Annotated in this window: 49 protein-coding genes (1 of these 49 running past the window's edge); 21 read left to right on the top strand and 28 right to left on the bottom strand. The window is 71.8% G+C overall.

The features are described 5' to 3' along the window. The first annotated feature begins 83 nt into the window (after positions 1 to 83). Entirely contained in the window at positions 84 to 1112 is a 1029-nt protein-coding gene (locus tag ACZ6JE_RS07750; protein ID WP_464318619.1) for a hypothetical protein, read from the top strand. Here the strand turns inward: ACZ6JE_RS07750 and ACZ6JE_RS07755 are convergent. Genes ACZ6JE_RS07755 through ACZ6JE_RS07765 form a run of 3 tightly spaced genes read right to left on the bottom strand, consistent with a single transcriptional unit; the run spans position 1096 to position 4537 of the window. After that, positions 1096 to 1941, bottom strand: coding sequence for a transglutaminase family protein (locus tag ACZ6JE_RS07755; protein ID WP_192060788.1), 846 nt, complete (start codon positions 1939 to 1941; stop codon positions 1096 to 1098). The genes ACZ6JE_RS07750 and ACZ6JE_RS07755 overlap by 17 nt on opposite strands. Continuing rightward, positions 1938 to 2867, bottom strand: a complete 930-nt coding sequence (locus tag ACZ6JE_RS07760; protein WP_192060789.1) for an alpha-E domain-containing protein — start codon at positions 2865 to 2867, stop codon at positions 1938 to 1940. The genes ACZ6JE_RS07755 and ACZ6JE_RS07760 overlap by 4 nt, the downstream gene beginning before the upstream one ends. Then, positions 2861 to 4537 carry a circularly permuted type 2 ATP-grasp protein gene (locus tag ACZ6JE_RS07765; protein ID WP_464318662.1) on the bottom strand — a complete coding sequence of 559 codons (1677 nt, stop codon included), beginning with the start codon at positions 4535 to 4537 and terminating at the stop codon, positions 2861 to 2863. The genes ACZ6JE_RS07760 and ACZ6JE_RS07765 overlap by 7 nt, the downstream gene beginning before the upstream one ends. Before the next feature lie 374 nt (positions 4538 to 4911). Between ACZ6JE_RS07765 and ACZ6JE_RS07770 the strand changes: the two genes are divergently transcribed. Beyond that, positions 4912 to 5124, top strand: a complete 213-nt coding sequence (locus ACZ6JE_RS07770) for a hypothetical protein (RefSeq protein ID WP_192060790.1) — start codon at positions 4912 to 4914, stop codon at positions 5122 to 5124. A gap of 191 nt (positions 5125 to 5315) precedes the next feature. Beyond that, positions 5316 to 6311 carry an NADP-dependent oxidoreductase gene (locus tag ACZ6JE_RS07775; protein WP_192060791.1) on the top strand — a complete coding sequence of 332 codons (996 nt, stop codon included), beginning with the start codon at positions 5316 to 5318 and terminating at the stop codon, positions 6309 to 6311. Between the two features lie 188 nt (positions 6312 to 6499). Here ACZ6JE_RS07775 and ACZ6JE_RS07780 read toward each other — a convergent pair whose 3' ends face one another. Further along, positions 6500 to 7102: a TetR/AcrR family transcriptional regulator gene (locus ACZ6JE_RS07780; protein ID WP_464318620.1), complete on the bottom strand. Its 603-nt coding sequence runs from the start codon at positions 7100 to 7102 to the stop codon at positions 6500 to 6502. 107 nt (positions 7103 to 7209) lie between these two features. Between ACZ6JE_RS07780 and ACZ6JE_RS07785 the strand changes: the two genes are divergently transcribed. Further along, entirely contained in the window at positions 7210 to 7920 is a 711-nt protein-coding gene (locus ACZ6JE_RS07785; protein ID WP_320479553.1) for an SDR family oxidoreductase, read from the top strand. A gap of 196 nt (positions 7921 to 8116) precedes the next feature. Here ACZ6JE_RS07785 and ACZ6JE_RS07790 read toward each other — a convergent pair whose 3' ends face one another. From ACZ6JE_RS07790 to ACZ6JE_RS07805, 4 genes are all read right to left on the bottom strand, one after another. Next, positions 8117 to 9073, bottom strand: coding sequence for an SDR family NAD(P)-dependent oxidoreductase (locus ACZ6JE_RS07790; RefSeq protein ID WP_464318621.1), 957 nt, complete (start codon positions 9071 to 9073; stop codon positions 8117 to 8119). A 63-nt stretch (positions 9074 to 9136) separates the two neighbouring features. Next, positions 9137 to 9745, bottom strand: coding sequence for a CDP-alcohol phosphatidyltransferase family protein (locus ACZ6JE_RS07795; protein WP_192060795.1), 609 nt, complete (start codon positions 9743 to 9745; stop codon positions 9137 to 9139). Positions 9746 to 9861: 116 nt separating this feature from the next. Continuing rightward, entirely contained in the window at positions 9862 to 10899 is a 1038-nt protein-coding gene (locus ACZ6JE_RS07800; RefSeq protein WP_464318622.1) for a septum formation family protein, read from the bottom strand. Positions 10900 to 11086: 187 nt separating this feature from the next. After that, complete coding sequence (locus ACZ6JE_RS07805; RefSeq protein WP_192060797.1) at positions 11087 to 12172, bottom strand: alkene reductase; 1086 nt, start codon at positions 12170 to 12172, stop codon at positions 11087 to 11089. Between the two features lie 314 nt (positions 12173 to 12486). Between ACZ6JE_RS07805 and ACZ6JE_RS07810 the strand changes: the two genes are divergently transcribed. Then, on the top strand, positions 12487 to 13044 hold the full coding sequence (locus ACZ6JE_RS07810) for a hypothetical protein (RefSeq protein WP_464318623.1): 558 nt from the start codon (positions 12487 to 12489) through the stop codon (positions 13042 to 13044). An 81-nt stretch (positions 13045 to 13125) separates the two neighbouring features. On the opposite strand, the gene recQ is transcribed toward ACZ6JE_RS07810, so the two are convergent. The 3 genes from recQ to ACZ6JE_RS07825 all read right to left on the bottom strand — a co-directional run bounded on the left by recQ (position 13126) and on the right by ACZ6JE_RS07825 (position 18913). Further along, positions 13126 to 15258 (bottom strand): DNA helicase RecQ, encoded by a 2133-nt coding sequence (recQ, locus tag ACZ6JE_RS07815; protein WP_464318624.1) that lies wholly within the window; start codon positions 15256 to 15258, stop codon positions 13126 to 13128. Between the two features lie 9 nt (positions 15259 to 15267). After that, the gene (locus tag ACZ6JE_RS07820; RefSeq protein ID WP_464318625.1) at positions 15268 to 16233 is read right to left on the bottom strand and encodes a lysostaphin resistance A-like protein; all 966 of its coding nucleotides are present in this window, start codon (positions 16231 to 16233) and stop codon (positions 15268 to 15270) included. A gap of 130 nt (positions 16234 to 16363) precedes the next feature. Continuing rightward, complete coding sequence (locus tag ACZ6JE_RS07825; RefSeq protein WP_464318626.1) at positions 16364 to 18913, bottom strand: 5'-nucleotidase C-terminal domain-containing protein; 2550 nt, start codon at positions 18911 to 18913, stop codon at positions 16364 to 16366. A gap of 194 nt (positions 18914 to 19107) precedes the next feature. Here ACZ6JE_RS07825 and ACZ6JE_RS07830 point away from each other — a divergent pair, with 194 nt between their 5' ends. The 3 genes from ACZ6JE_RS07830 (at position 19108) to ACZ6JE_RS07840 (ending at position 21530) form a co-directional block, all read left to right on the top strand. Further along, on the top strand, positions 19108 to 20058 hold the full coding sequence (locus ACZ6JE_RS07830; protein ID WP_464318627.1) for a shikimate dehydrogenase: 951 nt from the start codon (positions 19108 to 19110) through the stop codon (positions 20056 to 20058). A gap of 1 nt (position 20059) precedes the next feature. Then, positions 20060 to 20833, top strand: coding sequence for a type I 3-dehydroquinate dehydratase (gene aroD, locus ACZ6JE_RS07835; protein WP_464318628.1), 774 nt, complete (start codon positions 20060 to 20062; stop codon positions 20831 to 20833). 436 nt (positions 20834 to 21269) lie between these two features. Beyond that, positions 21270 to 21530: a DUF6458 family protein gene (locus ACZ6JE_RS07840; protein ID WP_192060804.1), complete on the top strand. Its 261-nt coding sequence runs from the start codon at positions 21270 to 21272 to the stop codon at positions 21528 to 21530. Between the two features lie 133 nt (positions 21531 to 21663). On the opposite strand, the gene ACZ6JE_RS07845 is transcribed toward ACZ6JE_RS07840, so the two are convergent. Beyond that, positions 21664 to 22632, bottom strand: a complete 969-nt coding sequence (locus tag ACZ6JE_RS07845) for an aldo/keto reductase (protein WP_464318629.1) — start codon at positions 22630 to 22632, stop codon at positions 21664 to 21666. Continuing rightward, positions 22629 to 23567, bottom strand: coding sequence for a helix-turn-helix transcriptional regulator (locus ACZ6JE_RS07850; protein ID WP_464318630.1), 939 nt, complete (start codon positions 23565 to 23567; stop codon positions 22629 to 22631). The genes ACZ6JE_RS07845 and ACZ6JE_RS07850 overlap by 4 nt, the downstream gene beginning before the upstream one ends. 220 nt (positions 23568 to 23787) lie before the next feature. On the opposite strand from ACZ6JE_RS07850, the gene ACZ6JE_RS07855 reads away from it, so the two are divergent. From ACZ6JE_RS07855 to ACZ6JE_RS07870, 4 genes are all read left to right on the top strand, one after another. After that, positions 23788 to 24363 (top strand): RNA polymerase sigma factor, encoded by a 576-nt coding sequence (locus tag ACZ6JE_RS07855; protein ID WP_192060807.1) that lies wholly within the window; start codon positions 23788 to 23790, stop codon positions 24361 to 24363. A 13-nt stretch (positions 24364 to 24376) separates the two neighbouring features. Next, positions 24377 to 24793, top strand: coding sequence for a hypothetical protein (locus ACZ6JE_RS07860; protein WP_192060808.1), 417 nt, complete (start codon positions 24377 to 24379; stop codon positions 24791 to 24793). A gap of 122 nt (positions 24794 to 24915) precedes the next feature. Further along, positions 24916 to 25251 carry a PadR family transcriptional regulator gene (locus ACZ6JE_RS07865; protein WP_320478350.1) on the top strand — a complete coding sequence of 112 codons (336 nt, stop codon included), beginning with the start codon at positions 24916 to 24918 and terminating at the stop codon, positions 25249 to 25251. Further along, entirely contained in the window at positions 25244 to 25792 is a 549-nt protein-coding gene (locus ACZ6JE_RS07870) for an HAAS signaling domain-containing protein (RefSeq protein ID WP_464318631.1), read from the top strand. Before ACZ6JE_RS07865 ends, ACZ6JE_RS07870 begins: the two co-directional genes overlap by 8 nt. 139 nt (positions 25793 to 25931) lie before the next feature. Here ACZ6JE_RS07870 and ACZ6JE_RS07875 read toward each other — a convergent pair whose 3' ends face one another. The 5 genes from ACZ6JE_RS07875 to nhaA form a co-directional block, all read right to left on the bottom strand. Further along, on the bottom strand, positions 25932 to 26750 hold the full coding sequence (locus tag ACZ6JE_RS07875) for a lysostaphin resistance A-like protein (RefSeq protein ID WP_464318632.1): 819 nt from the start codon (positions 26748 to 26750) through the stop codon (positions 25932 to 25934). Positions 26751 to 26812: 62 nt separating this feature from the next. Beyond that, complete coding sequence (locus tag ACZ6JE_RS07880; protein WP_464318633.1) at positions 26813 to 27508, bottom strand: DUF4232 domain-containing protein; 696 nt, start codon at positions 27506 to 27508, stop codon at positions 26813 to 26815. A 98-nt stretch (positions 27509 to 27606) separates the two neighbouring features. Further along, positions 27607 to 28854, bottom strand: coding sequence for a DUF2254 domain-containing protein (locus ACZ6JE_RS07885; RefSeq protein WP_464318634.1), 1248 nt, complete (start codon positions 28852 to 28854; stop codon positions 27607 to 27609). 146 nt (positions 28855 to 29000) lie between these two features. Next, positions 29001 to 30866: a BCCT family transporter gene (locus ACZ6JE_RS07890; RefSeq protein ID WP_243215289.1), complete on the bottom strand. Its 1866-nt coding sequence runs from the start codon at positions 30864 to 30866 to the stop codon at positions 29001 to 29003. A 64-nt stretch (positions 30867 to 30930) separates the two neighbouring features. Beyond that, entirely contained in the window at positions 30931 to 32229 is a 1299-nt protein-coding gene (gene nhaA / locus ACZ6JE_RS07895) for a Na+/H+ antiporter NhaA (protein WP_464318635.1), read from the bottom strand. A gap of 206 nt (positions 32230 to 32435) precedes the next feature. Here nhaA and ACZ6JE_RS07900 point away from each other — a divergent pair, with 206 nt between their 5' ends. Then, on the top strand, positions 32436 to 32705 hold the full coding sequence (locus tag ACZ6JE_RS07900; protein ID WP_192060815.1) for a hypothetical protein: 270 nt from the start codon (positions 32436 to 32438) through the stop codon (positions 32703 to 32705). A gap of 81 nt (positions 32706 to 32786) precedes the next feature. Here the strand turns inward: ACZ6JE_RS07900 and ACZ6JE_RS07905 are convergent, their stop codons facing one another. From ACZ6JE_RS07905 to ACZ6JE_RS07920, 4 genes are all read right to left on the bottom strand, one after another. Beyond that, positions 32787 to 32999: a hypothetical protein gene (locus ACZ6JE_RS07905; protein WP_192060816.1), complete on the bottom strand. Its 213-nt coding sequence runs from the start codon at positions 32997 to 32999 to the stop codon at positions 32787 to 32789. Continuing rightward, entirely contained in the window at positions 32996 to 33319 is a 324-nt protein-coding gene (locus ACZ6JE_RS07910) for a DUF7882 family protein (protein ID WP_192060817.1), read from the bottom strand. Before ACZ6JE_RS07910 ends, ACZ6JE_RS07905 begins: the two co-directional genes overlap by 4 nt. Before the next feature lie 223 nt (positions 33320 to 33542). Continuing rightward, on the bottom strand, positions 33543 to 36647 hold the full coding sequence (locus ACZ6JE_RS07915; RefSeq protein ID WP_464318636.1) for an AAA family ATPase: 3105 nt from the start codon (positions 36645 to 36647) through the stop codon (positions 33543 to 33545). Then, the gene (locus ACZ6JE_RS07920; protein ID WP_192060819.1) at positions 36644 to 37831 is read right to left on the bottom strand and encodes a metallophosphoesterase family protein; all 1188 of its coding nucleotides are present in this window, start codon (positions 37829 to 37831) and stop codon (positions 36644 to 36646) included. The genes ACZ6JE_RS07915 and ACZ6JE_RS07920 overlap by 4 nt, the downstream gene beginning before the upstream one ends. 84 nt (positions 37832 to 37915) lie before the next feature. Between ACZ6JE_RS07920 and ACZ6JE_RS07925 the strand changes: the two genes are divergently transcribed. Then, on the top strand, positions 37916 to 39079 hold the full coding sequence (locus tag ACZ6JE_RS07925) for a M20/M25/M40 family metallo-hydrolase (RefSeq protein ID WP_464318637.1): 1164 nt from the start codon (positions 37916 to 37918) through the stop codon (positions 39077 to 39079). 153 nt (positions 39080 to 39232) lie between these two features. Next, positions 39233 to 39958 carry a hypothetical protein gene (locus tag ACZ6JE_RS07930; protein ID WP_192060820.1) on the top strand — a complete coding sequence of 242 codons (726 nt, stop codon included), beginning with the start codon at positions 39233 to 39235 and terminating at the stop codon, positions 39956 to 39958. Between the two features lie 20 nt (positions 39959 to 39978). On the opposite strand, the gene ACZ6JE_RS07935 is transcribed toward ACZ6JE_RS07930, so the two are convergent. The 3 genes from ACZ6JE_RS07935 to ACZ6JE_RS07945 all read right to left on the bottom strand — a co-directional run bounded on the left by ACZ6JE_RS07935 (position 39979) and on the right by ACZ6JE_RS07945 (position 43447). After that, the gene (locus ACZ6JE_RS07935) at positions 39979 to 40986 is read right to left on the bottom strand and encodes an acetamidase/formamidase family protein (RefSeq protein ID WP_320479570.1); all 1008 of its coding nucleotides are present in this window, start codon (positions 40984 to 40986) and stop codon (positions 39979 to 39981) included. Beyond that, positions 40983 to 42446 (bottom strand): APC family permease, encoded by a 1464-nt coding sequence (locus ACZ6JE_RS07940; protein ID WP_464318638.1) that lies wholly within the window; start codon positions 42444 to 42446, stop codon positions 40983 to 40985. The genes ACZ6JE_RS07935 and ACZ6JE_RS07940 overlap by 4 nt, the downstream gene beginning before the upstream one ends. Positions 42447 to 42541: 95 nt before the next feature. Further along, a complete protein-coding gene (locus tag ACZ6JE_RS07945; RefSeq protein ID WP_464318639.1) occupies positions 42542 to 43447 on the bottom strand; it encodes a proline iminopeptidase-family hydrolase in 906 nt (301 codons plus the stop codon). A gap of 94 nt (positions 43448 to 43541) precedes the next feature. Between ACZ6JE_RS07945 and ACZ6JE_RS07950 the strand changes: the two genes are divergently transcribed. Next, positions 43542 to 44345 carry a FadR/GntR family transcriptional regulator gene (locus ACZ6JE_RS07950; protein WP_192060824.1) on the top strand — a complete coding sequence of 268 codons (804 nt, stop codon included), beginning with the start codon at positions 43542 to 43544 and terminating at the stop codon, positions 44343 to 44345. A gap of 331 nt (positions 44346 to 44676) precedes the next feature. On the opposite strand, the gene ACZ6JE_RS07955 is transcribed toward ACZ6JE_RS07950, so the two are convergent. Continuing rightward, positions 44677 to 45111: a hypothetical protein gene (locus ACZ6JE_RS07955; protein ID WP_464318640.1), complete on the bottom strand. Its 435-nt coding sequence runs from the start codon at positions 45109 to 45111 to the stop codon at positions 44677 to 44679. Between the two features lie 127 nt (positions 45112 to 45238). Between ACZ6JE_RS07955 and ACZ6JE_RS07960 the strand changes: the two genes are divergently transcribed. The 5 genes from ACZ6JE_RS07960 to ACZ6JE_RS07980 all read left to right on the top strand — a co-directional run bounded on the left by ACZ6JE_RS07960 (position 45239) and on the right by ACZ6JE_RS07980 (position 55059). Further along, positions 45239 to 47431 carry an alpha-galactosidase gene (locus ACZ6JE_RS07960; RefSeq protein WP_464318641.1) on the top strand — a complete coding sequence of 731 codons (2193 nt, stop codon included), beginning with the start codon at positions 45239 to 45241 and terminating at the stop codon, positions 47429 to 47431. Between the two features lie 186 nt (positions 47432 to 47617). After that, a complete protein-coding gene (locus tag ACZ6JE_RS07965; RefSeq protein WP_464318642.1) occupies positions 47618 to 49168 on the top strand; it encodes a pyridoxal phosphate-dependent decarboxylase family protein in 1551 nt (516 codons plus the stop codon). Continuing rightward, positions 49165 to 50508: a lysine N(6)-hydroxylase/L-ornithine N(5)-oxygenase family protein gene (locus tag ACZ6JE_RS07970; protein WP_464318643.1), complete on the top strand. Its 1344-nt coding sequence runs from the start codon at positions 49165 to 49167 to the stop codon at positions 50506 to 50508. The genes ACZ6JE_RS07965 and ACZ6JE_RS07970 overlap by 4 nt, the downstream gene beginning before the upstream one ends. Beyond that, the gene (locus ACZ6JE_RS07975) at positions 50505 to 52889 is read left to right on the top strand and encodes a GNAT family N-acetyltransferase (protein ID WP_464318644.1); all 2385 of its coding nucleotides are present in this window, start codon (positions 50505 to 50507) and stop codon (positions 52887 to 52889) included. The genes ACZ6JE_RS07970 and ACZ6JE_RS07975 overlap by 4 nt, the downstream gene beginning before the upstream one ends. Positions 52890 to 52977: 88 nt before the next feature. Next, positions 52978 to 55059, top strand: coding sequence for an acyltransferase family protein (locus tag ACZ6JE_RS07980; protein ID WP_464318645.1), 2082 nt, complete (start codon positions 52978 to 52980; stop codon positions 55057 to 55059). Positions 55060 to 55183: 124 nt separating this feature from the next. On the opposite strand, the gene ACZ6JE_RS07985 is transcribed toward ACZ6JE_RS07980, so the two are convergent. Together ACZ6JE_RS07985 and ACZ6JE_RS07990 are read right to left on the bottom strand one after the other, a co-directional pair. Continuing rightward, on the bottom strand, positions 55184 to 56167 hold the full coding sequence (locus tag ACZ6JE_RS07985; RefSeq protein WP_192060830.1) for a magnesium and cobalt transport protein CorA: 984 nt from the start codon (positions 56165 to 56167) through the stop codon (positions 55184 to 55186). 35 nt (positions 56168 to 56202) lie between these two features. After that, positions 56203 to 57174 carry the 3' portion of a signal peptidase I gene (locus tag ACZ6JE_RS07990; RefSeq protein WP_464318646.1) on the bottom strand. 618 nt of this gene lie beyond the right edge of the window, so 972 of the gene's 1590 nt are visible here — the last part of the coding sequence; its start codon lies beyond the right edge, outside the window; it ends in the stop codon at positions 56203 to 56205.

A 57174-nucleotide genomic window follows, 5' to 3' on the forward strand; every position in this document is an offset into this window, starting at 1 on the left:
GGTCAGCGCTGACCCGCCACGGATGACGGGAACCCGCCGAACCGCCGAGAGACCGCCCGGGGGCCCGCCCTAGACTCGCGGGCATGAGGCGCCACCTTCGCTGGATCATCCCCCTCGCCGCCGGCGTGCTGGCCGTCGTGGTGCTGCCCCTGATCGCCGGCGCCATCACCACGAGCACCAGCGCGGGCACGGGCACCTCCTCCTCGACCATCGGCGCGAACCTCGGGTCGAGCATCGCCTCGCTGGCCGTCGTGCTCGCCATCCCGGTGTGCGTGGTCGTCGCGGTCGTGCTGACCGTGCGTGGCGCGATGCGCACCTTCCGCGACTGGCGTCACCGCACCGGGCGCTACACGAGATCCGAGCGCAGCGCCGAGCTCGTCAGGGTCGACCGCGCGAGCGCGAGCGAGGCCGCCTGGGCCGAGGCGCGACGCCTCCGCCGGGCGCTGCTCGATCAGCAGGTGCCGCAGACCATCCCCGTCTGGGAGGTCGTGCCGCAGCCGGGCGAGGTCTTCTTCTACAGCGTGGGGGTCGAGTACGAGCGCTACTACGGTCAGCCCGTCGCTCAGGGCGGGGGCAGCAGGTTCTTCGTCGGCAGCCCCGCGTTCGTGCTCGCCGGGCTCGCCGTCTCGACGCTGAGCAACGCCTCGGCTCGGCGATCGGCCGAGGCGCAGGCCCGCGACCAGTGGCGCGAGCACCAGGACGTCCGTCTCGTCGTGTCGAACCAGCGTCTGATCTGCCTGGCGGGCGGGCAGTGGGTCAGCTTCCACTACTCGGCGATGACGGCCGTCTACCCCGAGGTCGGCGACTGGGCCCTCGTCTGCGAGTTCGACGGCATCACCTCGCCGCTGCGTCTGCGGGGCGTCGACGCACCGATCGCCGCCGTCATGACCCTCTTCGGCACCCACGGCCTCGACGGGGTCGCGAACCACCCGAGCCTGCGTCCGCTCGACGCCGAGCTCGCCACCACGACCCGACCGGGCAGCACGAGCACCGCCACCGGCACCAGCACCGCCACCGACACCGACACCGACACCGACACCAGCCCAGGCACCCGCACCGGCACCGCCCTCCCCGAGCCCCCTGACCCGCCGGCCCTCACGCCTCGCGGGTGATCTCCACCGTCACGAACAGCTTCGAGTTCGACGACCCGGCGTACACCCCGCGCAGCGGCGGCACGTCGCGGTAGTCGCGCCCCTGGCCGACGATCACGTGCCGCTCCCCGATGTCGATCAGGTTGGTCGGGTCGTAGCCGTGCCACGAGCCGCAGAAGTACTCGACCCAGGCGTGCGACTCCCCCGTCACCGTCTCGCGCAGCTCGGCGTTCGGCTTCGGGTGCAGGTACCCGCTGACGTATCGGGCGGGGATGCCGGCGGCTCGCAACGCGCCCACCGTGATGTGGGCGATGTCCTGGCAGACCCCGGCCCGCGCCTCCCACGCCTCCGAGGCCGTCGTCTTCACGTTGGTGACCCCCGGCAGGTAGGCCACGGCGTCGCCGAGGCGTTCGCAGATCGCGAGCCCCGCGGCGCAGGGCGACGAGGCGGTCGCCGCGATCTCGCGCGCGAGGGCGACGAGGTCGTCGGGCGGCGTCGTCAGCGGCGTCTGCTCGAGGTGCTCGACGAACTCGGTGGTGGCGCCGGCGACCTCGGCCAGTTCGTGCCAGTCCATCGCGGAGTCGGGGTGCACGACGGGTCGCACCTCGACCAGCGACGTGGCCGTCAGCGAGAGCTGGCGGTGCGGCAGCAGCACCTCGAACGACGACACCCGGGTGCCCCAGTAGTCGACGTACTCGTGGGTCGCCGCGACCGGCTCGATGCGCAGGTGCGACGAGATGACGAACTGCCCCTCGGTGTGCGCGGGCAGCATGCGCGCCTCGTTGTAGCTCGCGACAGCCTCGCCCAGGTACGAGAACCCGGTCTGGTGCCTGATGCGCAGTCGGCTCACGACCGACCACCCACCCAGGTGGGTGCGGCGCTGGTCGGGAAGTACCGCTGACGGATCGCCTCCGACGCCGCGCTGGTCGCCTCCTGCACGACGTCCATCTGACCGGGCAGGTCGTCGAGGATCCGCCCGATCGGCTTGTACTCGAGCTCGCTGCGCATCTGACCGAGGATGCGCACCCCGCTGTCCGACGCCGCCACACGATGGTTCGCGGGCTCGACCTCGCGGAGGCAGGCCTCGGCACGGCTGATCGCGAACAGGACGCTGCGCGGGAAGAGCCGGTCGAGCAGCAGGAACTCCGCCGCGTTGCGCGCGCTCGGCACCCCCTTGTAGGTGCGGAGGTACGCCTCGTAGGCGCCGCACGAGCGGAGGATCGTCGTCCACGACGGCCCCGACGCCTCGGTCAGCGTGCGGGTGGCGAGCAGTCGTGCCGTCATGTCGGCGCGCTCGATGGAACGCCCGAGGGTGAAGAACTGCCACACCTCGTCGCGACTCGTGGCCGACTCGATGATGCCCACAGCGAGGGCGCTGCGTTCGCGCACCCAGGCGAAGAACTCGTGCACCTTGTCGTCCGCGACCTTGCGCGGCATGCGGGCGCGGGTGGTGTTCAGGCACTCCCACAGCTCGGTCGAGACGATCTCGCGGGCCCGGCGGGCGTTCTCGCGGGCGGCGCCGAGCGAGTACGCGATCGACGCCGGGTTGTGCCGGTCGACGGCGAGCATCGAGAGCACGTCGCCCCGGGTCAGCGACACGTCGGCGGGGGCCTCGCTGCCCATGACGGCGAGGAGGCTGCGGCAGGCGGTGTCCTCCTCGATCCACGGATCCTCGAGCAGCAGCTGGAGGTGCACGTCGAGGATCCGCGCGGTGCCGTCGGAGCGCTCGATGTACCGGCCGATCCAGAACAGGCTCTCGGCGATGCGGCTCAGCATGGGGTTCCTTCCGAAGTGGGTGCCCCGAGATCGGAGCGGGGGCCCGCAGGAGGCGCGGGTCGGCCTCGTGAACCGACCCGCGCCTCCTCGGCTCGTCGCTGTTGCTGCTGCTGCTCGTGCTCCTGCTGCTGCTGGGCCTGCTGGTCGTTCCGCGGGTCGTCCTGAGGGGCGTGATCGGGGCTGTGGTCGCCGTGCGGCGAGGCGTCGGCGATGATCGGGATGGACTGCGTCGGCGTCGTCTGCTCGGCGATCAGGGCGCTGACGTCGTGGCCGGCCCAGGCGTTGACGTCGCCGCCGACGATCCAGGTGTCCTTCGAGCCGCCGCCCTGGCTGCTGTTCACGACCAGCTCGCCTTCGGGCAGGGCGACCCGCGTCAGACCGCCGGGCAGCACCCAGACGTCGTCGCCGTCATGCACGGCGAAGGGCCGCAGGTCGGCGTGCCGGGCGCGGAGCCCCTCGTCGACGAGGGTGGGGATGGTGCTCAGCTGCACGACCGGCTGCGCGATCCAGCCGCGCGGGTCGGCCAGCAGCTGCGCGCGCAGCACGTCGAGCTCGCGTCGACTCGCGGCCGGGCCGACGACCAGCCCCTTGCCGCCCGAGCCGTCCACCGGCTTGACGACCAGCTCGTCGAGCCGGTCGAGCACCTCGTCGAGAGCGCCCGGGTCTTCGAGACGCCAGGTGCGGACGTTCGGCAGCAGCGCCTCCTCGCCGAGGTAGTAGCGGATCAGCTCGGGCAGGTACGTGTACACGAGCTTGTCGTCGGCGACGCCGTTGCCCACCGCGTTGGCGATCGTCACGGTGCCGAGGCGGGCGGCCATCAGGAGGCCCGGCGAACCCAGCACGGAGTCGGCCCGGAACTGCAGCGGGTCGAGGAACTCGTCGTCGACCCGCCGGTAGATGACGTCGACGCGCTCGGGGCCGCCGGTGGTGCGCATGAACACCCGGCCGCCCGAGCAGTAGAGGTCGCGGCCCTCGACCAGCTCGACGCCCATCAGGCGGGCCAGCAGAGTGTGCTCGTAGTAGGCCGAGTTGAAGACGCCGGGGGTCAGCACGACGACGGTGGGCTCGTCGACGCCCGACGGCGCGCTCTTCTTCAGAGCCGAGAGGAGGCGGTTGGGGTAGTCGCCGACGGGCCGCACGCGCATCGAGACGAACAGCTCGGGCAGGGTCTGCGCCATGACGCGACGGTTCGAGATGACGTAGCTGACGCCGCTCGGCACCCGCACGTTGTCTTCGAGCACGCACCAGGCGCCCGCCTCGTCGCGGATCAGGTCGATGCCCGACACCTGGATCCGCACGCCGTTGGCGGGCTCGATGCCCGCCGCCTGCCGGTGGAAGTGACTCGACGAGGTCAGGAGGCTCGCGGGGATGACCCCGTCGGCCACCGCGCGCTGCGGCCCGTAGACGTCGGCCAGGAACGCCTCGAGCGCCTTGACCCGCTGCGCGATGCCGGCCTCGACCCCCGACCACTCGTCGTGCTCGACCACCCGCGGCACGGCGTCGAGGGGGAACGGGCGCTCCTCCCCCGCGAAGTCGAAGGTGACGCCCTGGGCGAGGTACGAGTCGGCGAGCGCCGCCGTCCGACCGCGCAGGTCGTCCTGCGTCATGGCCTCGAGGGTCGCGTGGATGTCGGCGTAGGCGCGGCGGGCCTGGCCGTCGGTGTCGAACATCTCGTCCCACGCGCGGGGCGGGGTGCGGGTGCTGGCGGCGGTGCCGGTCGTGCGGGTCCCACCGCGTGCGCCGCCGCGGGCGCCGTCGTGCGCGCGGCTGTGCGCGCCGCTGTGCGAGCCGCTGTGCGAGCCGCTGTGCGCGCCGCCCCGAGTATCGCCGTAACCACTGAAGAGGTCGCCCATGCGCTCGACGGTACCGACGGGGTGTTGCGGGGGTGTTTCCGGTCGGGGGCGGGGGTGTTGCGCGGTGCGGCGCGGTGTGGCGGCGGCCCGGCGGCCGGCTCCGGAGAGGGTCGCCGAGGCGTCGGCGGACATCCGCACAGCCCGGAGGACTAGCGTCGTACCGACCACAGATCGCCCACCGGGAGGACCCCATGCGTTTCCGTTACCTCGTCATCGCCGTCATCGCGTTCATCGCGTACACCTACGGAGCCAAGGCCGGCAAGGGTCGCTACAAGCAGATCTCGAACTACCTCGACTCGTTCTGGAACGACCCCAAGGTGAAGAAGGCACGCGCCGTCGCGAAGAAGGACGTCGCGAAGGCGCGCAAGGCGGCCGTCAAGAAGGCCTCCAAGCTCAACCGCTGAGGTCGGTCGACCCGAGCCCCTGAGGTTCGGTCGCCGCCCTCACGAGAAGAAGACCCCGGTGCGCGCACCGGGGTCTTCTTCGTCTGCGGACGCGTTCTCGTCGTGTGATTTTGCTGCCGGTCTTGACAATGCTACTGAGTTGACTCAGTGTTGAGCGTGGTCATATCGACCCCCACGTCAGGAGACACCCCATGCGAGCGTTCATCGTCGACCAGTACAAGCAGCCTCTGCACGAGGCGGATGTCGCCGAACCCGTCGTCGGCGACCACGACGTCCTGGTCAAGGTCGTGGCCGCAGGTTTGAACCAGCTCGACGAGAAGATCCGCAAGGGCGAGTTCAAGCTGATCCTGCCGTACAAGACCCCCTTCACCCTCGGCCACGACGTCGCCGGCACGGTGATCGGCGTCGGGGCGAAGGTGCGGTCGGTCAAGCCCGGTGACGAGGTCTTCGCCCGCCCGCGCGACCCCCGCATCGGCACGTTCGCCGAGCGCATCGCGGTCGACGAGGCCGACGTCGCCATCGCGCCGTCGACCATCAGCCCGGTCGAGGCCGCCTCGCTGCCGCTGGTCGCCCTGACGGCGTGGCAGGCCCTCGTCGAGAAGGGACGGGTCGGCCCCGGGCAGAAGGTGCTGATCCACGCAGGGTCGGGTGGCGTCGGGTCCATCGCGATCCAGCTCGCGAAGCACCTCGGCGCGACCGTGGCGACCACCGCCTCCTCGGCGAACGCCGACTTCGTCCGAGAGCTGGGCGCCGACGTCGTCGTCGACTACCGCAGCCAGGACTTCGCGACCGAGCTGTCGGGGTACGACTTCGTGCTCGACAGCCTCGGCGGCGAGAACCTCGAGAAGTCGCTGCGCGTTCTGCGACCCGGCGGCAAGGTGGTCGGCATCAACGGCCCGCCCGACCCCGCGTTCGCGAAGCAGGCCCGACTGAACCCCGTGCTCCGACTCGTCATCGCCGGCCTCAGCCGCAGCGTCCGCAGCAAGGCCCGCAAGCTCGGCGTGACCTACGAGTTCCTCTTCATGCGCGCCGACGGACGACAGCTGCGCGAGATCGCCGCGCTGGTCGAGTCGGGCGCCATCCGACCCGTCGTCGGGGCGACCTTCGCCTTCGCCGAGACACCGGCGGCGCTCTCGGCGCTCGGCACGAGCAGCATCCGCGGCAAGGCCGTCGTCACCGGGGCGTGACCGGGCCGGATCCAGCTGCGCTCAGCGCCCTGCCGGAGGCACCTTCGACGTCGGCCTGACCTCGGCGCTGTCTGAGGCGGCTTCGACCTCGGCGCGGGTGCAGGGGCGGTTGCGTGAGCGGGGTTGCGGATGCCACAGCGACTGCGGGTGCAGGTGTGTGGCAGGTGCGGCTGCCGAGCCCGGCGAGGTCAGCGCGGCAGCACCACCTCGAGCTGCGCCCTGATCGTCGCCACGACCTCTGCGACGGTCGTCGCCTCGTCGACCGCCGAGGCCATCACGACGAGCTGGACGGCCGACACGACGTGGGCGAGCGTGGTCGCCTGCGCGGCCTCGATGCCCGACCGGTCGGCGATCAGCTCGGCGAGCAGCGCCTCAGTCCGGGCGACGATCGAGAGGGCCTCGGCATGGTGCGGCTCGGCCGGGTCGCCGAACACCATCTCGCGCAGATACGTGCGGCCGTTCTCGACCTGGGCCCTGTTGCACTCGACGATCGGCGTGACGACGGCCAGCACCGCATCGAGCGTGGTCGCTGCCTCGGCGGCGTCGACGCGGCCGCGTTCGAGCGAGCGGGCGTAGTTGTCGTTCTGCGCGAGCAGCAGCAGCTCGCCCTTCGTCTTCGCGTAGAGGAACAGCGTGCCGGCGCCGATGTCGGCCGCCTCGGCGATCTGCTGCGTCGTGACGTCGTCGACGCCGTGCTGGGCGAACAGGTCGGAGGCGGCTCGGGTGATGCGCTCGAGCTTCTCCTGCTTGTTGCGCTCACGCCGACCGGACGGCGCGGATGTCGACGACATGGATTCTCCTGGAATAGAAACTGACTGCACTCGATTATGACAGTAGTCAGTCCGAGGCGGTCCGATCGGGGCCGCCTCATCTTCGCATCATCGACAGGAAGACCCTCATGACCTCTCTCACCAACGCCGTCGTACTCGTCACCGGAGCGAACGGGGGCATCGGCACCCGGTTCGTCGAGGCCGCACTCGCCCGCGGGGCCGCCAAGGTCTACGCCACCGCTCGCACCCCGCGCACCTGGGACGACGAGCGCGTCGTGCCGCTCACGCTCGACGTCACCGACGCCGCCTCCATCGCCGCGGTCGTGGAAGCCGCCCCCGACGTCACCGTCCTGATCAACAACGCCGGCGCGAACGCCCCCACACCGGGCATCCTGAGCCACACCGACGACGAGATCCGCGCCAACGTCGAGACGAACTTCTTCGGCCCGCTGTTCCTCGCCCGGGCCTACGCGCCGCTCCTCGCAGCCCGCGGCGGCGGCACGGCGATCATCGACATCCACTCCGCGCTCTCGTGGTTCGCCGTGGCCGGCATCTACTCGGCGACGAAGGCCGCGCTCTGGTCGGCGACCAACTCGCTGCGGCTCGAGCTGCAGCCCGCCGGGGTGCAGGTCGTCGGCGTGCACGTCGGTTACGTCGACACGGCGATGGCCGCCGGCGTCACCGACGCGAAGACCGACCCGGCCGACCTCGTCGCGCAGGTCTTCGACGCGACCGAGGCGGGCCAGCACGAGGTCCTCGCCGATGACACGTCCCGTCAGCTCAAGGCCGGCCTCTCGGCCCCGCTCGAGGCGGTCTACCCCCAGCTCGCGCAGAGCTGACCGCACGCCGAGGTGCGAAACTGACCGGCGACGAGGTGACCCGAAAGGGTAGTCCGGTGTCTGCTAGGACACCCTTCGGGTCACTTCGATCGCCAGGCGCGAAACTGACCTGCACCGAGGTGACCCGAAAGGGTAGTCCGGTGCCTTCAAGGACACCTTTCGGGTCACCTCGATCGCCAGCGCGGCGCGGCGCGGACTAGCCGAGCAGCTGCTCGCTGAGGCCCCAGAGGCGGTCGGCCTGCTCGGTGTCGAGGGCGTAGCCCTTCACCCCGCGGCCGGGGGCGTCGTCGCTGAACGGCTCGGCCTCGTTCACGTCTTCGAAGTAGCGGGCGCCGACGCCCTCGACGAGCGGGTGCACTGCGACGAACACCGACGTCGCGGCGCCCTGCTCGGTCGACTTGAACGCCGGGTTCGGCGTGCCGTCGGCGTCGATCCAGCCGCGGTCGATCATCTCCTGCTTCGGCAGGTGACGCTGCAGCGGCGTGATGATGCCACCCGGGTGCACCGCGTTCGCGAGCACGCCGTCGTCGGCCCAGCGGCTCGTGACGCCGACAGCGAAGAGCGAGTTGGCCGTCTTCGACTGGCCGTACGCCGCCCACGGGTCGTACTCGCGGCGCTCGAACATCACGTCGTCGAACACGACCGGCGACCTGTGGTGACCGGTCGAGCTGAGCGACACCAGCCGCGACGGGGATCCCGACGCCTGGGCGCCCTCGACCAGCGCACCCCGCAGGGCGTTCGCGAGTGCGAAGTGGCCGAGGTGGTTGTTGCTGAACTGCAGCTCCCACCCCTCGGGGGTGCGGGTCTCGGGCGTCGCCATGACGCCGGCGTTGTCGATCAGCACGTCGAGCGGGCCCTGCCAGTCGTCGGCGAAGGCCTGCAGGGTGTCGCGCTTCTGCAGGTCGAGGTAGGCGGCCTGCACGGTGCCCGAGTCGGTGGACCGGCGGATGTCGGCCAGCACCTCCTCGGCCCGGTCCATCTTGCGGGCGGCGATGGTGACGTCGGCTCCGGCGGCGACCAGCGCACGGGCGGTCTCGACGCCGATGCCCGACGCTCCGCCGGTGACGACGATGCGGGTGCCGGCGAGGTCGAGCCCCTCGACGACCTCGTGCGCGGTGCTGCGGGCGGTGAACGGTGCGGTGATGCGAGTCATGCTCTGAACGCTACGCCGCCGGTGCCGCACCGCAGCCAGCTGCCGCGCCGACCGCCTCGCGGCCTAGCGGTCGCGCATGCGCCGGCCGAGGGCGACCCCGTAGATCACCGCGGCGACGTAGTGCCCGATCAGTCCGATCACGAGGAGGACGGAGGCGACCGTCTCGACCGTCTGCCCGACCGACTCGAGCCCCGCGGCCCCGTCGACCCGCCCCTGGTCGACCAGGGCGACCCCGACGAGCAGCAGCAGCAGACCCGTGAAGATGAACGCGGTGCGGACCTTGCCGACCCACGTGACCGGGAACGACGCCCCGCCGAACGCGACGAGCGACACGATGCTGAGCAGCACGTCGGGCAGCAGGATCAGCACGAAGACCGGCCAGGGCAGCAGCCCGCCGAGTGCGAAGGCGGCCACGACGGCGATGACGGTCAGCCGGTCGGCGACCGGGTCGAGCCACTTGCCGAGCTCGGAGATCGAGTTCGTCTTGCGGGCGACGAAGCCATCGACGAAGTCCGTCAGGAAGACGACGGCGATGACCACCATCGACGACCAGTAGTGCCGGTCGACGATCAGCACGATGAACACCGGCAGCAGCAGGAGGCGCACCAGGGTGATCGCGTTCGGCACGGTCCGCCAGTCGTCTTGGCGGAACAGTCGATCGACCAGCGTCACGCGTCGTCCTCTCGCTGCGGCGTCGACTCGGGTGACGACGTGCTCGGTGGGTCGATTCTACGGGGCCGAGCCGCGCCTCCTCGGGGCCGACCCGCGCCTCCTCGGGGCCCTGGCGGTCAGCCGCCGTAGCCGCGCAGGCTGCTCGTCAGTGTCTGGCCGTCGACGTAGAGGTAGCAGCTGATGATGCGGTCGCCCGCACTCCAGCCCTCTTCGGTGGGCTGGAGGAAGTCGTAGCCGATCACGGACTCCTCGAACTCGACACCCACGAACCCGGGGAACGCGTCGTAGCAGAGCTGGTCGGCGGCCTCGCTGAGGGCCTGATCGCCCGGGAACTCGACGTCGGGCGCCTCGTCTTCGAAGAACACCTCGTTGTCGTGCGGTGTCGTGCAGTCCTGTCGTTCGACCTCGACGACGACCCCGCCGGTGGTGCCCTGGCCGAACGAGAAGCAGTCGCCCAGGCGCAGCTCCTCGACGGGGGTGCCCGAGCCGCTGCCGTCCGCACCGCCGCCCGAGCCGCCGTCGGCGCCCGTGCCGCCGCCGGTGCTCGACGCCGCGTCGACGAAGCCGCGCACGGCCCCGATGAGGCCGACGGACGACAGCCCGAGCATCACGATCACGACCACCGCGACGATGGCGATGAGCGGCCGCCGCCGACGCAGCGGGCTGGGCGACCCCTCGGGCGTCGGCTGCCAGTACCCGTCGGGGCCGTGGGCCCGGTCGCGGGGCACGTAGGGGGCGGGCGTCGGCGCCCCGAAGGCGGCGGGCGCGGGGATCGCAGGAGGCGCGGGTCGGCGCGCGAGGACGGCCGGCGCATCCGCCTCGTCGGCCCCCACCGCCTCGGCCCAGCGTCCGACCGAGGCGACGACGGCATCGACGACGACCGCCTGATCGCTGTGCAGCGGCAGCCCGAGGCGCTCGACCGAGCGGTCGGCGACCGGGGTCACACCGGTGGAGTCGGCCGACAGACCGGCGACGAACCAGTCGCGGCCGTCGTCGGCGAGGTCGAGGTAGAGACGGTGGCCGAGACGCAGGCGCAGAGCGGCACCGCCGACGAGGTAGTCGGACGGACGCCCGTCGATCTCGACGCCGGGCAGGGCGCGCCGCAGACGGGCCGCCAGCTGCTCGAACAGCGGCGGCAGATACGAGTTCGTCACGGTCTTCTCCTCGCGGCCGGTGCGGTGCCGCTCGTCGATCGTATCCGCCGCCGCCCGGGCGACTACGGCGAGTCGCCTGGATTCCGGACGGTGGGCAGAAGACGCCCCCGCACGCGACGCGAAGGGCAGGTTCTGACCACCGTACGGGTGCGGCGGCGGGTGGAGCAGGCGGGCGGACCCGAGCCGACTAGCTCGAGACGCTCGCGAGCGTCGGGTAGTCGGTGTACCCCTCGGCGCCCGGGCCGTAGAACGTGCTCGGGTCGGGCTCGTTCAGCTCGGTGCCGCGCTCCCAGCGGGCGACGAGGTCGGGGTTCGCGATCGCGAGGCGACCCACCGCGATGGCGTCGGCGAAGCCGCTCTCGACCAGGTCGCGGGCCTCGGCCAGGTCGGTGACGGTGCCGAATCCGCTGTTCAGGATGACGTTGCCGTCGAAACGGCGACGGAGTCGCTGCACGAGCTCGCCGCGCGGGTCGGCGTGCAGGATGCTCAGGTACGACAGGCCGAGCGGCGCGAGACCGTCGACGAGGGCGTCGTACGTGGCGGTGACGTCGTCGACGTCGGTCTCGACGACGTCCTGGATGTTGTGCATCGGCGAGATGCGGATGCCCACACGACCGGCGCCGATGGCGTCGGCGACGGCGACCGCGGTGTCGATGCTGAGTCGCGCGCGGTTCTCCGGGGTGCCGCCGAACTCGTCGGTGCGCACGTTCGAGACGGGCGACAGGAACTCGTGCAGCAGGTAGCCGTTGGCGCTGTGCAGCTCGACGCCGTCGAGGCCGGCCTCGAGGACGGCGCGCTTCGAGGCGGTGACGATGTCTGCGATCACCTGGTGCACCTCCTCGGTGGTGAGGGCGTGGGGCACGGGGTAGTCGCGCTTGCCGTCGGGGGTGCGGACGACGCCGTCGATGGCGACCGCGCTCGGGCCCACGATGCGCTCGGTGCCGGTGACCTCGGTGTGCGTGACGCGACCACCGTGCATCACCTGCATGACGATCGTGCCGCCCTTCGCGTGCACGGCGTCGGCGACGCGCTTCCAGCCGGCGACCTGCTCGTCGGTGACGATGCCGGGCTGCCCCGGGTACGCTTTGCCCTCCTGCGTCGGCCAGGTGCCCTCCGTCACGATGAGACCCATCGTGGCGCGCTGCGAGTAGTGCTCGACCGGCAGGTCGCCGGGGACGTCGCCCTCGCTGGCGCGGACGCGGGTCAGCGGCGCCATGGTGACGCGGTTCGAGAGCACGAGGTCGCCGAACGTGGCGGAGGAGAACAGGCTCACAGTGAGTCCTTTCATAGACGGATGTCGACGTGCGCCGGAGCGCACCCCGAGCGGAACCACCGAGGAGGCGCGGGCATTCCGCCGAGGACGGCCCGGTCTCCGAGTCCGCAGCAGCTTCACAGGCAGGGGTTGCGGGCTGGGCTCGCGGGCGGAGCGGCGGGCGGGGCGCGGTGGCGACCACCCGGTCGACCGCCGGGGTGGCCGCGACGGGTGATGCGCGCGTGCACCGGGCGGTATCGGGGCGAGACCGGCCGTGTCCCCGTTAGGGAGGATTGCCGAGGTGCGGGGCGACTCCTATGCTCGGCTCCGTGGGGATGACGACGAAGCGACGGGCAGCGCAGGGCATGCGACTGCGGAGAGATGCGTCCGGATCCGTCGAGGCGGACGCTCTCGTGCTCGATGCGACGGACGCCGATGCCATCGCGGGCGCGGGCGCGCTCGCGGAGCCGGCCGACGCGGTCGTCCCCCTGCCCGCGGGTCTCGCACGGCGGACGATCTACCTGCTCTCGCCGGTCGTCCACGGCTTGTTCGGGGTGCTCGCGTTCGCCGGCGCCCTGTCGGTGACGCCGGACGCCCTCGGCCCCGTGGCGGGCATGGTCGCGCGGATGCTCTACGTGTCGTCGGCGCTGCTGTCGTTCTTCCTGACCACGATGATCGTGGCGGTGCGCGTCGATGTGCGGCGGGGCGGGGTCCGACCGCCGCTGAGCGTTCCGCTCGTGTACGCGTTGAGCCCGGTGACCGGCGGCCTGATGCTCGCCGCCGCGTACGTCTCGCAGCTGAACGGCGGTCCGTTCGCGGGCGGCTGGGGGGCGATGCTGCTGACGACTCTGTCGCTCGTGCTGCTGACCCAGCGGTCGCGCACGCGCCCCTAGCCGCACCGACGCCGCGCACGCGCGGCCAGCCGCGCCGACGCCGGCCGGCTCGGCGCGCCGGAGGCCCCGCGCGACGACGGTTCAGCGCCAGTCGTCGGGCGGGACGCTCTCGTCGTAGGGGTCGAAGGGCGGCTCGTCGTACGGCGGCGCATCGTCGTGGGGCGGCTCGTCGCGAGGCGGGCGCGCCGGCGCGGGCCGAGCGCGAGCGGGCTCGGCCCGACTGGCGCGCGCCGGAGTCGGCGCGGTGCGAGTCGGCTCGGCCCGGGGCGCCTCGGCACCACTCGACCCGGCCGAGGCCGCCGAAGCCGCCGCCTCAGCCGCGTCTTCGGGCGACGTGCCGCCGACGACGTCGAGCACCTGCTGGCCGTAGGTGTCGAGCTTCTTCTGGCCGACGCCGCTGATGGTCGCGAGCTGGTCGAAGGAGGTCGGACGGGTGGACGCGATGCCACGCAGGGTCGCGTCGCCGAAGACCACGTACGCGGGCACACCCTGAGCCTTCGCGACGCCGGCCCGCCACTGGCGCAGGGTCTCGAAGAGGGGCTGATCGGCGGCGTCGAGATCGGCCGCACCGGCACCCGCTCGCGAACCCCGCGCGCCCGAGGCCGACCCCGAACGCGATCGAGCCGCACGGGGTGCCCGCTCGGGCTCCTTGCGAAGCCGCACCGGCCTGCCCCCCGAGAGCACCTCGCCCGCCGCATCGGTGATCAGCAGCGTGCCGTAGCCGTCGGGCGACACGGCGAGGATGCCCTGGGCGAGCAGCTGCCGGACGACGCCCCGCCATTCGATCTCGGTCAGCTCGGAGCCGATGCCGAACGTCGCGAGCTGCTCGTGCCGGTTCTGCGTGATGCGCGGGGTCGTCTTGCCGAGCAGGATGTCGATGATCTGACCGGCGCCGAACTGCTGGTCGCGCTCGCGCTTGAGGCGCACGACCGTCGAGAGCAGCTTCTGCGCGGCGACGGTGCCGTCGATCGCCTGAGGCGGCGTCAGACAGGTGTCGCAGTTGTGGCACGGGGTGCTCGCCTGGCCGAAGTAGCCGAGCAGCTGCACGCGCCGGCACTCGACGGTCTCGCAGAGCGCGAGCATGGCGTCGAGGTGGGCGCTGAGCTTGCGCCGGTGGTCGGCGTCGCCCTCCGACTGGTCGATCATGCGGCGCTGCTGCATGACGTCCTGCAGCCCGTAGGCGAGCCAGGCGGTCGACGGCAGGCCGTCGCGACCCGCTCGACCGGTCTCTTGGTAGTAGCCCTCGACCGACTTCGGCAGATCGAGGTGGGCCACGAAGCGCACGTCGGGCTTGTCGATGCCCATGCCGAACGCGATCGTCGCGACCATGACGATGCCGTCTTCGCGGAGGAACCTCGACTGGTTGCGGGCCCGCACGCCCGCGTCGAGACCCGCGTGGTACGGCAGCGCGGCGATGCCCTGCTTGACCAGGAACTCGGCCGTGCCCTCGACCGACTTGCGCGACAGGCAGTAGACGATGCCGGCGTCGCCGTCGTGCTCGGCGCGGATGAAGCGCAGCAGCTGCTGCTGAGGGCCGTCTTTCGACTCGATGCGGTACTGGATGTTGGGCCGGTCGAAGTCGGCGACGAAGTGCGCGGCGTCGTCGAGCTCGAGCCGGGCCGAGATCTCGCGGTGCGTCGTCTCGGTGGCCGTCGCCGTCAGGGCGATGCGCGGCACGTCGGGCCAGCGCTGGTGCAGCACCGAGAGCTCGAGGTAGTCGGGGCGGAAGTCGTGGCCCCATTGCGCGACGCAGTGCGCCTCGTCGATGGCGAAGAGCGACAGTCGCGCACGGTCGAGGAGGTCTTTGGTCGAATCGAGCCGCAGCCGCTCGGGTGCCAGGTAGAGCATGTCGAGCTCGCCGGCGACGAAGGCCCGCTCGACCTCGCGCCGCGTGTCGGGGTCTTGGGTCGAGTTCAGGAACTCGGCACGCACGCCGACCGCCTCGAGGGCGTCGACCTGATCTTGCATCAGTGCGATCAGCGGCGAGACGACGATGCCCGTGCCCTCTCGCACGAGAGCGGGCACCTGGTAGCAGAGCGACTTGCCGCCACCGGTCGGCATCAGCACGAGAGCGTCGCCGCCGCCGACCACCTGCTCGATGATCGCCGCCTGCTGCCCCCGGAAGTCGTCGTAGCCGAAGACCCGCTGCAGCACGTCGAGGGGTGCGGCGGAGGCCGGTCGGGCGACGGCGGAGGTGGTGGGAGCGTTGGTCACCAGGCGAGTCTAAGAGGCGCGACCGACAGGCTCGTCGGCCCCGTGCCTCCTGGTGGGAACCACCCCGACGAGACCGTCTGGGGAGGACCGATCGAGCCCCGCCGCGTCGAACGCCCGCACGACGAGCCACACGTACAGCGGCGTCGTGACGACGGTGACCGCGAGGCCCAGCGGGCTGCCGTCGCTCGACGGGGTGCCCGCGAACGGCGCCAGCAGCACGAACAGCACGACGTTGTTGAGCACATGGGCGACGATGGCGGCCTCGAGCCCGCCCGTCCGCCAGGTGAGCCAGGCCGCGGCCACCCCGAAGACGGCGACGTCGGCGAGCCCCCACGGGTTGTACGCGTGTGCGGCGGCGAACGCGATGGTCGGCAGCACGATCGCGACCGCGGGCCAGGCGATCCACGAGCCGAGGGCCTGCATCGCGAACCCGCGGAACGCGTACTCTTCGGCCGTCGCCTGCAGCGGCACCAGCAGCACGATGACCACCAGCGACCAGACGAGCGCCTCAGGCGGGGTCGTCACGGGCCCGAGACCGATCGACGCGCCGGTCAGCAGAGGCACGGCGAACGAGCTCAGCAGCACCGTCAGCCCCATGAACACGGCGGCCGGCACGAGACAGCGGGCCAACCAGCCCCAGCGCAGGCGCCCCGCGACGCTCGAGAGGCGCCCCGGCCCGCCGAGCCCCGCCGCGCGGGTCGCGAGCAGCACCGACGGCAGCATCATGACGATCGACCCGAGCGTCAGCAGCATGACGAGGGGCTCGGAGGCGTCGAGCGGATCGGCCTGCAGCGCCCGGTACACGCGACCCACCGCGTCGGCCCCGGCCACGATCCGCAGCACGGCCGTCGCGGCGAGCACGAAGGCGTTCGAGAGGACGACATAGAAGGCGACCGCCAGCACGGCGGCCAGCACGGGCCGGTACCAGCGGTACGTCGGCAGTGCGCGGAACATGCGGTGGTAGGCGACGGTCACGACTAGAGGGTAAGGGGCGCCCCCGACAGTCCCCCGCGCGACCCGGCGGCCCGCCGTCCGGACGCCGAGACGGCCCGCGTCGACGCCCGCGAGGGACGCACGACACGGGCCGTCGGGCCGATGACTGCTGCTAGAACAGGACGATCACGACCGCGAGCCCGCCGGCCGAGCCGTCGAGCGCCGCGTCGCCGCTGTACTCGCTGGTCAGCAGGTGGATGCCGCGGCCGAGCTTGCCGACCTGGACGGTCGCCTTGCCATCGGGGCCGACGGTGGCGGTGCCGACCGTGCGGCCGTTGTCGCGCACGGCGACGGTGCCGGTCGGGGTGACCGCGCCGGTGACCGTGGCCGTGTAGCTGACCGGCGAACGCGAGGTGGTCAGCAGGGCCGAGGCGCCGCCGCGGACCCGCGACGACAGCTTGTCGACCGTGACCGCCGACGAGCTCGCCGAGGCCTCGGTGCTGCCCTCGGCGGTCGCGGTGACCGTGACCGCGATCGAGCGGCCGGCGTCGGCCGCGACGAGACGGTACCGGTCGCCGGTGGCGCCGGCGATGGGCGCGCCGTCGCGGGTCCACTGGTAGGCGCGGGTCACGCCGTCGACGCTCCACGCGCCTCCGTCTGTGCGGAGCGTGCGGCCGACCACCGCGTCGCCCGTGATGCGGGGCGCCGTGACCGACTCGATCGGGACGGCAGGAGGCGCGGCGATCTCGAGCGGGACGGTCGCGGTCGTGCTCGTGCCCTCGACCGAGATCGTCAGCTGGCGGGTGCCCGCCTCGAGCCCCTCGGGCACGGTCACCTCGAGCGTGGCGCGGCCCTGCTCGTCGGTGCCGGTCACCACGGTGCCGTCGATGGGGGCCGACCCGACCCGCGTGCCGTCGAACGCCGCCGTGACGGTGCCCGTGGTGGGGCCGCCGTTGCTGAACAGCAGCGACGAGAGACCGAGCGACACGGTGTCGCCGGGGGCGAAGCCGCCCTCGGGCGCGGCCGGGACGGTGACGCCGACGGAGCGCTGCGCGAGGTCGGGCGAGACGACGGGGTTCGCCGCGAAGTAGTCGACCTGGCTCTGCAGGTCGACCTTGCCGCTGTCGGCCTTCGCCGAGGCGCCGTTCAGGGCGGTGAAATTGTCGCCGCCCGAGGCGAGGAACGAGTTGACGGTCACCTTGTAGCTAGCGGTCTCGTCGAGCGGCTGACCCTGGAACAGGATCTGACCGATGCGCGAGCCGGCGGCGGCCGTCGGGTCGTACGTGTAGCTGAGGCCCTTCGAGACGCCGAGCTTGAGGAACGGCCGCGACGAGCCCGCGGGCTGCCACTGCTGCTCGAGCGTGCGACGGATCTGCGCACCGGTCAGCGTCGAGACGACGAGGGTGTTGGCGAAGGGCTGGACGGCGGCGGCCTCCTGGAAGGTCACGCGGCCGTCGGGGTCGATCGTCGCGTCGCCGCTCGAGGCGTACTTGAGGTCGGCGCGGAGACCGCCCGGGTTCATGAACGCGATCTGCGCGCCGTTCTCGACGGTCGCGGCGAGCTGGGCGTCGGCGACGAGGTTGCCGAGGGTGGACTCGCCGCCGCGGTTCTCACTGCCGTCGAGCTGCTTGGCCCGGAGGACGTCGGCCGTGATCGTGCCGACGGGCTTGCGACCCTCGACGGCGGCCACGGCGACCGCGTCGGAGACGATCTTCGCCACGGCGGGGTCGGGTGCCGCCGACTGGTACAGGGGCACCAGCGCGCCGGTGACCGACGCCTCGTCGGTGGCGGCGTCGTAGGTGACGGTGAGGTGGCTGAGGTTCGCGCCGTAGCTGCCGGTCTGGACGATCGGACGGGGCTTCGTGCCGCCCGTCGGCACGATGTTCTCGAAGTCGTAGGTCGCGTGGGTGTGCGCCGAGAGGATGGCGTCCACCTCGGGCGAGACGTTCTTCGCGATGTCCGCGAAGTCGGAGTCACCGGTCGCGTCGGCCTCGACGGCGGTCGCGTTGCCCTCGTGCACGAGCAGCACGAGCACGTCGGCCTCGCCGTTGTCGGCGTCGTCGACCCCGTCGGTGAGCTCGGCGGCGGCCAGGTTGACCGAGTCGACGATGTCGCCGAACTCGAGCCCCTCGATGCCGGCCGGGCTGACCAGCTCGGGCATCAGCTCGGTGATGGCGCCGATGAACCCGACCTTCACGCCGCCGACCTCCTCGACGTAGTAGGGGTCGTACACGGGCTCGCCGGTCGCGCTGTCGAGGATGTTCGAGCTGACGTAGGGGAAGTCGCTGCGCGGCACGACGCGGTCGTCGAAGTCGGCGCGACCCTTGTCGAACTCGTGGTTGCCCGGGGTGCTGACGTCGAGCCCCATCGAGTTGAGGGCGTCGAGGGTCGGCTCGTCGTCCTGGATGAACGACGTGAACGTCGAGGCCCCGATGTTGTCGCCCGACGAGACGAAGAGCGTGTTCGGGTTCGCGGCACGGAACTCGTTGACCTTGCCCGCCATGACCGCTGCGCCGGCGGTCGGGCTCGCCTCCTGGGCGAGACGCCCGTGGAAGTCGTTGATGCCGAGGATGTCGATCGTGGTCGTGGCCGCCTGGGCCGGGACGGCGACGAGCGTGCCGAGACCGAGCGCCGCGACGGTGACGCCGACGAGAGCGACTCCGCGGACGCGACGACCGCCTCCCTGGCTTCGGTTCTCTGAGGACGGGGGGCTTGTGCGCATGGGCGTCTGTGCTCCTGGTACGTGGCGGTCGGGGCCGACGACTCCCCTGAACGAGGGTCGACATCGAGAGCCTAGGTTTCGGCTGGGAATCGGGCAAGGATCCGCCGAGGAACGTCACGTGTTGTTCACGCAGGGGCGTCTGGGGAGGGATCGCTAGGCTGAGGCGTCCGCCGATCGAGCCCGGAGGTGCCCGCGTGACCACCCCCCGCACCCGCCTCGCCGTGCTCGGTTCGCCCATCGCCCACTCGCTCTCGCCCGTGCTGCACCGGGCCGCCTACGACGCCCTCGGTCTGCCCTACGAGTACGACCGCGTCGAGGTCGCCTCGGGGGCGCTCGGCGGCTTCGTCGCCTCCCTCGATCGGAGCTGGCGCGGCCTCAGTCTCACCATGCCGCTGAAGCGCGAGGTGCTGCCGCTGCTCGACACCGTCTCGCCGCTCGCCCGCCGGCTGGGCGTCGCGAACACGGTCGTCCTCGACGCCGACGGGCGACGGCACGGTCACAACACCGACGTCGACGGCATCGTCCGCTCGGTCGCCCTGCGGCACGACGCCCGGCCGACCTCCGCGGTCGTGCTCGGCGGGGGCGCCACGGCCGCCTCGGCGCTGTCCGCCGCCTGGCGCCTCGGGGTGCGCTCGGTCGCCGTGCTCGTCCGCGACCCCCGTCGCGCCGGCGAGCTCGCGCCGCTCGCGTCCGATCTCGGGGTCGACCTCGAGATCCACCCTCTGACGGCGCTCGCCGGTCTCGGCCCTCTCGACTTCGTCATCAGCACCCTCCCGGGAGGCGCGGCGGACGACCTCCCGCTCGCACCGGTCGACGGGGCCTCCCTGCTGTTCGACGTCGCCTACGAGCCGTGGCCGACCCGCGCCTCCTCCCGCTGGTCCGACGCCGGGGGGCTCGTGCTGAACGGGCTCGACATGCTCGTCGAGCAAGCGATCTCGCAGGTCGCGCTCTTCGCCGACGGCGGCGAGGGCGAGGCGCGGGCCGGGCACGACGGCGGGGGCGCCACGACCGCGGTCGACGAACCGCGCGAGGCGGCGCGGGTGCGTGAGGCGATGCGTCGGGCGGTGGGGTCGCTCTCGGGGGCGACCCGCGCCTCCTCGGCATCCTCGAAATCCGCCCCGACCTCCGACGACGGAAGGCGCTGACATGATCCCGACCCCCCGCCCCGTGACCCTGCGGTCGGTCGTGCTCGGCGACGGCCGACCCGCCGTCTGCGTGCCGCTGACCGGTCGCACCGAGGAGGCGCTGGTCGCCACGGCCGCCGCACTCCCCCGCGAGGCGTACGACGTCGTCGAGCTGCGCGTCGACTGGCTCACGGCGGTCGACGACATCGCCCAGGCCATGTCGGCCCTCGTCGCCGTCCGGGCGACCCTGCCCGACGACGTGCCGGTGATCGCGACCTTCCGCACGAAGCAGGAGGGCGGCGAGCGCGACATCACCCCCGACGACTACGGCCTGCTGCTCGGCGCCCTGATCGGCACGGGCGCGGCGGACGCCGTCGACGTCGAGATGTTCACGCAGCCCGACGTGCTCGAGTCCGTCGTCGACGCCGCGCGCTCGGCAGGGGTGCCGGTCATCATGTCGTCGCACGACTTCGCCGCGACGCCCACGCGCGACGAGATCGTCTCGCGACTGCTTCTGCAGCAGGAGCTCGGCGCCGACATCGTGAAGCTCGCCGCCATGCCGCGGTCGGCGGACGACGTGCTGACGCTGCTCGCGGCGACCCTCGAGTTCAGGGCGGGGGCAGGGCTGGTGCCGGCCGTGACCATGTCGATGGGGCCGCTCGGCGCGGTGTCGCGCGTGGCGGGCGAGGCCTTCGGCTCGTGCCTGACCTTCGGCACGGTGGGCGAGTCGAGCGCGCCGGGGCAGCTGGACGCCGCCGGGCTGCGCGCGACGCTCGAGCTGCTGCACCGCGGGTAGAGGCGGGGCACGGGCACTGCGCCAGGATGCGGACACGACGCCAGGTTTTTTGCTGGCGTCAAATCCATCTTCTGGCGTCGTGGGTGAGCGGCCGTCGGGTGCGGGCCTCCGAGGGAGCCGACCGCGGCCCCACCACCGGGAAACGAGCGACGGTCGTCGCTCAACGAGGGCCGTCGGGTCGGGCTCGCCTCGGAGTGAGACGACAGTAGCGCGAGGGAGGGCACCCGGTCGAGCCGCCGGGCGGGGCGGCACCGGGCGGCGAACGGGGCGACAGGGGCCCGCAGGCGGGGCGACACCGGCCGGCGGGCGGGCACCCCCAGTCGGGGGCGAGCGGAACACGGCGGCCGTCTCGTGCGTAGCGTGGGCCTCAGACAGCATCCGGTCGATCGGGACGAGCCCGTTCGGCACTCGCAGGATGCGTGACGAAGGAGAACCCATGAGCATCGGCGGCGGAATCGCCTTGATCGTGATCGGCGCGATCCTCGCGTTCGCACTCGACCTGCAGGTGGCCGGTATCGACATCCAGCTGGTCGGCTACATCCTGATCGCCGCGGGGGTCGTCATCACCCTCCTCGGCATCGTGTTCCTGACTCGTCGGCGCCAGGTCACCTCGACCTCGCGCTCGGCGGTCGACCCCGTGACCGGTGAGCGCGTCACGCGTCGCTCCACCGAGGACGGCGGCGGCCCGGTCGTCTGACCGGCACCCGCCCACACCCCCGACGGCCCCGTGCCCTGCCTGACCGGCAGGGTGCGGGGCCGTCCGGCCGTCCGGCGTCCGCCCGTCGGCCGTCGGCCGTCGGCCGTCGTGGCCAGCGTCCGTCACCGACCGGTCACCACCAGAAGGGCGCCTGCGGCACGTAGCGCTCCTCGAGGCGGCGGACGTCGTCGTCGCTGAGCTCGACCTCGAGGGCGGCGACCGCGTCGGCGAGGTGGTGCGGCTTCGTGGCCCCGACGATCGGGGCCGAGACCACGGGGTTGCGGAGCACCCAGGCGACCGCGATCTGCGCCATCGGCACCTCGTGCTCGGCCGCGACCCGCTCGACGGCATCGATGATCGGGCCGTCGGCGTCGGTGTCGAACGCCTTGGCGACCTCGTCGACGGCCGAGCGGCCGGTGGTCACGTCGCGGGGGCGCGTGAGCCGCCCCTTGCCCTGCGGCGAATACGGCACGAGCCCGACGCCGAGGTCGGCGCAGAGCGGGATCATCTCGCGCTCCTCCTCCCGTTTGAGGAGGTTGTACTGATCCTGCATCGACGCGAAGGGCGTCCACCCGTTCACGACGGCCGCGGTCTGCATCTTGGCGAACTGCCACGCGTACATGCTCGACGCGCCCGTGTAGCGGACCTTCCCGGCCCGGACGAGGTCGTGGAGCGCCTCCATCGTCTCCTCGACCGGGGTCTCGTCGTCGTAGCGGTGCACCTGGTAGAGGTCGATGTGGTCGGTGCCGAGCCGGGTGAGCGACGCGTCGACCTGCTCGAGGATGGCCTTGCGCGAGAGCCCGGACCCACCGGGCCCGTCGTGCATCCGGCCGCTGACCTTCGTCGCGAGCACGATGTCCTCGCGGCGGGAGTACTCGCGGATGGCGCGGCCGACGTACTCCTCGCCGGTGCCCTGCTGGTACACGTTGGCGGTGTCCCAGAAGGTGACGCCGAGCTCGACGGCCTGGCGGAAGAGGGGCGCGGAGGCCTCCTCGTCGAGGGTCCAGGTGTGCAGGCCCCGCGTCGGATCGCCGTAGCTCATGCAGCCGAGGCCGATGCGGCTGATCCGCAGGCCGGTCGTCCCGAGTCGTCCGTACCTCATCGTGAGCTGTCCTCTCGTCGGGCGTCGTCTCGCGAGCGATGCGCGTCGATGGGGCCTGCTGGTTCTCGGGCCTGCGGATCGACCGGGCCGGCGCCCCAGCTGGCGAGGAGAAGGAGGCGCTCCTCGGTCGGCGTACCCGGCTCGGCGCTGTAGATGAGGAAGTTCAGCCCCGGCTCGCCCATCGGCTCCATGGCCGCGTAGACGAGGTCGAGATCGCCGACGACGGGATGCCGGAACGATTTGCTCCCCGAGGCGTGATGCCGCACCTCGTGCGCGCCCCACCGGGTGCGGAACTCGTCGCTGCGGGTCGACAGCTCGCCGACGAGGTCGTGCAGGGCCTTGTCATGGGGGTCGCGGCCGGCCTCGGTCCGGAGGATCGCGACGTTGATGTCGGCGGCGATCGACCACGACGGGTAGAAGGCCTCGGCCAGCTCGCGGTGCAGGAACACGAAGCGGGCGAGGTTGACGGGCCGGTCGGAGAGGGCGTAGAGGTCGGAGTAGAGCGCCCGGAAGAGAGCGTTCTCGCCCAGCACGTCCATCCGTCCGTTCCGGACGAACGCGGGCCCCGAGGCCACGGAGTCGAGGGCCAGCTGCAGGGCGCGCGAGACGCCGGCGGGACGCGCACGCGACCTCGACCGAGCCCGGACGGGCGACTCGTTCGCAGCGCGCGCGAGGTCGGCCAGGTGCGATCGCTCGGCCTCGTCGAGCAGCAGCGTGCCGCCGATCGCCTCGAGCACAGCCTCGGACGCTCCCCCGAGGTCGCCGCGTTCGAGGCGCGAGTAGTACTCGACGCTGACGCCGGCGAGCATGGCCACCTCGGCCCGCCGCAGACCGGGCACGCGCCGCCCCGGACCACCGGGCAGCTCGACCTGCGCAGGGGTCACGCGGGCCCGCCTCGTGGTCAGGAAGTCGCGTACCTCGCTCCTGTTGTCCATGGGATCGACCGTACGACACGGAGAGCGCGCTCAGGGGTGTTCCGCTGGAGCACCCCTGATCCGGGATCTCCTGCCGGCGCGGACGGCGAGCACTTCAGTATCGTGCGCATCGAGCGTGATGGACAAGCGGGCCGCCCGAAGCGGAGGAGAACCGTTCTGCCTGGTCACAGAACTGCCCCACCCGGCACTTCACTACTGAGAGCGGAAGTGAGGACGACCGATGAGACGACGATCGACACCGGGCGAGACCGAGAACGATCTGGTGGCTCGTGCGCGCGGCGGGGACATCGATGCGTTCGAGGCGCTGACCCGTCTGCACGTCAGGAGCGTGCTCCGATACGCAGCCTCGGTGGTGACCGATCGCGGCAGTGTCGAGGACGTCGCCCAGGAGGTCCTGCTCGTGGCGTGGCGCCGTCGAGCGGATCTCGACCCGGAACGTTCTCTGCTGCCGTGGCTGCTCGTGACGACGCGCCACATCGCAGTCGCGACCAACCGTCGGGCCGTCCGACAGGAGGCCGGCGATCTCGACACGGTGGACCACCTCCACCAATGGGAACGCGGTCGAGACCGACGCGCGGCAGCGGAGGAGCTCGCATATCTGCAGGAGGCCCTCGACGGTCTCCCACCGGACGACCGCGAGCTCGTCCGTCTCTGCTTCATCGAAGGACTCTCCTACGACGAAGCCTCGGCCGCGCTCGGCCTGACGCCACCGGCGACACGCAAACGCATCCAGCGCATCCGCGGCCGGCTGCGCTCCTTCCGCACAGCCACCACCGGCACGCAGTACGAGAACTGAGAGCAGGGCGAACATGACGAACACGAACTGGTCCGACACCGACCTCGATGCCGCCGCAGGTCGGATCGAGCACGCCCTCTCACGGAAGCTACGAGGTCGGAGGCGACTCCACCGCGGGGCGATGGCCGCGGGCGTCGCGGTGCTCGGAGTGACGGGAGTCGCGGCCGCATCGGCGCTGCTCCCTCCGCAGACCAAAGGCGAAGTCGACGGGGCCGCACCGTACATCTCGGCCGTGTCGTCGTGCCTCGACACCGCAGGTTGGAACGTGTGGCTGGCCCCGTCCGACGGTCTCGACCCCACAGCGGACAGCATCCACTTCTCCGTGAACGGCTACCAGCAGCTCCGCTTCGCAGACGACATCGACCGATGCCGCGCCGACGTCGCTCGGGCGAACAGCGTCGACGTGATGGACGTCATCGGACTCCGATAGCCCCGCGGAGCCCTGGTCCGACCGCACCGGCGGCCGATGGCTCAGTGGCACGCATCGGTCGGCTGGGGTGAGCCGGCATCACCGCCTTGATGTACCTTGCACCGCAAGGTACCTTGTGACGCATGCCAGTGGACATCGGTGCGCAACTGCGGAAGGGCGTCGTCGAGTACTGCATCCTCGGGCTCCTGGATCGCGAGCCGATGTACGGCTGGCAGCTCTCCGAGCAGCTCGTCCAAGCGGGCCTGGCCGCCAGCATAGGCACGCTGTACCCCCTCCTCGGCCGCCTCCGGACGCAGGGCCTCGTCACGGCGTTCGATCAGCCGTCGGCGACGGGACCAGTCCGGAAGTACTACCGCCTCACTCCGCTGGGGCGCAGTCAGCTGACTGCGTTCCGCCTCCAGTGGGGCTCCTTCACCGCCTCGGTGCATCGACTCATCGGAGAGGACACTCATGACTGACACCAGGCCCGAGATCACCACGGCCTACCTGGCGCAGCTCGACACCGAACTCGCTCAGCTCCCCCCGCAACTGCACCACGACATCCTCGCGGGGATCAGGGAGGAGCTCGAGGGTCTCGACACCGTGGCCGCCGCCGCTCGCATCCATCAGCTCGGCGACCCTGCGTTCATCGCCGCCGAGGCCCGCAGCGAGGTCCAGGTCGACGCCCCGGGCGTCGCTGCGGATCCGCCGGTTCCCGGCCGGACCTTCTCGATCGTCGCAGTCGTCGTCCTCATCGCCGGCTCGCTGCTCGTGCCCGTCGTGGGCGCTCTGGCGGGGCTCGTCTTCGTCAGCCGGTCCAGAGCCTGGACCCGCCGAGAGAAGACCGCAGCCTGGCTCGCACCCGTGGGCGTCGCCCTCCTCGCGCTGGCGGCCGTGGCGCTGATGGCCTCGGCCGACCTCGGCGGCGCCCACGTCGTCGTCCTGGTCGGCTACCTCGTCTTCCCCCTCGAGGGCATCGCGCTGGCCGTTCGAGCCCGGTCGCGAGGCTGGCGCCCCTGACCCTGCGGGCGGTACCTGACCACGCGGCGATCGGCTCCCGAAGGACTCCGCCCTGCGGATCGATCACGAGGAGGACGGAAACCGATTCCAGGGCGCGATCGCGTGATGCCCCGGAGGACCAGTCGATCGAGGTGGAGAGCTAGGCGACCTGCTGCTCGTGACGTGCCGCGCGGCGCTCCGTCACGAGGAAGACGACGAGCAGCACGACGCCGACGAGGACGACGACGATGTTGCCGAGCTGAGCCAAGGACCCGAGGCCGCCCTGCAGGGGGTACGTGGCCTGCATGAAGATGCTCGGGTCCGTGCTCGCGTGAAGCAGGATCGGAGCGATGATCGTTCCGGTCACCCGCAAGGCGAGGTACATGCAGAGGCCGAAGAAGAACGTGTAGAGCATCTGCAGCATCGTGGGGATCAGCGCTTGACCGGTGAAGAGGTTGGTCGCATGCAACAGCGAGAACAACGCCGCCGAGACGAGCCCGACGGCGACCTCCGAACGGCCGGCCGAACGCATGATGCGGACCACGTATCCACGAGTCAGCAATTCTTCGGAGAAGCCGATGACCAGTCCTGCCAGGAGCCAGGCGGCGACCCAGTCGAAGCCTGCGGCTTCGTAGTCGATGCTCGCGAAGCGCAGCACGTTGAAGAGCAGCACGACGGCGACGGCGATCCACATCCAGCCTCGACCTGGAGCTCCCCGGCGTGCGAAGAGACCTCTCAGCCAGCCCAGGCTGGCACCGAAGCCGATCAGGATGAGACTGCCGATCAGGACCGGGACGACGATGAGCACGAGGACGTAGCTGGCGGAGCCGGCGTCGCCGATGAACGGCACGAACGGTGCCATCAGGAGCGATGCGGGTTCGTAGATGGCGAGGTAGCCGACGGCGAGGATCAGCGCCTTCCACCACCGACCCTGTTCCCAGAACCGCGTCCACCCTGATCGTGCAGCCGTGTCTCTCATGATGATCCCCTCGTTCGGGGTTCAGTCAACCATCAGCTTCGAGGCAGACTCAAGTCTGGCGCTCACGGGCCGGGTTGGATCGCCCCCACCGAGAGCTGCTGGACGCTGGGGGACGTGCAGGCGGTGAAGAGATCTCCGCCGGCTCCGATGTACAGAGACGCCGTCGACCCGGGCGGGTAGACCCGGAAGCCCTCGCTCTGCTGCGGCTGGCACTCGGCGGCATCGTAGTTCGCGGCCTGCACCATGGTCAGGATCGCTTGGGCGTACCCACCGGGAGCGATCTGCACGGTCGGGTGCTCCGACGCCCGATCCAGAGTCGCCGAGGCCCCGAGCTGGGTGCCGTCACCGCCTCCTACGAACGACACTCCCGGCCAGCCCTGCAACTCGCAGGTGCGGTCGCCGGTGTTCGTGAGGATCAGAGCGACGCCGTAGCTGCCCGCAGCTCCGCCACCTCCGTCGTCGATCGCGCCCTGCAGCTCGTCGACGGTGCACCGGTCCGCGGCGGCCCCGATCGTCCCGTCGCCGAGATCGCCCCCGCCCCCGGACTCACCGTCCGGGCCGGCTGTCGACGTCGCCGGTGGCGCGGGAGCTGCGGAAGGCGTCGGCGTGGACGTCGGCGTCGGCGTCGGCGTCACCGTCGCGGTCACGGTCTCCGTGCCGGGAGACGGTTCCGAGGCGTCGGGCGTGCAGCCGGCCAGCATGACGACCAGCGCTGCAGCGGACACGGTCACGGTGAGGGGCTTGGAACGAAAACGCATGCACTCCACACTGGCACGCCGCGGGGGGAACATGCTCAGGGGCGGCTGTCACGATGCGTCCGACGGTCTTCAGTCGGCTGCCCACCCCGGGTCGCCGCTCAGACCCGGTCGAGCCTGGTTCTGATGCCGCCGAGATGCACGGCCCGGGGCCCTGACGCGACGTCGCCGAGGCGGGCCAGGAGGCGACGGGCCGCGTCGAGGACGATGGGGTGCTCGACCCCGTAGGTGAGGACACCGTCGAAGACCGTGTCGACGAGCTGTTCCGGCGCCGGCCAGTGCGGCAGGACACGGGCGACGTCATCCTCGTCGAGGTAGGCGGTGATGGCCCGCCGCCCGGCCCACAGAGGCACGAGGGCCGTCGCCGACAGGTCGAGTGCGCTGACAGCCGTGTACGGATCGTTGGTCCCGCTCGCGAGACCGCGGACGGCGATCTCGACGAGTTGCTGGAGCGCGAAGCCGACGTCCTGGAACGGCGTCCGTGCCGCACCGAGGGTCACCATCCTGCGGAGCCGGTCGACGTCGGCCTCCGGCACAGGACGGCCATGCGCTCCGTCACGCGGGGCCATGCGGAGCAGACAGTCGCCCTCGATGACATGGTCTCCCGGCATGGCCGTCATCTCGACGACCTGATCGTGGTCGTGGGCCCACGACACGAGCCGCTCCCATCCGACGGATTGGACGTACCCGTCGCTCTGCGACTCGACGATGGACCACGCCACGCCACCGTCGGGCTGTGGCTGCACGCTCACCCCGTCGCCGTCACCGTCACGGTCGCTGTCACCGTCGAACCGATACGCATGGCTCACGGCGGTCTCGAGGTCCTCCTGCACCTGCTTCTGCAGCGAGGTGATCTGCACGCTCGACGCGATGTGGTGGATGAAGAACACGAGCACGGCGACATCGACGACCCCGAGGGCGACGGCGACGTGTATGGCGACGACGGGGACGAAGGCCGTGCCGTCGTCGATGGCCGTGTGGACGGATCGGAGGACGACGATCGAGTAGAGGAAGGTGGAGGTGAAAGCCGCCAGGACGAACTGGTTGGCCCGGTCGGCCATGAAGTTGCGGACCAGGCGCGGACCGTACGTCGAGGACGTCGTCGCCAGGACCGAGATGGTGATGGAGAACGACGTCCCCGCCACGGTGAGCATCGCCGTCCCGACCGTCGTCAGGATGGCACGGCCCCCGCTGGCGCTGAGAGCGTCGAGGATCGGGATCGAGGCGCCCCGATCGACGATCTCCTGGTCGACGACGACGAGCAGCTGTGCGACGACGATCGCGAAGACCCCGAGGACGGCGGGGAAGAACCAGAACGACTCACGGAGCCGGAGTGTGACGGTGCGCATGAGCGACTGCTTCCTGTCAGGTCTCCGAGGCTGGAGAAGACACCCCGAAGCGTAGTCAGCAGAGCGCATCGACGCCGCCCGGGCCGGGAACGACCGACGGGCGCCGTCTCCGAAGAGACGACGCCCGTCGGGACGACACGGACGGGTCAGCGCCCTGTCGAGTCGTCCTGGTCCGTCGTGCCGGGTGCGCCCTCGTCGAGGCGGCCGTCGATGGCCGGGTCGGGCGACACGACGTCGACCCGCAACAGCGGTTCGGCGACGACCGCGGAGGCCGACGCGTCAGCGCCCGCGACGGAGCCTCCACGGGTGCCTCGGACACGGCGCTTGACCGCCTCCCAGGGTCGGGCCAGGCCCTTGCTGCTCGCTTGCGCGGGCGCGTCGACCTCGAGGCCGTAGTAGGCGCCCACGTGCTCGAGGAGGACGTCGCGTTCGGCCTTGTCGTACGCGCGGCGTTCGCGGTTGAAGGCGATGATCGTCGACCAGCACGTCAGCAGCAGCACGATGCTGAACGGCAACGCCGTCGTGATCGCCGCGGTCTTCAGGGCGTCGAGCCCACCCGTCAGGAGGAGCGCGACAGCCAGCAGGGCGGCGACCAGAGCGAAGAACACGCGCAGCCAGTTCTTCGGCTCGATGTCGCCGCCGGACGCGATCATCGCCATGACGAGCGAGCCGGAGTCCGACGACGTGACGAAGAACACCCCGATGAGCAGGATCGCACCGAAGGTCAGGACCGTCCCGGCGGGCAGGCCGCCGAGCAGGGCGAACAGCGACCCCTCGACGTCGACCGAGCCGTCGGCGCCGACGAGGCCGCCGGCGCCGTCGGTCTGCTGGTGGATCGCGGCGCCGCCGAGGACGGCGAACCAGAGGAACGTCAGCGCCGTCGGGACGAGCAGCACGCCGAACACGAACTGGCGGACCGTGCGGCCCTTGGAGATGCGGGCGATGAAGATGCCGACGAACGGCGCCCACGACATCCACCAACCCCAGTAGAAGGTGGTCCAGGCGCCCTGCCACTCCTCGCCGGCGGCACCCTGCTGGGCGGTCACGTTGAACGACAGACCGACGACGTTCTGCAGGTAGGCGCCGATCGACTGCACGAAGTCGCGCAGCAGGAACTGGGTCGGACCGACGATCAGGACGAACAGCAGAAGGGCTGCGGCGAGGATCAGGTTGAAGTTCGAGAGGATCTTCATGCCCTTGGTGACGCCGGTGACGAGCGACACGATGGTGACCGCGGTGATGACGGCGATGATCGAGATCTGGCTCACGATGCTGCTCTCGGCGATGCCGGCAGCCTCCAGGCCGGCGCCGATCTGGATGACGCCGAGGCCGAGCGAGGTCGCGACACCGAACAGGGTGCCGACGAGGGCGATGACGTCGATCAGGTTGCCCCAGCCGCCGCGGACGCGGTTGCCGAGGAGGGGCTCGAGTGCCCACCGGATGGAGACCGGCCGGCCCCTGCGGTGGATCGCGTAGGCGAGGGCGAGGCCGAGGACGACGTAGATGGCCCAGGCGTGCAGCCCCCAGTGCAGGAACGTCTGGGTCAGGGCCTGCTGTGCGAGCTGGTCCTCGGTGCCCGTGACACCGGGGCGGGGAGAGGCGAAGTGGCTGAGGGGCTCGGAGACGCCGTAGAAGACGAGGCCGATACCCATCCCCGCGGCGAAGAGGAGCGCGAACCACGACCCGGTGGAGAACTCGGGTTCGTCTTTGTCCTTGCCGAGCTTGATGCCGCCGAACCGGCTGAAGCCGATGAACAGGCTGAAGCCGACGAAGAACGCCGCGATCAGGACGTAGTACCAGCTGAAGTTCTTGACGATGCCGCTCTGCAGACCGAGGAACAGCGCCTCGGCCGATGCGGGCGCGATCAGAGTGAAGGCGACGAAGCCGAGCACGACGACGGCCGCAGGCCAGAAGACCCAGCGGCGCAGCTGCGGAGTCGTCGAGACGGTCTCCGTGAGGGACGCGGGATGGTCGGCGGTGGGCCCCGAAGAGGGAGGTGTTGTCGTAGCCATGTGTCCATGGTGCCGGTTCAGCGAGGCCGAGGCCGAATACGGAGGTGATCCCGGCCCCGGGAGGTCAGGCGTCCTGGTGCTTGTAGCGCCGGTTGCGCGGCCTCAGAACGGCCGTCGCAAGGCCCGCGGCGACGACCGACGCGATGAGGATGGCGACTTTGGCGTCGTCGTCGTGAGCGCTGCCCAGCCCGTAGCTCAGCTCCGCGACGAGCAGGGATACGGTGAAGCCGATACCCCCGAGGAGGGCGACACCGGTGAGGTCGATCCAGGTGATCGTCCGGTCGAGTTCGGCCCGGGTGATGCGGGTCGTGATCCACGTCGTGGCGAGGATGCCGATGGGTTTGCCGAGGACGAGAGCGGCGATGATGCCGATCGTGACCGGACTGGACAGCGCCGTCCTCAGTCCGTCGAGGCCGCCGAAGGCGACGCCGGCGGAGAAGAACGCGAAGACGGGGACGGCGAAGCCGGTGGAGATGGGCCGGAAGCGGTGCTCGAAGACCTCGGAGAGCCCGGGGCCGGTGCCCGGTCCGCCGCTGGCCTGGCTGCGGATGACGGGGACGGCGAAGCCGAGGAGGACCCCGGCGACGGTGGCGTGGACGCCTGAGGCGTGGATGAGACCCCACACCGAGACGGCCACCGGCAGCAGGGTGAACCAGTTCGCTGCGGGATGCAGGCCGAAGAACCGGCGGAACCTCTGCGTCAGGAACACGTACGCGGCGAGCGGGACGATCGCGAGCACCAGGGGGAGGACCTCGATGGCGCTGGTGTAGACGAAGGCGATGATCCCGATGGCGATGAGGTCGTCCACGACCGCGAGGGTCAGGAGGAAGATCCGCAGCGCAGCAGGAAGTCTCGAGCCGACGATCGCGAGGACCGCGACGGCGAAGGCGATGTCGGTCGCCGTGGGGATCGCCCACCCGCGCACCGCCTCCGGGTCGGCGGCGTTGATGGCGGTGAAGATCAGGGCGGGGACGATGACTCCGCCGAACGCGGCGGCCACCGGCACGATGGCCTTGCTGATCCTCCGGAGCTCCCCGGCGACGAACTCCCGCTTGAGCTCCAGGCCGACGAGGAAGAAGAAGATCGCCAGCAGCCCGTCGGCGGCCCACTCCCCCACGCTCAGGTGCAGACCCAGAGCCGCGGGGCCGAACTCGAAGTCGCGAAGCGCGAAGTACGCGCCGGACAGCGGCGAATTCGCCCACACGACGGCGACGACCGCCGCGATGACCAGGACGATGCCGCCCACGGTCTCCTTGCGGAGGATCTCCCCGAGGCGGGTGGACTCCAAGGAGGTGTCCTCGGCGAACAGTCCAGGGGCAGCTGCAGCGGGTGGGCGGGGAGGGGGCAGGTCGTCGTGTGGCATCGCCCCTTGTCTTATCAGACATCGGCAGACCGACACCCCATCAGGCAGGGATCCCCGGGAGGCGGTCGTCACGACCGTGGACGATTCCACCACCATCTGGCGCCAAGCAACGGAGCGGACACTGTCAGTGGCTGTCCAGATGACTCACGTTCACCCGGACCCCGGTGGATCGAGGAACCTCGAACCAGGCAGTCATTGAGGGCGCCATGAGAATCACCAGATTGCGCATCGACGGCCAGTTCTTCCACCTCGACGAAGATCAGGACACCGCGACCCTGAAGCGGGAGATCATCGCCGCCGCCTCCGCAGGGCCCCGGTTCATCGATTTCACCGCGATCGGCCACGGCGAGGTATCCGTCCTCATGACACCCCAGATGGGTGCTCGGTTCGAGGTCCTCGAGCGCAGCCAGGAGGAGATCGATGAGTGGAACCACAACCCACCCGTCGTGGACTACGACCCGCTGGTCCACGACTGAGGCGCGAGCGCAGCCCCCTGCACCGAGGGATGCCCCGGTCGCAGCGGAGCGGACACCTCGGAGTCCAGGTCGACGGTGGCGCTACTCGGCGTCGTCGATCTCAGCCAGGGCCACAGGGGTCCCCGAGGTGATGAGCAGGTCCGTCGCGAGGACGGACCCCGAACCGTAGTTGACCGTCAGCCAGAGCGTCTCCCCGTCGCGGAGCGCGGACATGATCTGCGCTTGGACCGCGTCGAGGGTGGTGTCCGGGATCGTGTAGGCGAAGCCGCCGTAGTGGACGTCGACGCGCTTCATGGTGCACCCGTCTCGGTGCCGTTGGCGGTGTCCTCGTCGATGATGTGCAAGCCCGTGTGGGTGTTCGCGGTCAGCTCCAGGGCACGGATCCAGCGCGGGTTGATCTGGGGCACACGACTTCCGTAGAACTTGAACACCAGAGGGATCGTGGGGTGCAGCCAGATCGAGGTGCGCCCGTCGCCGATCTGCTGGTCGTCCTTCCAGGAGAAGTAGAACGGTTCCCCGCGGCGGAGCTTGACGCCGATGACGACCTGCAGGTGAGCCAAGGTCCGGTCATCGAAGTCGACCGTCAGCGACTGGTCGTAGATGAGCTTTCCCACGGCACCTTCTTCGTTCGGCGAACACGTCAGCCCGTCATCCGGGTGCTGGCTTTCGAATCCCCTGCGTCCCAGACGGGAGAGTCATCAATACGTTAGCGCCCCATCCGCGTCATCCGAGGCGGGCGCTCTGGCGCTCCGCCACTCGCCCGCTCGCAGAGCACGGAAGCGTCCGCCGACACCGGATCTCACGGCACACGACGGAGCGACCGCGGCGGGCGGGCCGTCAGCCCCCGACGGTCGAGCGGAGGGTCGACGACCCGTCGGGCAGGCGGCGCACCTCGATGCGGTCGGCGATCCGCTGCTTGAGCTCGTCGACGTGGCTGACGATGCCGACGACCCGACCCGCGGCTGAGAGCCTGCCCAGCTCGGTCATCACCGCGTCGAGCGTGGTGGGGTCCAGCGATCCGAAGCCCTCGTCGACGAAGAGGGTGCCCAGCTGCAGCCCACCGGCCTCGGCCTGCACGACGTCCGCGAGTCCGAGAGCGAGGCTGAGCGACGCGTAGAACGTCTCGCCGCCCGAGAAGCTGCCGGGGTCGCGGGTCGTGTCCGTCGCGTGGTCGCGGATCGCCAGCGACAGCCCGGTCTTGCGCGACCTCGACGTCGCCTCGCGCTCGTCGGACGACTCGAGCTGATACCGACCGCTCGACATGACCGACAGCCGCACGTTGGCCGCCGCGACGACATCGTCGAACCGCCGCAGCAGCACGTACGTGCCGAGCGTCACGCCCTTCACGTTGACCGCCGAGGAGGCGCTGGCCAGGTCGGCCATCCGCACGATCGCCCGGGCACGCTCCGCCGCGTCGTCCCCGACGGCCGCGGCCTGCCGCAGGGCGACGAGGGCTGCCGACGACCGCTCGGCCCGGTCGCGCGCCCGGGCGGTCTCGGCGGCGATCGACGTCGCCGCGGCCTCGGTCTCCGCCGCACGCTCGGTCGCCAGGGCGACCCGTTGCTCGACCGCGGCCTCGACCCCGACACGTGCATCGTCGCCCAGGCCCTCGCCCGATGCGTCGTCGAGCCCCGCGATCTCCGGCTCGCCGAGCCCGGCGGCGACGACGGCGAGCTCGCGGTCGTGCGCCGCGATCACGGCATCGAGCCGGCCGACCTCGGCACGATCCAGCACGGCTGCGGCCACGGCCTCGACGTCGGCGAAGCCCGCGTCGGCGAGCGACGCGTCGAGGTCGGTGCGTCGCCTCGCGACCTCGTCGACCGCGATCGCCTGGGCGTCGAGAGCCTCGACGAGGCGCGCCACGGCGCCGTGCCGGCGCCCGATGACCGCGACGAGCTCCGCCACGCTGTCGGCCCGCCCCCCGAGGTGCCGTCCGACGGCGGCGGTGTCGTCGTCGAGTCGTCGACGGTCGGCCACCGTCTGCGCGACGGCCGTGGCGGTGTCGACCCGCGCCTCCTCGAGCTCGGTGCGTCGGCGCTCGGTCTCGGCGTCGTGGGCGTCGAGCGCGAGCGCGGCCGCGTCGCGATCGCCCGCCACGCGGCGCGCGGCCTCGACCCGGGCCAGCGCCGCGTCGAGCTCCGCCTCGACCTCGGCACGGGTGACGCCGCCCAGTTCGGTCGCCCGCTCGTCTCGCCGGGCGACGGCGACCGAACGACGTGCGGCGGCGGCAGCGAGGGCCGACTCGCAGCGCACGCGCTCGTCGGTCGCCCGGTCGACGGCGTCGTCGTCGGGGTGGTCGGCGGTGGTCACGGCCGGAGCCGGGTGGTGCTCGGATCCGCAGACCGGGCAGGGCTCGCCGACGAGGAGGTCGCCCGCGAGCTCGCCCGCCATCCCGGCGATCTTGCGGCGGCGCAGGTCGTTCTCGACCCCGGCGGCGTCGAGAGCCACCCGGGCCGCCTCGTGCAGATCGGCGGTCGCGCGGTCGAGCTCGTCCTCGAAGCGGTCGAGCCCGTCGATGAGGTCACGTCGCCTGCGCCCCTCCGCCACCGCGGCCTCGGCGGGCCCCACGGCGACGACGGCCTCGGTCAACGCACCTAGCGCCGCCTCGAGCTCTCGGCGGACCGCGGGCAGCTCGGCCTGGGCACGCTCGAGCTCGTCGACGCGCGCCACCTCGGCCGCGACCTGCGCCTCGAGCACGTCGAGAGCGGCCCGGCGGTCGACGAGGGTCGCTTCGAGCCGGGCGCTCTCGGCGGACGACCCGGCCTCCGCCGTCAGGGCGTCGCGTCGAGCCGCCGCCGAGTCGCGGTCTGTCGTCTCGGTCAGATCGGCGTCGAGGTCGCCGGACTCGCGCGCCATACCGACCTGCTCGACGGCGGACGAGAGCCGCTCGTCGGCCCGGCGGAGCCCCTCGACGGCGACCGTCACCGAGGAGGCGCGGCGCGCGTCGTCGACCCGGCCCCGTGCCTCCTGCACATCGGCTTCGACCTCGCGGGCCGCCGCCTCGCGACGGAGCAGCGCCGCGCGTCGCTCGAGCGCCCGCTGGAGACGCCGTTGCTCGTCGAGGTGAGACCGGGCCGCGTCGCGATCGCCGACCGCCGCGGCCCGCCGACCCTCGAGCTCGACGGCGGTAGCGGCCAGCCCGGCGACCAGACCGCCCAACCCGTCGCGCCCCTCCGGCCCGCCTGAGCCGTCCGGCCCATCTGAGCCCTGCTGCCCGCCCGGCACCCCGAAGTCCGCCGCGGCTGCGGCGAAGGCCTCGTCGTCGACCCCCGTCGCCTCGCGCAGTCGCCCGAGCGCGAGCTCGACCTCGCGCTCGGCGGCGGCTATCGAGGCGCGCGCGGCGACCCGGCGCTCGACGAGCTGTGCCGTCGTCTTCTCGTAGATCTCGGTGCCGAACAGCGACTGCAGCACCTCTTTGCGCTTCTCGCCGGTCGAGCGCAGAAAAGCCGCGAACTCGCCCTGCGGCAGCACGACGGTCTGCACGAACTGCTGCCGGGTGAGCCCCAGGATGCGCGCGATCTCGGCCCCGGTCTCTTGCGCGCTGGTCGACACGACGGTGCCCTCGACCGCATCGGGCGAGGTCAGCAGCACGAGGGTCACGGTCTGGTTCTGCGGGGTCGTACCCGTGCCACGGGCTTTCGGTCGACGGTAGGCCGGGGTCCGTCTGACCCGGTGGATGCCCGCCGCGGTCTCGAAGACGACCTCGACGAACGGCTCGACCGTGGGGGCGGCGTGATGGCTGCGCAACCGGTCGGGGCTGGAGGTCGAACCGGCCAGACCGCCGTAGAGGGCGAAGACGAGCGCGTCGATGATCGTCGACTTGCCCGACCCGGTCGGCCCCTCGAGCAGGAACACGCCCGAGGCCCCGAGCGCCGCGAAGTCGATGCTGTGCTCGCCCGCGTACGGCCCGATGGCGCGCAGCGTGAGTCGATGGAGGATCACTCGCCGCCCTCCGTCGCCCTGGCCGCCTCGTACGCGGATCGGACGATCTCGAGCTCCAGTTCGTCGGCCCGGGCGCCCGAGGCGAAGGCGACGAAGTCGGCGGCGACCTCGACCGGGTCGGTCTCGACCGTCACCGCTCTCAGGGCGGGCGCGTCGACGGCGCCCACCGGCACGTGGTGGATCGCGAGGGCGTTGGGGAACCTCTCGCGGACGCGCGCGTAGAGACGGTCGGGGTGCACCGGATCGGTGGCCGTGATGCGCGACCAGGCCTCGCTGTGCTGGTCGTACCGCCCGTCGAGCAGACGATCGATCGTGTCGGCGAACTCGACGAGGGGCCGCGGCACGGGGGTGGGCACGGTCTCGATCGTGGCACCGCCGTCGGCCGCCAGGGTGACGAGCGTCGACGACTTGACGTGCCCCCGCTCACCGAACGAGAACGCCAGCGGCGACCCCGAGTAGCGGACGACCGGTCGGGCGTCGACCGCCCCGACGCGCTGAGCCCCGTGCAGGTGCCCGAGCGCGACGTAGTCGACGCCGTCGAAGACCCCCGCGGGCACGGAGTCGACCCCGCCGACACGGATGTCTCTCTCGCTCTCGCTCGCCGCGCCTCCTGAGACGAAGGCGTGGGCGATCACGACCGACCGCGTGCCTGGCCGCCCGGCGAGATCGGCGCGCACCCGTCGCATGGCGGCGGCGACGACCGCCTCGTGCGACCGGGCGAGCGGGCCGTCGTCGCCAGCACCGGCACCAGCGCCGGCACCGTCGGCGAGCGCGTGGCGCACGGTGTCGGGGTCGAGGTACGGCACCCCGTAGAACGCGACCGGCCCGTCGGCGTCGTCGACGACCACCGGTGTCGCCAGCTCGTCGACCCGGGCGCGCAGGTGCAGCCCGGGTCGCATCAGCTCGGCCGCGAAGCCCAGCCTGACCGCCGAGTCGTGATTGCCGGGCGTCAGCACGACGGTCGCCAGCTCGCTGAGCCGCTGCAGGGCCGAGCCGAGGAGGCGCACGCTGGGTACCGCGGGCACCGCCCGGTCGTACACGTCGCCCGCCACGACGACGACCCGGACGCCGCGATCGCGGACGAGCTCGACGAGGTGGTCGACGAACGCGGACTGGTGCTCGTGCAGATCGACGCCGTGCAGCGTGCGACCGAGATGCCAGTCGCTCGTGTGCAGGATCAGCACGGGTCTCCTTCTCAGCGGTGCCGGTGGGTCGTCGTCACTGTAGCGTCGAGGTCCGACACTGCAGCGCCGGAGGAGAACCGCACCGTGAACGACGACACCATCGACCCGTCCGCCCTCCGATCCGAGGTCGAGGCGCGTCACGATCGGATGATCGCGGACCTCGTGGCGTACGCCTCCCTCGAGACGCCGTCCGACGACGTCGACCTGCTCGCGGTCGGCCTCGCCTGGATCGAGTCCTGGTTGACGGCGACCGCCGGCCCGGCCGCCGCCCGACGGGTGCGCGTCGTCGAGGGCTACGGCGACTCGGTCACGCTCGAGTACCCCTCGCCCACGGGCTCCGCCGAGTGGGTCAGCGCGCTCTGCCACTACGACACGGTGTGGTCGGAGGGCACTCTCGCCGACTGGCCGGTGACGATCGACGGCGACGTCATGACCGGGCCCGGCGTCTTCGACATGAAGTCCGGGCTGATCCAGCTCGGTCACGCCATCGCGGTCTCCGATCGGCTCGGTCTGCCGCGGCCGGGCGTCCGCATCGTGCTGAACGGCGACGAGGAGGTCGGCAGCATCGCCTCGCGGCCGGTCATCGAGGCCGAGGTCGGCCGAGGAGGCGCGGTGCTGGTCTTCGAGTCCGCCGCCGAAGGAGCGGTCAAGACGGCCCGCAAGGGAGTCGGCATCTTCGAGGTCGAGACGTTCGGCGTCGAGGTGCACGCGGGGCTGCACCCGCGGTCGGGCGCGAGCGCGATCGACGAGATGGCGCGGATCATCCTCCAGCTGCACTCCGCGGCCGACATCGACGCCGGCACCTCGCTCAACGTGGGCATCGTGCAGGGCGGCACCCGCACCAACGTGAAGGCCGGCCACGCCCGGGCCTCGGTCGACGTGCGCGTCACGTCGGCGTCCGAGGTGACCCGCATCGAGCAGGTGCTGGCCGACCTCGCCCCCCACGACCCGAACGCCCGGGTGCAGGTCACCGGCGGCTGGAACCGCCCTCCGATGGAGCGCACCCCGGTCACGGCGGCCCTGTACGAGCGGGCCGCCCGGGTGTCCGCGACGCTCGGGTTCGAGCTGCGCGAGGTCTCGGTCGGCGGGGCGAGCGACGGCAACTTCGCCGCGGCCCTCGGCTGCGCCGTGCTCGACGGGGTGGGCGGCGTCGGCGGCGGGGCGCACGCCCGCCACGAGTGGATCAGCCTGGCCGGCATGGTCGAGCGCACCGAGTTCGTCTCCGCCCTCTTCGCCGACCTCGCCTGACCCGACCCGACGTCACGCGAGGGCGCACAGCGGCGTGATGCGATCGTGACTCGGCGCAGGCGAACTCATCCCCGCGACTGACGAGCCAGCTGCGCGTTCGTCAATACGGTGGTGCGAGCCCGATCTCACGGGCCCCTGGGGAACGGATCCGTCATGACACGCGCACGCACTCTGCACACCCTCGGAGCCTCGGCGCTCGTCGTGCTGTCTCTGGCCGGATGCGCCGGCGGCCCGTCCGGGGGCACGACGCCGAGCCCGACCCCGAGCATGAGCACCAGCGCCGGCGCGACTCCCGACGACGGCGAGACGGCGACGCCCACCGCTCCGCCTGAGTCGAGCCCGACGCCGACCGGCGCGGCGACCCCGACCCCGACGACCTCCGAGACGCCGGCCGCGTCTCCCGTGAACATCCCCACCGACTGCACGCAGATCGTCGACTCGGCGACCTACGCGGCGACGATGGGCGAGACCCCGCTGAACCCCGAGGGCTACCTCCGGCGCGACGGCACCCCGTTAGGAGCCCGGACGCCGACCGTGCCGCCTGCCGACGCGACCCTCGTGCAGATCGTCGACTCGGCCGCCGCGCTCGACTGCCTGTGGCGCGACCCGCGAGCCGACATCACCGGTCTCGGCGTGACCATGGGGCGCCTCGATCAGGCGACCAGCGCCTCCCTGCTGTCTCTGGCGGCAGCCGACGGTGCGACCTGCAGCGACGCCCAGGGCGGCCGGCTGTGCCAGAAGTCGGAGACGGCGGAGCAGTACCAGACCGACATCACGGACACGTACTTCGTGCGCGGCGACCTGTTCGTGCACGTCTTCCAGTCGAACTTCCCGACGAACGATCTGCTCGGCTCGATCCTGGCGCACACCGCGAGTTGAGCACCGAGCCGCAGCGGGCGCTACAGCACGCTCTTCGGCACCCGGTGCAGCGTCACGGCGCCGACCGCGTCGAACGGGTGCAGCGGGTCCGGGGCGCCCGACCCCGTCGGCCCGCCGAGCCGTGAGTGCCCGACGGCGCTGAGCACCGCGTAGGCGTCGCCGCGGGTCCAGCCGTGGTCGTCGACCAGGAACGAGAACGCGTCCTCGTACCCGCGCCGGATGCTCTCCTGCACCGGCTCGCCCAGTCCGACGAAGATCCAGTCGTCGGCCGTCTCGATCCGAGGGGCCCGCAGCGAGAGCCCCTTCACGACGTCGATCGACACGACCGCCGTGCCCTCCGCCTCGATGGCGACGAACGACGATTCGCCCTCGGCCATGATCGCGTGCACGTCGCCGATCGAGAGGTACGCGCCCTCGACCATGACGGGCAGGTACACGGTCGAGCCGACGCGGTTCTCGGTGACGTCCATGTTGCCGCCCTGCGCGTACGCCGGCATGATCGTCGAGTTCTCGCCGGTCGCCGGGGCGGTGCCCATGCAGCCGATCATCGGCCGGGGTGCGAACACGTGCCGGTCGGTCACGTGCACCCCCTCGTCGTCGATGGGCACGCGGCGCGTGAACATCTCGTCGCCCATCACGTGCTGCAGTGCGCCCGACCCGGGCAGTGCGACGGACCAGCCGTGCGCCACGAGCCGGATCTCGTGCACGGTCACGGCGAGCGCGTCGCCGGGCATCGCACCTTCGACGTAGACGGGGCCGGTGACGGGGTTGATCGGCACCGACAGCTTCGCGAGGTCGCGGTGCTCGTGCAGCTCGGCGTAGACGGCGTCGCTGGTCTCGAAGCCGATGCGCTCGCCCGTGCCGGGGGTGATCCGCAGGGCGGGCTCGACGTCGGCGGTGAAGCCGGGGCGCCCGTGCTCCTTGCCCAGGAAGTGGTCGACGCCGTCGACACGCGCCGCCGAGGAGGCGCGGGTCGGGTCGCCCGCGCCCCCGCCGGCCCCCGAGGCGGTCGCCTCCACCCCGCTCATGCGTCGTGCCGTTCGGAGTCGGCGGCGGGTGCGGCCGTGGCCGGCGTCGCACCGTGGTCGGCACCGGACGGGATGACCGGCGCCGCGCCTCCTCGGCTCCGGTAGTAGAGGAACACGCCTGCGCCGAGCACGAGCCAGACGAGTCCGCCGATCTTGGCCTCGGGGGCGGCGTTCACGAGCACGTAGCCGATGATGAGGAACCCGATGACGGGCACGACGAGGTGCAGCAGCCAGTTGCGCGACTTCCTCTTGACGACGTAGTGCACGACGACCGAGACGTGCAGCAGCATGAAGCCGAACAGGGCGCCGAAGTTCACCAGTGACGCGATGAGGTCGATCTGGCCGACGAAGAACAGCACGAGCACGGCCGACAGCGCCGAGACGAGCAGGATGGCGGCCTGCGGCACCTGGCGGCTGTTGATGGTGGACAGGAACGCGGGCAGCTGACGGTCGCGGCTCATCGAGAAGAGCAGACGCGAGGTGGCGGCCTGCGCGGCCATCGCGTTGGCGATGCCGATCGCGAGCACGTTGACGACCAGGAACGCCGTCGACCAGCCGCTGCTCGACGCCGCCTCGACCAGCGAGAAGAACGCGTTGCCGACCTCGTCCTTCCCGAAGGAGTCGCGACCGGCGGCGAGGGCGCTGGCGAGCCAGGTCTGCACGACGAAGAGCGTGGCGACGATCACCAGGGCGATGATCATGGCCTTGCCCGCTCCGCCGCGCTTGCCGGTGCTCTCCTCCGACAGCGTCGAGATGCCGTCGAAGCCCAGGAAGCTCAGCACCGCGATCGACAGCGCCGACGCGATGAGCGGCGCGGTGACCTTGCTGGAGTCCCAGATCGGGTCGGCGGTGAACTCGGCGCCGGGGATCGTGCCGTCGTTCAGCGCGATGACCGCGATGATGACGAAGATCACGACGAAGACGACCTCGATGGCCAGGAACACCCGGTTCATCAGCTTGATCGAGCTGATGCCGAGCAGGTTGATCGCGGTGTTGATCGCGACGAAGATCAGCGCCCACATCCACCGGGCGCTCCCGGGGAAGATCCCGATCATCGACTCGGCGGCGAACACGTACAGCAGCGTCGGCACGAGCAGGTAGTCGAGCAGGATCGCCCAGCCGGCGAAGAACCCGGCGATGGGGTGGATGCCGCGACCGACGTACGAGAACACCGAACCGGCGAGCGGGATCGACTTCGCCATCTGCGCGTAGGCGAGCGCCGTGAAGATCATCGCGACGAGGCCGATCAGGTAGACCAGCGGCACCATGCCCGACGAGGCGTTGTAGACGGTGCCGAAGATGGCCCAGGGCGCGATCGGCACCATGAAGATCAGGCCGTAGATGAGCAGGTCGACGGTCGTGACCGACCGCTTCAGCTCCTGCTTGTAGCCGTACTGCTCGAGTTGCTGCTGGTTGCTCAGCTCGCCGCCGGGGGTGCCGGTCGTCGTTCCAGTGGACATGGTGTGCTCTCTCGCTCGGGTGGGATGCGGGGGTGGAGCCGGGGAGGTGCGGGTCGGCTCGGTCAGGAGGCGCGGGTCGGGAGGCGCGGCGCGGGTCAGGCCGCGTCGTGCGCCGCGAGGAACTCGGCGACGACGGCTCGGAACTCCTCGGGCTGCTCGAGGTGCGAGCAGTGGCTCGCGCCGGCGAAGACGTGCGAGCGCACGTCGGCGATGCCGTCGACGAACGGCTGCCAGGTGGCCGGGGTCGCCTCGTCGTGCTCGCCGGCGACCACGAGGGTGGGGGCGGTGACGCGGGGTAGCCGGTCGACGATGCTCCAGTCGCGCATCGTGCCGATGACGTGGAACTCGTTGGGCCCGTTCATCGTGTGATAGACGGTGGGCTCGGCCTCCATCTGCGCCTCGCTGTCGACGAAGTCCTGAGGCATGGGGACGACGCGGCAGACGTGCCGCTCGTAGAACACCTGCGTCGCGGCGAGGTACTCCGGGTCCGTGGTGGTGCCCGCATCCTCGTGACGCTCCAGCGCCTCCTGCACGTCGACCGGCAGCAGCGCCCGCAGCTCGTCCGCGCCCTCGACCCAGAGCTGCATCGAGGCGGGCGAGTTGCAGATCGCGAGACCCGCGAGACCCGCGGGCTGGCGCACGGCGATCTCGGCGCCGAGCATGCCTCCCCACGACTGGCCGAGCACGTGGAACCGCTCGAACCCGAGGTGCGCGACGACCGCGTCGAACTCGGCGACGAACAGGGCGGGGCTCCAGGTCTCGACGGGGGCGTCGGGGCGGTGGCTGCTGCGGCCGCAGCCGAACTGGTCGTAGTGCACGACGGTGCGACCGGTCTCGTCGGCGAGCGCCGCGAGGTTGCGGAGGTAGTCGTGGGCCATGCCCGGGCCGCCGTGCAGCACGATCAGGGGCAGCGCGCCCGGCGTCGGGCGGTCGGGGGTCGTGACCTGGTACCAGGTGACGCCGTCGCGGAACGGGAGGGTGGAGGAGGTGCTCGTCGACATGCGGGACAGTGTGCGTCACGTAAAGGTCTCGCGCCTAGACCTTTGCCGATGACTTAACGTGGGTGTAACAAACGCCGCTCGGGAGGGTCGACGCATGACGCCACGCGAGGCCGCCGACGCCGGGGCGCCCGGGGCGTCCGGGGCGTCCGACAGCGCCCCCTCCGCCCCCGCCGGCGCCCTCGCCGCGCCCGTCGAGTCGTCGAGCCGCGTCGACGACGTGACCGACCGGCTGGTGACCGCCATCGCGACCGGCGAGTACCTGCCCGGCCAGCGCCTCCCTCCCGAGCGCGACCTCGCCGCATCGCTGCGCGCCGGGCGCATGACCGTCCGGGCCGCGCTCGCCCGACTCGTCGAGCAGGGCATGATCGAGACCCAGCGCGGGCGCGGTGGCGGGTCGTTCGTCCGCGAGCAGCACACGACGTCGTCCGACGCCATCGCGCAGCGGACCCTCGGGGCGCGCTGGGCGGACCTCAGCGACACGAGCGAGGCGATCGGGCGACTGCACGGGACGATCGCCGAGGCCGCCGCCGAGAACCACACGCCCGCCGACGCCGCCGAGCTGCGCGAGCGCCTCGAGGGCTACCGCGAAGCCGAGTCGGGCCGGGCGTCGCAGCGGGCCGACGCCCTGCTGCACGTGGCGATCGCCGAGGCGGCGCACAACACGACGCTGCGCGAGGTCCTCTTCGCCCTGGAGGCGCGGGTCAGCATCGCGGCGCCGGCCCACCTCTGGGGCGGCCCCGACGGCATGCGCGAGATGGAGCTGCGGGCGCTCGGCGATCACGAGGCGCTGGTCGACGCGATCTGCGGCGGTCGGGCGACGGAGGCGGCGGGCATCGCGCGCGAGCACGTCAAGATCGACCTCGAGCTGCTCGAGCGGGTGCTGCACCGCCGCGACTGACGCCCGCCTCTCGCGGGCTCGCAGCGTCGAGTGAGGGTGTGCGGCGCCGCCGAGCGGGTGGGTAAGGCCCTTCTCGGCGGCGACCGCCACGGACGGCGAGTGCCCGTCGATCCGAGCTCACGACCTCGCGGGGGTTCGAGGGTCGTGCAGATCGTCGGGCGGGCGTCACGCAGGGGGAGGACATCCGGTTCGGGCCGGATATCCGCGTGGCTACACCGCCGTCGGTTCAGAAGATAGCAGTCGATACTCGTGGGTATCGAGCCCCCCATAAGGGGGACGCCACGCGCGACGTCTCCGTCCGTGACCGAACCCTTCGCAGCCGACACCGGCGTCAGCCAGAGCGCCACGGATGCGCGATCTGCCAACCGTCGTCGACATGACGGAAATGCGACTCGTAGCAGTCGCCGTCGGCACCCTCGACGACCGCGGCATCGGGAACACCGAACTGATAGACGGTCGAGGGGCGACCGAGCTCCTCGACCTCGTATCCGCGATCAGCGAGGCACGACACGTACGCCTCGTAGCCAGCCGTGTACTCGCGCTCGGTGACGACGCCGTCGGTCACGGCATCCTGCTGCTGCCGCGACATCGCCGACCATTCCACGGTCGTCAGATCGACGTCCGCTGGCGGACCCGAGCTGCATCCCACCAGCAGGAGGGCGAGCACCGATGCCGCGAGCCCCGGCAATGGGAAGCGCCTCGTGACGCGACCGGGTTCTTCTTCTCGAACAGGGTCGCCCATGCCCTGAACACCGTGATCTCCCATGAATCATTCCCTTCGTCGTGAGATAAGACGATATGACTAACATTCGTTAGGCACAAGCATGTTCTCGCCAGATGCGGCATGAGCCTGTGACTTGACACGCCTATTCGTTTCGCCATAGAAATAATCCATGCGACGACGCGACGACGACTCGACCCCTGCCCTGCACCTCCGGCTCGGCGGCACGAGCGTCGTGCTCGACGTCCCCCGTGGCGCCTTGCCCGGCATCGTCTACTGGGGCCCCGATCTCGGCGACATCTCGGAGGAGGCGCTGGTCGGCCTGGTCGCATCGGCCCGCCCCCAGCGCGTCTCGGGTGGTCTCGACCACCCCGCGCGCCTGACGGTGCTGCCGCTCGAGCACGACGGCTGGCAGGGCACACCGGGCCTGATCGGCAGTCGCGCGGGCGCGGCGTTCGCACCGGCGTTCACCGTCACCGAGACCGAGACCGATGCCGACACCGACGCCGTCTCCCCCGATGCCTCCGTCAACGCGGCGCGCACCGCCACCGCGCTCACCGTCGATGCCGCCGACGCCGACGCGGGCCTCCGTCTGGGCGTCGACCTGCGGCTCGACGAGCACGGCCTGCTGCACCAGACCCTCCGCCTGACGAACACCGGCGACGACGTCTACGACCTGCACGAGCTCGCCGCGAGCTTCCCGCTGCCGCACACCGCCGGCGAGGTGCTCGACACCACGGGTCGCCACCTGCGCGAGCGCACCCCTCAGCGGCACGCCCTGACGGTCGGGCGCTACGACCGCGAGAGCCGCCGCGGCCGCCCCGGGGCCGACGCCACCCTCGTGCTCGCCGCCGGCACCCCCGGCTTCGGCTTCGAGCGCGGTCTCGTCCACGCCGTCCACCTCGCCTGGAGCGGCAACCACCGTGTCGGCGTCGAGAAGACGATCGCCGGCGCGGTCGTCACCCGGGTGTCCGAGCTGCTCGCCCCCGGCGAGGTCCGACTCGGCCCGGGCGAGAGCTACGAGACCCCCGAGGCGCTCGGCTCGTGGGGCGACGGGCTGACCGAGCTCTCGGGTCGGTACCACCGCCTCCTGCGCTCCCGTCCGCAGCATCCGTCGTCGACGCGGCCCGTCACCCTCAACACCTGGGAGGCCGTCTACTTCGACCACGACCTCGCCCGCCTGAGCGCCCTGGCCGACGCCGGGGCGCGGGTCGGCGCCGAGCGCTTCGTGCTCGACGACGGCTGGTTCCGCGGTCGCCGCGACGACACGTCGGCGCTCGGCGACTGGTACGTCGACGACGAGGTCTGGCCCGACGGCCTCGCCCCGATCATCGAGCACGTCACCGGACTCGGTCTGCAGTTCGGCCTGTGGGTCGAGCCCGAGATGGTCAGCCCCGACTCCGACCTGGCCCGTGCGCACCCCGAGTGGATCCTCGGGCCGGGCCCGCGCCTGGCGATGTCCGGGCGCCAGCAGCAGGTGCTCGACCTGTCGAACCCCGACGTGTCGGCCTACCTGCTCGAGCGCCTCGACTCGCTGCTGCGCGAGAACGACATCGCCTACCTGAAGTGGGATCACAACCGGGACCTGATGGAGGCGGGGGCCGGGTCGCCCGCGCACCCCGCGGTCCACGAGAACGTCGTCGCGCTGTACGCACTGCTCGACGAGCTGCGCCGCCGGCACCCTGCGGTCGAGATCGAGAGCTGCGCATCGGGTGGAGCGCGGGTCGACCTCGGGATCCTCGCCCGGACCGATCGGATCTGGGCGAGCGACTGCATCGACCCGATCGAGCGCCTGACGATCCAGAAGTACACGAACCTGCTGGTGCCCTACGAGCTGATGGGCGCCCATGTCAGCGGCCCCAGGTCGCACTCGACCGGACGCCGCCACGACCTGTCGCTGCGCGCGGGCGTCGCGCTGCCCGGGCACTTCGGCATCGAGTGGGACATCTCGAGCCTCGACCCCGAGGTCGAGGCGGAGCTGACGAGCTGGGTGGCGACCCACAAGCGCCACCGCGAGCTGCTGCACCACGGCACCGCCGTGCACGCCGACCTGCCCGACGGGTCGATGGACCTGCGCGGCGTCGTGTCGCCCGACCGGCGGCATGCGCTCTACACGTTCACGCAGGTGACGGCGAGCGCCAGCTACCCGCCCGGGCCGATGACCCTGCCCGGCCTCGACGACGAGCGGATGTACCGCGTCGCGCTGGCCGAGCCGACCGGAGCCCTCGGCGGGCCCGGGCAGTCGGCGCTGACGTGGGCCGTCGAGGGCGTGGTCGTGCCGGGGCGCGCCCTCCGCCTCGGCGGGGTGCAGGCGCCGGTGCTGTTCCCCGAGAGCCTCGTGCTGCTGGAGGTCACAGCCGTCTGACCCCGTGCGCACCCCTTCGTCGCCCTTTCGGAGGACATCACCTGAACCCCTGATCATGAGCCGGTTTCATCATCCCGCGACACGCCGCAGCAGCCCTGTTCCGCGCTTGACACTTAGGTGAGCCTTACCTAACCTGGGCGGCGCCGTCAGAGAGCCTGACGGCGTCCACGCACCACCGGGAGCCCCGTGTCCGATCTGCTGAACGCCTCCACCGTCGATGCCTACGCCGCCGAGACGACCGCCGTCGTCGACCGTCTCGCGCACCGCTTCCGCACCACCCGGCAGCCCTTCTCGGGCGAGAGCCGCGCCGAGCTGCAGCGCCGCGTCGACGCGGTCGACCTCGACGCCCCCGGCACCGGCACGGCCGACGCCCTCCGCGAGGTCGACGAGCTCTTCGCCGCGAACGCCGTCTGGTTCCACGACCCGGCCTACCAGTCGCATCTCAACTGCCCGGTCGCGATCCCCGCGGTCGCCGCCGAGGCGGTGCTCGCCGCGATCAATCCGTCGGTCGACACCTACGACCAGTCCGCCGTCGGCACCCTGATCGAGCGCCGACTCGTCGACTGGACCGCGGGCCGCATCGGCTTCGACCCGGCGACCCGAGACGGCGTCTTCACCTCGGGAGGCACGCAGTCGAACCTGCACGCGCTCCTCCTCGCCCGTGAGCGCGCCACCGCGACGGCCCGAGCCGAGGCCCGAGCCGAGGAGGCGCGGGTCCAGCAGCAGGAGGCCCCCGGCCGCCGCTCCGCCCCGCGCTCCCCGTCGCTGCACGATCTGCTGGCCCGCATGGTCGTGATCGCCACGGCCGAGAGCCACTTCAGCGTGCAGAAGTCGACGCGTCTGCTCGGTCTCGGCGACGACGCCGTGGTCACCGTCCCCACCGATGGAGCCGGGCGGATGCGCCCCGACGCCCTCGACGTCACGCTCGACGCGCTCGTGCAGGCCGGGCATCTGCCGATCGCCGTCGTCGCGACGGCCGGCACCACCGACCGCGGCTGCATCGACCCGCTCGCGGCCATCGCCGACGTCTGCGACCGCACCGGCGTCTGGCTGCACGTCGACGCCGCCTACGGCGGGGGCCTGCTGGTGTCGCCCACCCGTCGGCGGCTGCTCGACGGCATCGAGCGCGCCCGCTCGGTGACGGTCGACTTCCACAAGACGTTCTTCCAGCCGGTGTCGTCGAGCGCGATCGTCGTGCGAGACGGCCGCGACCTCGACCCGGTCGCCTGGCACGCCGACTACCTCAACCCGCTCGCCGACCCCGAGCCGAACCAGGTCGCGAAGTCTCTGCAGACCACCCGCCGCTTCGACGCGCTGAAGCTCTGGGCGACCCTCCGCGCCCTCGGCGCCGACGAGGTCGGCGCGCTGGTCGACCGCGTCGTCGACCTGGCCGCCGAGGTGCACGGGGTCCTCCGCGACGACGACGAGTTCGATCTGCTCGCCGAGACCCAGCTCAGCACGGTGCTGTTCCGCTGGCAGCCGTCGCACGTCGACGACGAGACCGCCGACCGGCTCGTGCCGCTCGTCCGTCGGGTGCTGTTCGAGTCGGGTCGGGCCGTCGTCGCCAAGACCGTCGTCGACGGGCGCCCCTGCCTCAAGCTGACGCTGCTGGATCCCGAGTCGCGTCTCACCGACGTGACGGACGTGCTCGACCTGATCCGCGCCTCCTCGGCCGCCCTGCTTGAGAGCGACGACCTCGCCGCCACCGCGCCGACCACCGAGGGGTCGGCCCGATGACCGCCGCACGCACCGCCGACCACGTCCACGACCTCGTCGGCATCGGCATCGGCCCCTTCGGTCTCGGTCTCGCCGCGCTCACCGATCCGCTCGACGATCTCGACGCCGTCTTCGTCGACGCCGCCGACGGGTTCCGCTGGCATCCGGGGATGATGATCGAGGGCGCGACGATCCAGGTGCCGTTCCTGGCCGATCTCGTGACGATGGCCGATCCGACCTCGCGCTTCTCGTTCCTGGCGTTCCTCAAGGCAACCGGTCGTCTCTACGCGTTCTACATCCGCGAGAGCTTCTACCCGCTGCGTGCCGAGTACGACGCCTACTGCCGCTGGGTCGCCGATCAGCTCGACACCCTGCGCTGGGGACGGCGCGTCACCGCGGTCACCGAGCTCGACGACGGCACCCTGCTGGTCGAGGCCGAGCGCACCGCCACCGGAGAGCGCGAGGCGTGGCGCACCCGGCACGTCGTGCTCGGCATCGGCACCGAGCCGCGCCTCCCCGACGCCGTCCGCGGGCTGGAGGGCCCCGTCGTGCACAGCGCCAGCTACCTCCGCGAGCGCGAGCGGCTGCGCGACGCCGACTCGGTCACGATCGTCGGCAGCGGGCAGTCCGCCGCCGAGATCTACCGCGACCTCCTCGACACGACCCGAGGAGGCGCGGCGTCCGCGCCGCAGACCGGTCACCGCCTCGACTGGGTCACCCGCTCGCCCCGGTTCTTCCCGATGGAGTACACGAAGCTCACGCTCGAGCTGACCAGCCCCGAGTACACCGACCACTTCCACGCGCTGCCGCCCGACGAGCGCGATCGGCTGGGTCGCGAGCAGCGCAGCCTCTACAAGGGCATCAGCGGCGAGCTGGTCGACGACATCCACGAGACGCTCTACCGGCTCACCCTCGCGGGCCCGCTCGACACGACCCTGCTGACCGAGACCGAGCTCGTCGCCGCCGAGTGGCACGCCGACCGCGAGGTCTTCACCCTGACCCTGCGGCACGCCCAGCTCAGCACGACGACCCTGCGCGAGACCGCCGCGCTCGTGCTCGCGACGGGGTACGCGCCGCGCGTGCCGGGGTTCCTCGATCCGCTCGGCGACCGGGTGGCCCGCGACGGGCGGGGCCGCCTCGCCGTCGCCCGCGACTACTCGATCGACGCCACCGGCGCCGGCCGCCTCCTCGTCATGAACGCCGAGGAGCACACCCACGGCCTCACGGCCCCCGACCTGGGCTTCGCGGCCTGGCGCGCCTCGAGCATCATCGCGGCGATCACCGGTCGCGAGGTCTACGCCGTCGAACGCCGCACGGTCTTCCAGACCTTCGGCCTGCCCACCGGGGAGGTCGCCCGATGAGCGTCCTCACCGCCCCGCCCGTCGTCGCCGAGGAGGCGCGGGTCGCGCCGTTCTCGCACCGCGCCTCCTGCGGTCTGGTCACCCTCGAGCCGTTCGACCCCGAGCCGTTCGCCGTGCCGCTGCGTCGCTGGCTGTCGCACCCGGCGTCGGAGTCGTGGGGCATGGTCGGGGTCAGCACCGACGAGGTGCGCCGGTACGTCGCCGCGGTGACCGCCGACCCGCACCAGGACGCCTGGCTCGGCCGCGTCGACGGCGAGCCGATGTTCTTCGTCGAGACCTACGATCCGGCCCACGTGCTGCTGACCGAGGTGCACGACGCCGAGCCGGGCGACGTGGGGATGCACCTGCTCGTCGCGCCGGCGCCGCCGCCCGAGCAGCGGGTGCCGGGTCTCACGTCGGCGATCATGGCGACGGTGGTGCGCTTCGTGTTCGAGCGGCTCGACGCGCGGCGGATCGTGGTGGAGCCCGACGTCGAGAACATCCGCATCGCCGTGAAGAACGACGAGGTCGGGTTCCGCGCGGTCGGCGACGTCGATCTGCCCGACAAGCGCGCACGGCTGTCGGTGCTCACCCGCGACGACGCCGCGGCCGCCCACCTCGCACCCGGGCCGATGGGCTGGGCCCACCGGCACCTGGTCGCCAAGTCGCTGTCCGAGTTCTCGCACGAGCGACTCGTCGCCCCGCACGACGAGGGCGGCGGGTGGTGGTCGCTGACCGTCGAGGGGGTGGGCGGCCCCGGCGACCCGACCCGCGCCTCCTCGGTGGGGGCGGCGTCGGCGCGCCCGGTCGTCGTCTACCGGTTCCGCGCCCGGGTTCACGAGCTCGAGCACTGGGTGGTCGACGAGCCGAGCGTCGCGCGCGAGATCGACGGAGCACCCGCCGAGCTCGACGCGCTCGAGCTGATCGCCGAGCTGCAGAGCGTGCTGGGGCTGCCCGACGAGCTGATGGCCGTCTACCTCGAGGAGCTCTCGTCGACGCTCGCGAGCGCGGCCGCGAAGCGCCTGCAGGGCGGCCCCACGGCCGAGCAGCTGACCACGGCCGACTTCCAGACCATCGAGGCGGCGATGACGGAGGGCCACCCGGCGTTCGTCGCCGCGAACGGGCGGATCGGCTTCGGGCTCGACGAGTTCCGCGCCTACGCACCCGAGACCGCGGCCCCGATCCGCCTCGTCTGGCTGGCCGCCCGCCGGTCGGGCACGCATCTCGCGCTCGGCGACGGGCTCGACGAGCAGACGCTGCTCGGCGCCGAGCTCGGCGAGCGGACCCTCGCGCGGTTCGCCGCGACCCTGGCCGCCAAGGGCCTCGACCCGGCCGACTACCACTACCTGCCCGTGCACCCCTGGCAGTGGCAGCACCGCGTCGCGATCACCTTCGCGACCGACGTCGCCCGGCGCGACCTCGTGCTGCTCGGCGAGGGCGACGACGACTACCAGGCGCAGCAGTCGATCCGCACGCTCGCGAACCGGTCGCACCCCGAGCGGGCCTACGTGAAGACGGCGCTGGCGATCCAGAACATGGGGTTCCTCCGGGGGCTGTCGCCCGCCTACATGCGGCCGACGCCCGCGATCAACGACTGGGTGCACGGGCTCGTCGCCGACGATGCGACCCTGCAGGAGGCGCGGTTCCGGATCCTGAGGGAGCGCGCCTCCGTCGGCTACACCGGCGACGCCTACCACCGCACCACGACCCCGTCGCCGCAGCGCAAGATGATCGCGGCGCTCTGGCGGGAGAGCCCGGTGCCGCTGACCGCCCCGGGCGAGAGGCTCATGACGATGGCGGGGCTGCTGCACCGCGATGCGGCGGGCGGGCTGCTGGCGTCGGCGCTCGTACGGGCGTCGGGGATGCGCGCCGCGGACTGGGTGCGCTCGTATCTGCACGCGTACCTGCGACCGGTCGTGCACTGCCTCCGCGCCCACGAGCTGGCGTTCATGCCGCACGGCGAGAATCTCATCCTGGTGCTCGAGAGGCACGTGCCGACGGCGGTGTTCATGAAGGACATCGGCGAGGAGGTCGTGCTGCTGGCTCCCCGCGACGTGCCGCCCCTGGTCGAGCGCATCGTGCAGCCCGTCGACGACCGCGAGAAGGCGCTGGCCGTGTTCACCGACGTCTTCGACGGGGTGTTCCGCTACCTAGCGGCGGCCCTCGACGACGACGGGGTGCTGCCGGCCCGCGAGTTCTGGCGGCTCGTCGCGGAGTGCGTCGACCGGCACGCCGACGAGCACCCGGCGCTGGCCGACGCGCTCGACCTGCGCGTCGACCGGTTCGACCACTCGTGCCTCAACCGGCTGCAGCTGCGCGACGCCCGGCAGATGGTCGATCTGGCGGCGCAGTCGTCGTCGCTGATCTACGCGGGCACGCTGGCGAACCCGATCGCTCGGTGAGGCGGGGCGGGTGCGGAGGCGGGGCGCGGTGAGGTGGGGGCGGCGCCCGGGTCGACGCATAGGGGTCGTGATGTTATAGCCTGACGGGATGCACGTCTCCGCCGCACACCCTCGTCGCGCCGACATCCAGGGGCTCCGGGCGGTGGCCGTCATCGCGGTGCTCCTGTACCACTGCGGGGTGCCCGGGCTCTCGGGCGGGTACGCGGGGGTCGACGTGTTCTTCGTCGTCTCGGGGTTCCTCATCACCGGCAATCTGCTGCGCGAGCACGCCCGGACGGGCCGGGTGTCGCTCGCGCGGTTCTGGTCGCGGCGGGTGGCCCGGCTCGCGCCGCCGGCTCTGCTGGTGGTCGCGGCCACGGTCGCCGCGTGCGTCGTCTGGATGCCGCCGCTGCTCTGGCGGTCGACCGCCCGCGAGGCGCTCCTGGCGACCGTCGGGGTCGCGAACATCGACTTCGCCCGCTCGGGCACCCGGTACCTGAGCGCGAGCGAGCCCTCGGTCTTCCAGCACTTCTGGTCGCTCGGCGTCGAAGAGCAGTTCTACCTGGTCTGGCCCCTGGCGCTCGTCGCCGTGCTCGCGGTGGCGGGGCGGCGCCTGCTCGCCGTCGTCCTGGGGGTGGCGACCGCCGCCTCCTTCGTGCTCTGCCTCTGGCTGGTCACGGTGTCGCAGCCCTGGGCCTTCTTCGCGCTGCCGTCGCGCGCGTGGGAGCTCGGGGCCGGGGCGCTGCTCGCCGTCGGCGCCGGACGGCTGGGCGGGGTGCCCCGGCTGGGCGAGGTGACCCGGCTGGGCGAGGCGCCCCGGCTGGGGGCTGCGGTCGTGGGGTGGCTCGGGCTCGCCGCCATCGTGTCGGCCGTCGTGCTGCTCGACGAGTCGACGGTGTTCCCCGGGGCGGCGGCGCTGCTGCCGGTGCTGGGCACGGCCGCGGTGATCGCCGCGGGCTCGGTCGGGGCGGGCTCGGACGCCGCCGCGGACTCGGACGCGGCGGACTCGGTCGGGGCGGATCGTCTGCCGTTGGTCTCGAGCGTGCTCTCGTGGCGGCCGCTGACCAGGGTCGGCGACATCTCCTATCCGCTCTATCTATGGCACTGGCCGCTGCTCGTCGTGCCGACTCTCGCGCTCGGACGCGACATCCGCCCGGGCGAGGTCGTCGCGGCCGCGGTCTGCTCCGTCGTCCTGGCGGCGCTCACCCACGTCACCCTCGAGAACCGTCTGACTCCCCGCCTGGCGACCCGCCGCCCACGGACCATCGCCGTCGCGGGCCTGACCACCGCCGCCCTGGTCGCCGGAGTCTCGGGTGCGGCTCTGGCGGACCCGGTGCTGTCCACGGACGTCGTGCTGGCCTCCCCGACGGCCGACGACGTCCGGGCCGGGCCGGTCGCGGCGACGGTCGTGCCCGCCGATCTCTCCCCCGGGCTCGCGGACGTCGACGAGTCGATCCCGACGATCTACGCCGACGGCTGCCACGCCGACTACCAGGTCGTCGCGGCGCTCGGCTGCTCGTTCGGCGACCCCGACGGGCCGACGACGGCCCTGGTCGGCGACTCGCACGCCGCGCAGTGGTTCACGCCGCTGCGCGACCGGGTCGAGCGACGGGGCGAAGAGCTGATCGTGCACACGAAGCTGGCGTGCCCGGTGGTCGAGCTCGTGCTCGAGCATCCGCACGCCGCCCGCGACTACACCGAGTGCGCGAGCTGGCGGGACGACGTCGTGGCGACGCTCGTCGAAGAGCCCGTCGACACGGTCGTGGTCTCGCACGCCGTCAGCGGGTACCGGCTGGTCGCGCGGTCGCCCGACGACTTCGAACGCGAGTGGGCGACGGGGCTCGAACGGTTCGTCGACGCCCTCCCCGACTCGACGCGCGTCGTCGTGCTGGGCGACGTCCCGCGGTGGCCCGATCGCCCCCCGCTCTGCCTCTCGTCCCATCTCGACGACGTCGCCGCCTGTTCGGCACCGGTGGAGGCGCTCGTCGACGCGCCGGCGACGGCGGCGGACCGGGGTGCGGCCGAGCGGTCGCGGGTTCGCTACGTCCCGACGCTCGACTGGATGTGCACCGAGACGTGCTCGCCCGTGGTCTGGAACTCGCTCGCCTTCCGCGACACGAACCACCTCACCGACGGCTTCGCGCGAGTGCTCGGGCCCCGACTCGACGAGGTGCTCGACGCCGCCCGCTGAGAGAGCGGATGCGCTCGCCCGTCCACTCTCGCCCACCACGGGATCGAGTGGTCAGAACATGCTCTTCCTCTCGCGTCGAAGAGCATCTTCCGACCACTCGATCGCGCGACGGGGCGCGAGAGCGCTAGAGCCAGCGCTTCCAGCGGAACGCCCCGAACAGCCCGCCCGCGATGGCGACCATGAGACCCAACGCGAACGGGTACCCCCAGGCCCAGTGCAGCTCGGGCATGACGTCGAAGTTCATGCCGTAGATCGCGCCGACCAGGGTCGGGGCGAACAGGATCGCGGCCCAGGCCGAGATGCGCTTCGTGACCTCGTTCGAGTCCTGGGCGACGAGGGTGGCGTTCAGCGCCAGCGCGTTCTGCAGCACGGCGCGGAACGTGTCGGCGCGGTCGACGACGCGGATCACGTGGTCCTGCACGTCGCGCAGTCGGCGCTCGAGCTCGGTGCCGACCCGGTACTTCTCGCCGCCGCGCAGCAGACCGTCGAGCATCGCGATCAGCGGACGCGACGCCTTCTGGAAGTCGGCGACCTCGCCGAACAGCTCGTAGATGCGCCGCGAGACGCCCGGCTCGCCGGCGAACAGCTGCTGCTCGATCTCGTCGATGTCGTTCTCGAGGCCGTCGATGACGGGCTTGTAGGCGTCGACGACGGCGTCGAGCAGTGCCCACAGCATGGCCTGCGGCCCGGCGCCGAGCAGGTCGGGCTTCGATCGCAGGCGGGCGACCCCGCGACTGACGTGGCGGGCGTCGATGTGCGACACGTGGTTGATGCCGACGAAGAAGTTCTCGCCGACGAAGCCGTGGATCTCGCCGAACGCCACGGTCTCCTCGTCGTCGAGGTAGACCGCCGGGCGGACGACGACGAAGAGCGTCGCCCCGTACCGCTCGAGCTTGGCGCGCTGATGCCCAGACCCGGCGTCTTCGATGGCGAGCTCGTGCAGGTCGAACTGGCGGGCCAGCGAGTCGAGCTCGGCGGCGTCCGGCTCCGAGAGGACGACCCACGCCGTGCCGCCGGTGTCGGCGAGTGCGGCGTACGTGTCGTCGAGCGTCTCGGGCGAGACGTGCAGGCGGCCGTCCACGTAGACGTCGTTGATCTGAAGGGGCATGCGTCGAGTCTCGCAGGGTGGGGCGAGGCGGCGCGTCAGTGCCCGGCGGCGAACCGGGACTGCACGGTCGCGGCCGTCTGGGCCGAGTTGTTGTAGATCGTGGTGCCGTCGACCTGCCCTGCGAAGAACGCGCTGGTCGGGGCTCCGGTGTAGTTGCCGAGCGGGCCGTAGCCGACACGCCAGAAACCCGTCGCGCTCTGCGCCGTGCGCGACGTCGAGTCGCTGGCGACGGCGGTGCCGTCGACGTACACGACCGCACCCGTGCTGCTCGAGAGGGTGGCGACGACGTGGTGCCAGGCGCCGTCGTTGTACGCGGCGGGGGTCGTCAGCGTCTTGACCGTCGAGGTCGTGGGGCGGACGCCGAAGGCGATCCTGCCCGCGTTCGTCACGAACAGCGCGCGGTCGGCGCTGGTGGCCGTGCCGGTCTGGTTGGGCGTGAACGAGACGAGCGCACCGCCACGGGTCGAGGTCGTCTTGAACCAGGTCTCGACGGTGAACGACGCCTGACCGGTGAGGTTCACGGCCGTGGTGACCTGCCCGGTCGATCCGTCGAGCAGCAGCGAGGGGCTGTCGTTCCTCGCGCACGAGCCGGTCACGAACGAGGCACCCGAGGTCAGCGTGCCGACGCGGGCGAAGGTGCTGCCGTCGGTGGTGGTCGTGCCCGAGAGCTCGTTGTACGGGAACCCGTACGAGGTCTCGCTGCTGTACGACTCCTTGAGGCAGTCGTAGCTGCTGCCCGCGGTGTAGCTCGAGGTCGGGTTCGCGACGGGCGCCGAGTACGCGGCACCGGCGCCGCCGCCGACCACGAGGGTGAGGGCGAGACCCGAGGCCGCACCCACGACGGCGAGCGCACCGGCGGTGCCGCGCAGTCGGCGGAGACGACGCTCGCGGCGACGGACGGCCCGACGGGTCGCCGCAGAAGAGGACGCGGCAGGCACGGAGGCGCCGACCGGGTGCACGGCCACCGAGGAGGCGCTGGTGGCGGACGCGGAAGCCGGGAACCACCT

It is taken from the genome of Frigoribacterium sp. AC759 (assembly GCF_979256015.1).

Coding starts and splice junctions, on each gene's coding strand:
- ACZ6JE_RS07845 (WP_464318629.1), bottom strand. CDS start 22,632: ATGAGGTACGGACGACTCGGGACGACCGGCCTGCGGATCAGCCGCATC.
- ACZ6JE_RS07870 (WP_464318631.1), top strand. CDS start 25,244: ATGACTGACACCAGGCCCGAGATCACCACGGCCTACCTGGCGCAGCTC.
- ACZ6JE_RS07975 (WP_464318644.1), top strand. CDS start 50,505: ATGAGCGTCCTCACCGCCCCGCCCGTCGTCGCCGAGGAGGCGCGGGTC.
- ACZ6JE_RS07985 (WP_192060830.1), bottom strand. CDS start 56,167: ATGCCCCTTCAGATCAACGACGTCTACGTGGACGGCCGCCTGCACGTC.
- nhaA (WP_464318635.1), bottom strand. CDS start 32,229: ATGCCACACGACGACCTGCCCCCTCCCCGCCCACCCGCTGCAGCTGCC.
- ACZ6JE_RS07955 (WP_464318640.1), bottom strand. CDS start 45,111: ATGGGAGATCACGGTGTTCAGGGCATGGGCGACCCTGTTCGAGAAGAA.
- ACZ6JE_RS07860 (WP_192060808.1), top strand. CDS start 24,377: ATGACGAACACGAACTGGTCCGACACCGACCTCGATGCCGCCGCAGGT.
- ACZ6JE_RS07850 (WP_464318630.1), bottom strand. CDS start 23,567: ATGGACAACAGGAGCGAGGTACGCGACTTCCTGACCACGAGGCGGGCC.
- ACZ6JE_RS07840 (WP_192060804.1), top strand. CDS start 21,270: ATGAGCATCGGCGGCGGAATCGCCTTGATCGTGATCGGCGCGATCCTC.
- ACZ6JE_RS07940 (WP_464318638.1), bottom strand. CDS start 42,446: ATGTCCACTGGAACGACGACCGGCACCCCCGGCGGCGAGCTGAGCAAC.
- ACZ6JE_RS07760 (WP_192060789.1), bottom strand. CDS start 2,867: ATGCTGAGCCGCATCGCCGAGAGCCTGTTCTGGATCGGCCGGTACATC.
- ACZ6JE_RS07890 (WP_243215289.1), bottom strand. CDS start 30,866: ATGGCTACGACAACACCTCCCTCTTCGGGGCCCACCGCCGACCATCCC.
- ACZ6JE_RS07945 (WP_464318639.1), bottom strand. CDS start 43,447: ATGTCGACGAGCACCTCCTCCACCCTCCCGTTCCGCGACGGCGTCACC.
- ACZ6JE_RS07825 (WP_464318626.1), bottom strand. CDS start 18,913: ATGCGCACAAGCCCCCCGTCCTCAGAGAACCGAAGCCAGGGAGGCGGT.
- ACZ6JE_RS07980 (WP_464318645.1), top strand. CDS start 52,978: ATGCACGTCTCCGCCGCACACCCTCGTCGCGCCGACATCCAGGGGCTC.
- ACZ6JE_RS07935 (WP_320479570.1), bottom strand. CDS start 40,986: ATGAGCGGGGTGGAGGCGACCGCCTCGGGGGCCGGCGGGGGCGCGGGC.
- ACZ6JE_RS07970 (WP_464318643.1), top strand. CDS start 49,165: ATGACCGCCGCACGCACCGCCGACCACGTCCACGACCTCGTCGGCATC.
- ACZ6JE_RS07900 (WP_192060815.1), top strand. CDS start 32,436: ATGAGAATCACCAGATTGCGCATCGACGGCCAGTTCTTCCACCTCGAC.
- ACZ6JE_RS07780 (WP_464318620.1), bottom strand. CDS start 7,102: ATGTCGTCGACATCCGCGCCGTCCGGTCGGCGTGAGCGCAACAAGCAG.
- ACZ6JE_RS07950 (WP_192060824.1), top strand. CDS start 43,542: ATGACGCCACGCGAGGCCGCCGACGCCGGGGCGCCCGGGGCGTCCGGG.
- ACZ6JE_RS07765 (WP_464318662.1), bottom strand. CDS start 4,537: ATGTTCGACACCGACGGCCAGGCCCGCCGCGCCTACGCCGACATCCAC.
- ACZ6JE_RS07785 (WP_320479553.1), top strand. CDS start 7,210: ATGACCTCTCTCACCAACGCCGTCGTACTCGTCACCGGAGCGAACGGG.
- ACZ6JE_RS07930 (WP_192060820.1), top strand. CDS start 39,233: ATGACACGCGCACGCACTCTGCACACCCTCGGAGCCTCGGCGCTCGTC.
- ACZ6JE_RS07775 (WP_192060791.1), top strand. CDS start 5,316: ATGCGAGCGTTCATCGTCGACCAGTACAAGCAGCCTCTGCACGAGGCG.
- ACZ6JE_RS07855 (WP_192060807.1), top strand. CDS start 23,788: ATGAGACGACGATCGACACCGGGCGAGACCGAGAACGATCTGGTGGCT.
- ACZ6JE_RS07885 (WP_464318634.1), bottom strand. CDS start 28,854: ATGCGCACCGTCACACTCCGGCTCCGTGAGTCGTTCTGGTTCTTCCCC.
- ACZ6JE_RS07960 (WP_464318641.1), top strand. CDS start 45,239: ATGCGACGACGCGACGACGACTCGACCCCTGCCCTGCACCTCCGGCTC.
- ACZ6JE_RS07810 (WP_464318623.1), top strand. CDS start 12,487: ATGACGACGAAGCGACGGGCAGCGCAGGGCATGCGACTGCGGAGAGAT.
- ACZ6JE_RS07790 (WP_464318621.1), bottom strand. CDS start 9,073: ATGACTCGCATCACCGCACCGTTCACCGCCCGCAGCACCGCGCACGAG.
- aroD (WP_464318628.1), top strand. CDS start 20,060: ATGATCCCGACCCCCCGCCCCGTGACCCTGCGGTCGGTCGTGCTCGGC.
- ACZ6JE_RS07875 (WP_464318632.1), bottom strand. CDS start 26,750: ATGAGAGACACGGCTGCACGATCAGGGTGGACGCGGTTCTGGGAACAG.
- ACZ6JE_RS07905 (WP_192060816.1), bottom strand. CDS start 32,999: ATGAAGCGCGTCGACGTCCACTACGGCGGCTTCGCCTACACGATCCCG.
- ACZ6JE_RS07880 (WP_464318633.1), bottom strand. CDS start 27,508: ATGCGTTTTCGTTCCAAGCCCCTCACCGTGACCGTGTCCGCTGCAGCG.
- ACZ6JE_RS07865 (WP_320478350.1), top strand. CDS start 24,916: ATGCCAGTGGACATCGGTGCGCAACTGCGGAAGGGCGTCGTCGAGTAC.
- ACZ6JE_RS07770 (WP_192060790.1), top strand. CDS start 4,912: ATGCGTTTCCGTTACCTCGTCATCGCCGTCATCGCGTTCATCGCGTAC.
- ACZ6JE_RS07750 (WP_464318619.1), top strand. CDS start 84: ATGAGGCGCCACCTTCGCTGGATCATCCCCCTCGCCGCCGGCGTGCTG.